At 47.2% G+C, this 57,671-nt stretch carries 46 protein-coding genes, 1 riboswitch and 1 other annotated feature (2 of these 48 running past the window's edge); of the genes, 10 read left to right on the top strand and 36 right to left on the bottom strand.

The features are described from left to right. From K401_RS0114345 to K401_RS0114310, 8 genes are all read right to left on the bottom strand, one after another. Positions 1-1,786 carry the 5' portion of a bifunctional metallophosphatase/5'-nucleotidase gene (locus K401_RS0114345; protein ID WP_024293594.1) on the bottom strand. It extends 44 nt beyond the left edge of the window, so the window shows 1,786 of its 1,830 coding nt (coding positions 1-1,786); its start codon is at positions 1,784-1,786; the stop codon falls past the left edge of the window. 204 nt (positions 1,787-1,990) lie between these two features. Beyond that, positions 1,991-3,781 (bottom strand): aspartate--tRNA ligase, encoded by a 1,791-nt coding sequence (aspS, locus tag K401_RS0114340; RefSeq protein WP_024293593.1) that lies wholly within the window; start codon positions 3,779-3,781, stop codon positions 1,991-1,993. Positions 3,782-3,827: 46 nt separating this feature from the next. Then, positions 3,828-5,087: a histidine--tRNA ligase gene (hisS, locus tag K401_RS0114335; RefSeq protein WP_024293592.1), complete on the bottom strand. Its 1,260-nt coding sequence runs from the start codon at positions 5,085-5,087 to the stop codon at positions 3,828-3,830. 79 nt (positions 5,088-5,166) lie between these two features. Continuing rightward, positions 5,167-6,621 carry a coproporphyrinogen dehydrogenase HemZ gene (gene hemZ, locus K401_RS0114330; RefSeq protein WP_024293591.1) on the bottom strand — a complete coding sequence of 485 codons (1,455 nt, stop codon included), beginning with the start codon at positions 6,619-6,621 and terminating at the stop codon, positions 5,167-5,169. 25 nt (positions 6,622-6,646) lie between these two features. Beyond that, positions 6,647-7,291, bottom strand: a complete 645-nt coding sequence (locus tag K401_RS0114325) for an MBL fold metallo-hydrolase (protein WP_024293590.1) — start codon at positions 7,289-7,291, stop codon at positions 6,647-6,649. Between the two features lie 55 nt (positions 7,292-7,346). Beyond that, entirely contained in the window at positions 7,347-9,653 is a 2,307-nt protein-coding gene (locus K401_RS0114320) for a RelA/SpoT family protein (protein ID WP_051152978.1), read from the bottom strand. Positions 9,654-9,728: 75 nt separating this feature from the next. Continuing rightward, positions 9,729-10,721, bottom strand: coding sequence for an adenosine deaminase (gene add, locus K401_RS0114315; protein WP_024293588.1), 993 nt, complete (start codon positions 10,719-10,721; stop codon positions 9,729-9,731). Positions 10,722-10,939: 218 nt separating this feature from the next. Then, the gene (locus K401_RS0114310) at positions 10,940-11,998 is read right to left on the bottom strand and encodes a GtrA family protein (protein ID WP_024293587.1); all 1,059 of its coding nucleotides are present in this window, start codon (positions 11,996-11,998) and stop codon (positions 10,940-10,942) included. A gap of 178 nt (positions 11,999-12,176) precedes the next feature. Between K401_RS0114310 and K401_RS0114305 the strand changes: the two genes are divergently transcribed. Next, positions 12,177-12,755 carry a hypothetical protein gene (locus K401_RS0114305; protein WP_024293586.1) on the top strand — a complete coding sequence of 193 codons (579 nt, stop codon included), beginning with the start codon at positions 12,177-12,179 and terminating at the stop codon, positions 12,753-12,755. Positions 12,756-12,913: 158 nt separating this feature from the next. Further along, entirely contained in the window at positions 12,914-13,936 is a 1,023-nt protein-coding gene (locus K401_RS0114295; protein ID WP_024293585.1) for a phosphodiester glycosidase family protein, read from the top strand. A 246-nt stretch (positions 13,937-14,182) separates the two neighbouring features. Here K401_RS0114295 and nagZ read toward each other — a convergent pair whose 3' ends face one another. The 28 genes from nagZ to K401_RS0114140 form a co-directional block, all read right to left on the bottom strand. Beyond that, complete coding sequence (nagZ, locus tag K401_RS0114285) at positions 14,183-15,712, bottom strand: beta-N-acetylhexosaminidase (RefSeq protein ID WP_024293583.1); 1,530 nt, start codon at positions 15,710-15,712, stop codon at positions 14,183-14,185. Positions 15,713-15,728: 16 nt separating this feature from the next. Further along, the gene (locus K401_RS0114280; protein ID WP_024293582.1) at positions 15,729-16,871 is read right to left on the bottom strand and encodes an exo-beta-N-acetylmuramidase NamZ family protein; all 1,143 of its coding nucleotides are present in this window, start codon (positions 16,869-16,871) and stop codon (positions 15,729-15,731) included. A gap of 11 nt (positions 16,872-16,882) precedes the next feature. Then, positions 16,883-17,599 carry a PIG-L deacetylase family protein gene (locus tag K401_RS0114275; protein ID WP_084492893.1) on the bottom strand — a complete coding sequence of 239 codons (717 nt, stop codon included), beginning with the start codon at positions 17,597-17,599 and terminating at the stop codon, positions 16,883-16,885. After that, positions 17,584-18,564 carry a GNAT family N-acetyltransferase gene (locus K401_RS0114270; RefSeq protein ID WP_024293580.1) on the bottom strand — a complete coding sequence of 327 codons (981 nt, stop codon included), beginning with the start codon at positions 18,562-18,564 and terminating at the stop codon, positions 17,584-17,586. Before K401_RS0114270 ends, K401_RS0114275 begins: the two co-directional genes overlap by 16 nt. A 5-nt stretch (positions 18,565-18,569) precedes the next feature. Next, entirely contained in the window at positions 18,570-19,886 is a 1,317-nt protein-coding gene (locus K401_RS0114265; RefSeq protein ID WP_024293579.1) for a 6-phospho-beta-glucosidase, read from the bottom strand. Then, the gene (locus tag K401_RS0114260; protein ID WP_024293578.1) at positions 19,883-20,764 is read right to left on the bottom strand and encodes an ROK family protein; all 882 of its coding nucleotides are present in this window, start codon (positions 20,762-20,764) and stop codon (positions 19,883-19,885) included. Before K401_RS0114260 ends, K401_RS0114265 begins: the two co-directional genes overlap by 4 nt. After that, the gene (locus K401_RS0114255; RefSeq protein ID WP_024293577.1) at positions 20,742-21,689 is read right to left on the bottom strand and encodes a BadF/BadG/BcrA/BcrD ATPase family protein; all 948 of its coding nucleotides are present in this window, start codon (positions 21,687-21,689) and stop codon (positions 20,742-20,744) included. Before K401_RS0114255 ends, K401_RS0114260 begins: the two co-directional genes overlap by 23 nt. A 26-nt stretch (positions 21,690-21,715) precedes the next feature. Further along, positions 21,716-22,579, bottom strand: a complete 864-nt coding sequence (locus tag K401_RS0114250) for a carbohydrate ABC transporter permease (RefSeq protein ID WP_024293576.1) — start codon at positions 22,577-22,579, stop codon at positions 21,716-21,718. Positions 22,580-22,593: 14 nt separating this feature from the next. After that, positions 22,594-23,493 (bottom strand): carbohydrate ABC transporter permease, encoded by a 900-nt coding sequence (locus tag K401_RS0114245; RefSeq protein ID WP_024293575.1) that lies wholly within the window; start codon positions 23,491-23,493, stop codon positions 22,594-22,596. Positions 23,494-23,610: 117 nt separating this feature from the next. After that, positions 23,611-25,026 carry an ABC transporter substrate-binding protein gene (locus K401_RS0114240; RefSeq protein WP_024293574.1) on the bottom strand — a complete coding sequence of 472 codons (1,416 nt, stop codon included), beginning with the start codon at positions 25,024-25,026 and terminating at the stop codon, positions 23,611-23,613. Positions 25,027-25,045: 19 nt separating this feature from the next. Next, complete coding sequence (gene murQ, locus K401_RS0114235; protein WP_024293573.1) at positions 25,046-25,945, bottom strand: N-acetylmuramic acid 6-phosphate etherase; 900 nt, start codon at positions 25,943-25,945, stop codon at positions 25,046-25,048. A 551-nt stretch (positions 25,946-26,496) separates the two neighbouring features. Then, on the bottom strand, positions 26,497-32,307 hold the full coding sequence (locus tag K401_RS0114225) for a lamin tail domain-containing protein (protein ID WP_024293571.1): 5,811 nt from the start codon (positions 32,305-32,307) through the stop codon (positions 26,497-26,499). A 126-nt stretch (positions 32,308-32,433) separates the two neighbouring features. Continuing rightward, a complete protein-coding gene (locus K401_RS0114220; protein ID WP_024293570.1) occupies positions 32,434-33,624 on the bottom strand; it encodes a YibE/F family protein in 1,191 nt (396 codons plus the stop codon). A 363-nt stretch (positions 33,625-33,987) separates the two neighbouring features. Beyond that, positions 33,988-34,896, bottom strand: coding sequence for an AEC family transporter (locus tag K401_RS0114215; protein WP_024293569.1), 909 nt, complete (start codon positions 34,894-34,896; stop codon positions 33,988-33,990). A 2-nt stretch (positions 34,897-34,898) separates the two neighbouring features. Beyond that, a complete protein-coding gene (locus K401_RS0114210) occupies positions 34,899-36,125 on the bottom strand; it encodes an NAD(P)-dependent oxidoreductase (protein WP_024293568.1) in 1,227 nt (408 codons plus the stop codon). Positions 36,126-36,397: 272 nt separating this feature from the next. Beyond that, the gene (locus K401_RS0114205; protein ID WP_024293567.1) at positions 36,398-36,922 is read right to left on the bottom strand and encodes an adenine phosphoribosyltransferase; all 525 of its coding nucleotides are present in this window, start codon (positions 36,920-36,922) and stop codon (positions 36,398-36,400) included. A 42-nt stretch (positions 36,923-36,964) separates the two neighbouring features. Further along, positions 36,965-37,852 (bottom strand): site-specific tyrosine recombinase XerD, encoded by an 888-nt coding sequence (gene xerD / locus K401_RS0114200; RefSeq protein ID WP_024293566.1) that lies wholly within the window; start codon positions 37,850-37,852, stop codon positions 36,965-36,967. Between the two features lie 219 nt (positions 37,853-38,071). Further along, complete coding sequence (locus tag K401_RS0114195; RefSeq protein WP_024293565.1) at positions 38,072-38,674, bottom strand: stage II sporulation protein M; 603 nt, start codon at positions 38,672-38,674, stop codon at positions 38,072-38,074. Between the two features lie 142 nt (positions 38,675-38,816). Further along, positions 38,817-39,365, bottom strand: a complete 549-nt coding sequence (locus K401_RS0114190) for an NUDIX hydrolase (protein WP_024293564.1) — start codon at positions 39,363-39,365, stop codon at positions 38,817-38,819. A gap of 23 nt (positions 39,366-39,388) precedes the next feature. Further along, complete coding sequence (proC, locus tag K401_RS0114185) at positions 39,389-40,183, bottom strand: pyrroline-5-carboxylate reductase (RefSeq protein ID WP_024293563.1); 795 nt, start codon at positions 40,181-40,183, stop codon at positions 39,389-39,391. A 73-nt stretch (positions 40,184-40,256) separates the two neighbouring features. Beyond that, positions 40,257-41,024 carry a DeoR/GlpR family DNA-binding transcription regulator gene (locus tag K401_RS0114180; RefSeq protein ID WP_024293562.1) on the bottom strand — a complete coding sequence of 256 codons (768 nt, stop codon included), beginning with the start codon at positions 41,022-41,024 and terminating at the stop codon, positions 40,257-40,259. A gap of 120 nt (positions 41,025-41,144) precedes the next feature. Then, entirely contained in the window at positions 41,145-42,545 is a 1,401-nt protein-coding gene (locus K401_RS0114175; RefSeq protein WP_024293561.1) for a GntP family permease, read from the bottom strand. Positions 42,546-42,580: 35 nt separating this feature from the next. Then, positions 42,581-43,582: a 4-hydroxythreonine-4-phosphate dehydrogenase PdxA gene (gene pdxA / locus K401_RS0114170; protein WP_024293560.1), complete on the bottom strand. Its 1,002-nt coding sequence runs from the start codon at positions 43,580-43,582 to the stop codon at positions 42,581-42,583. Between the two features lie 33 nt (positions 43,583-43,615). Further along, the gene (locus tag K401_RS0114165; protein WP_024293559.1) at positions 43,616-44,923 is read right to left on the bottom strand and encodes a four-carbon acid sugar kinase family protein; all 1,308 of its coding nucleotides are present in this window, start codon (positions 44,921-44,923) and stop codon (positions 43,616-43,618) included. A 375-nt stretch (positions 44,924-45,298) separates the two neighbouring features. Continuing rightward, the gene (locus K401_RS0114155; RefSeq protein WP_024293558.1) at positions 45,299-46,084 is read right to left on the bottom strand and encodes an SH3 domain-containing protein; all 786 of its coding nucleotides are present in this window, start codon (positions 46,082-46,084) and stop codon (positions 45,299-45,301) included. Between the two features lie 6 nt (positions 46,085-46,090). Further along, a complete protein-coding gene (locus tag K401_RS0114150; RefSeq protein ID WP_024293557.1) occupies positions 46,091-47,041 on the bottom strand; it encodes a hypothetical protein in 951 nt (316 codons plus the stop codon). 19 nt (positions 47,042-47,060) lie between these two features. Continuing rightward, positions 47,061-48,674, bottom strand: coding sequence for a hypothetical protein (locus tag K401_RS0114145; RefSeq protein ID WP_024293556.1), 1,614 nt, complete (start codon positions 48,672-48,674; stop codon positions 47,061-47,063). Between the two features lie 27 nt (positions 48,675-48,701). Further along, on the bottom strand, positions 48,702-49,253 hold the full coding sequence (locus tag K401_RS0114140; RefSeq protein WP_084492891.1) for a toll/interleukin-1 receptor domain-containing protein: 552 nt from the start codon (positions 49,251-49,253) through the stop codon (positions 48,702-48,704). Between the two features lie 236 nt (positions 49,254-49,489). Beyond that, positions 49,490-49,753 (top strand) — a binding site (T-box leader). A 209-nt stretch (positions 49,754-49,962) separates the two neighbouring features. On the opposite strand from K401_RS0114140, the gene K401_RS0114135 reads away from it, so the two are divergent. From K401_RS0114135 to thiC, 8 genes are all read left to right on the top strand, one after another. Next, on the top strand, positions 49,963-51,435 hold the full coding sequence (locus K401_RS0114135; RefSeq protein ID WP_024293554.1) for an anthranilate synthase component I family protein: 1,473 nt from the start codon (positions 49,963-49,965) through the stop codon (positions 51,433-51,435). Beyond that, complete coding sequence (locus tag K401_RS33580; protein WP_024293553.1) at positions 51,435-52,019, top strand: anthranilate synthase component II; 585 nt, start codon at positions 51,435-51,437, stop codon at positions 52,017-52,019. The genes K401_RS0114135 and K401_RS33580 overlap by 1 nt, the downstream gene beginning before the upstream one ends. Then, positions 52,020-53,039 (top strand): anthranilate phosphoribosyltransferase, encoded by a 1,020-nt coding sequence (gene trpD, locus K401_RS33575; protein ID WP_024293552.1) that lies wholly within the window; start codon positions 52,020-52,022, stop codon positions 53,037-53,039. Beyond that, complete coding sequence (gene trpC / locus K401_RS0114120; RefSeq protein WP_024293551.1) at positions 53,036-53,830, top strand: indole-3-glycerol phosphate synthase TrpC; 795 nt, start codon at positions 53,036-53,038, stop codon at positions 53,828-53,830. Before trpD ends, trpC begins: the two co-directional genes overlap by 4 nt. After that, entirely contained in the window at positions 53,827-54,510 is a 684-nt protein-coding gene (locus K401_RS0114115; protein ID WP_024293550.1) for a phosphoribosylanthranilate isomerase, read from the top strand. Before trpC ends, K401_RS0114115 begins: the two co-directional genes overlap by 4 nt. Next, positions 54,456-55,640, top strand: coding sequence for a tryptophan synthase subunit beta (gene trpB, locus K401_RS0114110; RefSeq protein ID WP_024293549.1), 1,185 nt, complete (start codon positions 54,456-54,458; stop codon positions 55,638-55,640). Before K401_RS0114115 ends, trpB begins: the two co-directional genes overlap by 55 nt. Continuing rightward, positions 55,633-56,406, top strand: coding sequence for a tryptophan synthase subunit alpha (gene trpA, locus K401_RS0114105; RefSeq protein WP_024293548.1), 774 nt, complete (start codon positions 55,633-55,635; stop codon positions 56,404-56,406). Before trpB ends, trpA begins: the two co-directional genes overlap by 8 nt. A 52-nt stretch (positions 56,407-56,458) precedes the next feature. Then, a riboswitch (TPP riboswitch) is annotated at positions 56,459-56,565 on the top strand. Between the two features lie 128 nt (positions 56,566-56,693). Then, positions 56,694-57,671: the 5' portion of a phosphomethylpyrimidine synthase ThiC gene (gene thiC, locus K401_RS0114100; RefSeq protein WP_024293547.1), read on the top strand. It continues 330 nt past the right edge of the window; the window shows 978 of its 1,308 coding nt (coding positions 1-978); its start codon is at positions 56,694-56,696; its stop codon lies off the right edge, out of view.

Below are 57,671 nucleotides of genomic sequence, written 5' to 3'. Positions count from 1 at the left end.
CAGCGCCTACATTGCCGCCTAAGTTGCTGCGGATATAAGCGGAAAGCAGATCCACATCAGCCAGAACATCATCAAGGATTACCTTGCTTCCCTTAAACATGGTCATTCCGTCGCCGCCTGACTTTAACATGTAATTATGAGAGGCTACGGTATAAGTCTTGTTCACATCAAGAGGAGCGCCGCCCACCATGATATCAGTTACCCGGTATGCTCCGGTCACTTTTATAAAATTACCCTTTTCATCTACCTCCACGTTGGGTGCCTTGGAGGTATCAATGGTATAGGTAATTCCGGATACCTGAAGGAAACCGCCGTTTTCCTTCGGGCAGTTACGGGAAGCCATTTCCAGGGCATCCTTGATCTGCTGGCCGGTTGCTTCCACAACGCAGCCCATGTTGCCGAATGGGAATACGGTAAGGGTATCATTATAAGTAATGTTGCCGGCCTTTATGCTGGCTCTTACACCGCCGCCGTTGGAAAGGCCGATATCTGCTCCAAGCACATAACGGTATGCATCGGCGCACAAGTCCCCAAGGTTTGTCTCAGCACTTCTGACCGCACGTTCCCCTGTTGCCGGGTCATTGACCGTAAGCTCTACATCCGTATGTCCGATCACAGTCTTTAAGGTCTCATTGTACTGGGCCTGAATTGCCTTTATAAACATATCTGTATCATAGTCAACAGCCTTTCCGTCAGCCGTTACAGCACTCTTTCCCGGAATTACCAGCTGGATTCCCACAGTAAGGACATTTGGATCTTTGATCTTGTCCCTGTTTGCTTCATAAATTTCCTTCCAGCGGTTATAAGATCCTAATTCTCTCTTTGCGATCCTGCTTAAGGAATCACCGCTTTTTACTGTATATGCGCTGGTGCCTGCTCCTGCCGGAACCTGGGAAATCAGTTCGCTGGTAATGGTTCCGTCGGTGCGGAGTGTCAGCTTTCCGATGTTCTCTAACTTTGTTCCTGTCTGGGTGAGAAGCACGTCCTGGCCATCCTTATTTTTTACGTACTTTCCATATGCTTCATGGGAATGGCCGTCAATCAACACATCAATGCCGGTGGTATTCTTGATCACGCTGTCAGAGGTCCAACGGTCTGTTGTGCCGTTTTCGCCTAAATGGCCTACCAAAATCACATAAGCAGCCCCTTCTGCCTTGGCGCTGTCTACCGATGACTGGATCTGTGTATAGAGTTTTTGTCCGCTTTCATCTTCACAAAAGCCGTAAATGTAATTTCCGTTTCCATCCTGGAAATAAGCCGGTGTGGATTTGGTAAAGCTTTCCGGCGTGGTTGCTCCCACAAACGCGACCTTCGTATCTCCGTATGTAAAAATCTTATAAGGTGCAAATACTGCGGAGCCTGTCCTTAAATCCATGAAATTGCTGGAATAGTAGCCGCAGCTTAACTTTCCTGCCAGTTCCAGAAAACGGGGCATCCCATAGTCAAACTCATGGTTGCCCGGCACCGCAAAGTCATAACCGACTTTGTTCATAATATCAATCAGATATCCTCCGTCTGACAGAGTTCCGATCGGCGCGCCCTGAATGGCATCTCCATTATCAACCAGAGTTACATAAGGAGTCTGGGCCTGCATCTCTTTTTTATAGAGAGCAAGTCCCGCATATCCTATGTTGCCGTCGACTCCGCAATGGACATCATTGGTGTAGAGAACCACGATATCCTGGTCTGCCGCCAGAGACGAAAAGGATATGCCCGTTGTCAGGGATATGACCATGAGCAGAGCCAGCCATAGTGACAGAAACCTTCTTTTCTTACTACCTATCATTTTTAATACCCTCCTTTTGAAAATACATTTTTCTCTATTATATCAGATAAATGTAAAATCAGCATATAATTTTTTCGATATTTTTTAGTTGTTTCTTCACTTTATCAGGCTCTTTTATTGGTTTAATCGACATAAATACAAAAAAAGGATGTCCATCCGCCTTAAACTGACATTTTAGGCAGAGAGACATCCCTCATGACTCATTTATTCCGTTTCTTCACTGATTTCTATTCCCAGCTCCACAAGCTGTTTTGGATCCACATCTGCAGGAGCTTCTGTCATAAGGCAGGAAGCGTCTTTTACCTTTGGGAATGCAATTACATCCCTGATGCTGTCTGCGCCTACCATCAGCATGACCACCCGGTCCAGGCCGTAAGCAAGTCCTGCGTGAGGCGGAACGCCGTATTTAAACGCATCTAAGAGGAAACCGAACTGATCCTTAGCCTGTTCCTTTGTAAAGCCCAGCACTTCAAACATCCTGGACTGGATATCACTCTGATGGATACGGACAGAACCGCCGCCCAGCTCTGTTCCGTTTAACACGATATCATATGCCTTTGCACGGACAGCGCCCGGATCGCTGTCAATAAGCGCCCAGTCTTCATCCATTGGCATGGTAAATGGGTGGTGCATGGCGGTAAAGCGTTCCTGCTCCTCGGAATACTCCAGCAGCGGGAATTCCGTTACCCATAAGAACTTAAAGTTATCCTTTTTCAGAAGATCAAGCTGTCTTGCCAGCTCCAGCCTTAAGTTGCCTAATACGTCAAATACCACCTTGTCACGGTCTGCTGCGAATAAAAGCAAGTCTCCCGGCTTTGCTCCCATTGCCTCCGCCAGAACGTGAAGCTCTTCCTCTGTCATGAATTTTGCAAAGGAGCATTTATAGGTTCCGTCCTCATTTACAGCCAGATAAGCCAGGCCCTTTGCTCCAAAGCCTTTTGCGTATTCTACCAGGCCATCGATTTTCTTACGGGGCATGGCTCCCTGTCCTTCGGCATTGATGCCCCGGACAGAACCGCCGTTTTCCAATGCTCCTTTGAATACAGCAAATTCCGTATCCTTTACCACCTCAGAAACATTTTTAAGCTCCATCCCGAAACGCATATCCGGCTTGTCGGAACCAAAGCGGTCCATGGCTTCTCTCCAGGTCATTCTGGTAAGAGGAAGCTGGACATCAAAATTGCAGATATCTTTAAATAATTTCTTTATCAGCCTTTCATTGACCTCCAGCACATCCTCTACATCCACAAAGGACAGCTCCATGTCGATCTGGGTAAATTCCGGCTGCCTGTCGGCACGTAAATCCTCATCACGGTAGCATCTGGCTAACTGGAAATACCGGTCATAGCCGGAACACATGAGCAGCTGCTTAAAAAGCTGGGGAGACTGGGGAAGTGCATAAAAAGAGCCTGGGTGGACACGGCTTGGAACCAGATAATCCCTGGCGCCTTCCGGCGTGCTCTTAATGAGGGTCGGTGTTTCGATCTCCAAAAATCCCTCTTCCGCTAAAAATGCTCTAGTTAAGGTAGCGACCTGACTTCTCACTCTGATGTTTCTCTGGATATCCGGTCTTCTAAGATCTAAATAACGGTATTTTAACCGCAGTTCTTCCTTTGTCTTGCTGTTCTCTTCAATGGGAAAGGGAGGTGTTTCAGATTCGGAAAGGATCCTCAAGCTCTTTGCCCGCACTTCAATTTCACCTGTTGCCAGGTTCTCGTTAACGCCGCCTGCTCTTGTTTCCACTTCACCTGTCACCGCGATGACAAACTCACTCCTTAATTTCTCAGCCTTTGCAAAGCTTTCCGCTCCGCAGTCGCTTTCCTCAAAAATGATCTGCAGGATCCCGGAACGGTCTCTTAAATCAACGAAAATGATCCCTCCCTTATTCCTGCTTTTCTGAACCCAGCCCATAATCGTGACTTCACTGCCCACATTGGCTTTTGTAACCTCTGTACATCTATGGGATCTTTTTAAGCCTAACATTGATTCTGCCATAATTTCCTCTTTCCTGCCCATACTTTTGGGCGTTCCTCCTATCTGTTTACTTAAGCGTGTCTTTATAGAATTCCTTAAATATTGTATATCCTTCCTTCTGAAGGCTTTCTTTCTGAAATTTTTTATTTTTATTCATCTGGGAAACAAGAACGGTCACACCTTTTGCCCGTTCTTCCATAGCCTCTTTGATGGCTCCGTTCATCACATCACCGCCCGCGCCCTTTTCAATCAGGAATGCCACCTTGTCTTCTTTTCCTGGAACCGTGAAGCCTTCCTCCATCAGGATGGTGATGATACGCTCAAATCCAATGGAAAAGCCGCAGGCAGGTGTATCCATGCCGGTGAACTTTCCGATCATCTTATCGTAACGGCCGCCGCCGCCTACAGAGCCTGGGAAACCGTCTACCTGGATCTCAAAAATGGTTCCGGTGTAATAGGACATCCCTCTCACCAAAGTAGGATCAAAGACGATGTGGAACTGGCTGGTGGAGATCTGGCCCACGCTGTCAATAATCGCCGCCAGGTTCTCTGCCCGCTCCTGATCCATCACATCCTTTAAGGTCGCGCCCAGGTCGCGGACTCCGGCAGCATCCGGAGTTGACGCTTCAAAAAGGGATAAATACTTTTTGATATTTTCCTCGTCATACCCTGCTTCCGCCAGCTCCTTTGCAACGCCTTCGCTTCCGATCTTGTCCATTTTATCCAGAATGATAAACACCTGGTCATAAGCCTCTTCCGGGAAGCCGCAGAAAGCAGCCATTCCCTTTAAAATATTCCGGTCGTTGATCCTTACGGTATATCCCTTAAAGCCGATCTTTCCAAGCAAAGTGGTGGTGGCAAGGATGAGTTCGATCTCCGCAAGCCTGGTGGAATCTCCCAGGATGTCGATATCGCACTGGACAAACTGTCTGAAACGTCCCTTCTGGGGACGGTCCGCTCTCCATACACTTCCCATCTGAAGGGATTTAAAGGGCGCAGGAAGAGACGCCGCATTGTTGGAATAATATCTGGATAAGGGAACGGTCAAATCATACCGGAGACCGCTGTCAACCAGATCATTTTCCGCCTGTGCTGTCTCCAGATTCAGCTTTTCTCCCCGCTTCATGATTTTGAAGATCAGCTTTTCATTGTCCCCGCCCTGTTTGCTGGTCAGGTTCTCGATGTGCTCCACGCAGGGAGTCTCGATGGAATGAAAGCCGAAGCCGCCATAGGTTTCACGTATCTGGTTCATAACATATTCCCGCACCTGCATCTCGGCAGGAAGAATATCCTTCATTCCGGTAACCGGTTTCTTTTTTAATGCCATTTCGTTCACTCCGTTATTTTCTTAATTTTGTAGGGAAGTCCATCGGGTTTCCTTAAACAAATCATGCCTCTATTGTAAATTACATTTCCAATTTTGCAAGCATTTTTTCTTTTCTTTCCAGCATTTCGTCGATTCTTGCAATATACTGTTCCACATCTTTGACATTTTCCACCCGTTCCAGACGGTTTTCAGAGGGAAATACCACCTTGGTGGTGGTTCCTGCCCCGCAGGCAGCAATGGTCTGCTTTTCTTCCATGATCAAAATATTATAGATACAGGCTTTGCCTGGAAGGGAATAGCCCACGTTTTCAAAATTGCCTGCCATGTTCTTCTGGCGGTACAGATAATATGGCTCCTGTCCCATGCCCCTGGCATAGGCTGCAGTTAAATCGATCATTTCCTGAGTATTGGTGATCTTTAGATCCCCGTACTGTTCCTTAAACATGTTTAAGCGGGCCGCACGCTTAATGGCAAGAGAATGGACGGTGATCCCATCCGGCCCCAGGGCCTTAATTTCCTCCATGGTGCGGGTCACATCCTCCATATCCTCTTCCGGCAGGCCGATGATCAAGTCCATGTTGATATTGTCAAAGCCTAAGGACCTGGCCATGGAATACCGGTCCTTTACCATATCCACGGTGTGGCGGCGGCCGATGAGATCCAGGGTTTCCTGCTTCATGGTCTGAGGATTAATGGATATGCGTGTCACGCCGTGGGCTTTTAAAACCTGAAGCTTTTCTATGGTAATGCTGTCCGGGCGTCCTGCTTCCACAGTAAACTCCTTGACCCAGGTAAAATCAAAGGTGGTTTTCAGTCTGCTTATGAGTTTATCTAAATGAGCAGGGGAAAGGGAAGTAGGCGTACCTCCGCCGATGTAGACCGTATCCAGGGTCCTTCCTGCCATTTTCCCTGCAGTATAATCCATTTCCTTAAATAATGCTTCCAGATACTGTTCCATACGCTTTTCCCATTGTCCGATGGGAAAGGAAGTAAAGGAGCAGTAAAGGCAAGTGGTTGGGCAAAAGGGAATGCCTATATATAAGCTGTAGCCGCAGCTGTAATCAATGGCAGAAATGAGTTTCATCTCCCGCACGGCAATCTCCAGGCTCAAATCCACTTTTTCATCACTGGTCAAATAAGTATCCTTCATGTATCTGCGGACTTCATTTTCCGAATATCCTTCAGAAAGTTTTGTCATGGCTATTTTGGTCGGCCGGATGCCTGTTAAAGTCCCCCAGGGCAGAGAGTTCTCCGTAAGCTCCCGGACCATGCCGTAAAGCATCCGCTTGATCCGGTTCTTGGTATCAAAGCGGTCGGAAAAATCCACCTGGGCGGAGGCTGACCTTGTGATCCCTCTCTCAAAATCCCGGATAGTCAGCTGAAAGGCAGCTTCCCCTGTCTCTCCCCGCACAAGAAGGCGGCAGGCTTCCTCCTGGATTTCTTTATGGACAAAGCTCTCTCCGGGATAAAAGGCCATCAAAAGCTCCCTGATATCCTGTTCAAAGGATTGGTCGTCTAATATTAATCCTATCATGTCTTTTCCTCTTAATGCTTCCTTCCTATCCTCTGTATAATGCTGCCGGATTATGCACCTTCTCATGACCGATGGTGGTCACACCCCCATGACCCGGATAAACCATGGTATCCTCCGGCAGTGCAAAAAGCCGTTCCCTGATGGAGCTTAAGATCATGGACTGATTTCCCGTAGGAAAGTCTGTTCTTCCCAAGGACCTTAAAAAGAGAGTATCCCCGCTGATCAGAACGCTTTCCGGTTGGACCAGATAACAGACCGAACCTGAGGTATGGCCGGGGGTAAACAAAACCTGAAAGGTGATTCCTCCAATGGAGAGGCTGGCTCCATCCTCTGCATATTCGTCTGCACTGACCGTGCAGGCCCTGCCAAAAGAAGAGGACAAATTAACGGCAGGATCTTCCAGCAGCCCTTTTTCCTGCTGTCCGGCATAAATCTTCACCTCAGGAAATGCCTCTTTTATATCTTTCACAGCCAGAATGTGGTCAAAGTGACCATGGGTCAGTAAAATAGCCTCCGGTGCCAGGGAAAGCTCCCTGCACATGTCCAGGATATAGGCCCCGTCTCCGCCCGGGTCCACGATCACCGCTTTTTTAAGTGACTCCCGGTACATCACATAGCAGTTGGTCCCAAGCTGGCCTACCTGGTAAGCCTTTATTCTGAAATCACTCATAACTTGCCTCCTAATGAATTTATCCGGATCCGGTTCAGACAAAGAGAAAACTGCGTTATCCCGCAGTCCTCTCAATGTCTATGACCCCTTCGATTTGTCTCAGCTTATCGACCAGCTTTCCCAGCTCTTCCACGCCATGGGTATCAAAGGTCATGGTAATGGTCGCCTTGCCCTGCTTGTTGGTCCTGGAGTTCATGGAGGTTATGTCGATCTGCCTCTCTGTGAAAACCTTGGATATGTCAACAAACATGCCGATCCTGTTATTTGCAAATATCTTGATTTCCGTGGAATACCGCTCCTTGGTGTCGTCTCCCTCCGCCTGCTGCCATTCCGCGTCAATGAGACGGTTCCGTTCGTCCTCCGGCAGATTTAAGACGTTGATGCAGTCTGTCCTGTGGATAGAAATTCCCCGTCCCCTGGTCACAAAGCCAACGATTTCATCTCCTGGCACCGGGCTGCAGCATTTGGAAAAACGAACCGCAAGATCATGGATTCCCTTTACAACGATTCCGCTGCCGGAACGCCTCTTCACAGGCAGCCTGCTGCTCATGTCCTCAATATCATTTAAAATGCTGTTGTCCGTAACGTCCTTCTTAAGCTTCTTATTCCGTTCATCCACCATCTTATTGATGACCTGACCCTCTTTTAGGCCCCCGTGTCCGATGGATGCAAGGACGGATTCCCAGTCGCGGAAGGCATAGCGTTTCATGACCTTTTCCTGGTACTCCGGCTTGTTGATTTCAGGATAATTGATCCCCTTTGTCTTGCAGTAGCGGTCCACCATTTCCTTGCCGCGAAGGATGTTATCTTCTTTCAGCTCGGTTTTAAACCACTGATTGATCTTATTCTTGGCCTGGGTGCTCTTCACCATATTCAGCCAGTCCCGGCTGGGGCCCCTGCTGTTCTGGGAGGTGATGACCTCCACCTGGTCACCGTTCTCGATCACGTATTCAATATTCACTAATTTTCCGTTGACCCTGGCTCCCACCATCTTGTTGCCGACTGCACTGTGGATGGAGTATGCAAAATCAATGGGTGTGGAACCGACGGGAAGATTTTTCACATCTCCAGAGGGAGTAAAGCAGTAAACACTGTCAGAGAACAGATCCAAATCACCCTTTACCATATTCAGGAATTCTTTGTTATCGGACATGTCCTTCTGCCATTCCAGAATCTGACGCAGCCAGCTCAACTTCTCTTCTTCCTTGCCAGCCGCCACCTGTCCGCTTCCGCTTTCCTTATACTTCCAGTGAGCTGCGATACCGTATTCTGCGGTACGGTGCATTTCATAAGTACGGATCTGTATCTCAAAGGGCTGCCCGTTGTTTCCAATGAGTGTGGTATGAAGGGACTGGTACATATTGGGCTTTGGCATTGCGATATAATCCTTGAAACGGCCCGGAATGGGCTTATACATCTCATGGATCACCCCAAGGGCAGCGTAACAGTCCTTTACACTGTCCACGATGATACGCACCGCAAATAGGTCGTAAATCTGGTCCAGGGTCTTGTTCTGGTTCACCATTTTCTTATAAATGCTGAAAAAGTGCTTTACACGGCCATCCACCCTGGCTTCAATCCCGCCGGTTTTTAAGTGGTCCTGTACCTCATCCACAATACTCTTTACAAATGTTTCCCTTGCATCCTTTTTCAGTGATATTTTTTCCGCCAGCTCGTAATAGATCTCCGGCTGCAGATATCTTAAAGACAGATCATCAAGCTCGATCTTGATCTTGGAAATACCAAGGCGGTGGGCAATTGGAGCATAGATTTCCATGGTCTCCTTTGCCTTTTCCTTCTGTTTTTCCGGTTTCATGTACTGAAGCGTCCGCATGTTGTGGAGCCGGTCCGCCAGCTTGATGATAATCACGCGGATATCCTTTGCCATGGCTAAGAACATTTTCCGTAAGTTCTCGGCCTGTATCTCCATCTTATCCATGGACCAGGATATCTGGGTCAGTTTTGTGACGCCATCAACTAAAAGGGCCACCTCTTCCCCGAATTCCCCTTTCAGCTCATCCAGGGACATAATGGTGTCCTCTACCACATCATGAAGGATCCCGGCGGCAATGGTCTCCTTATCCATTTCTAAATCAGCAAGAATAATGGCAACACAAAGAGGGTGAATGATATAAGGTTCACCCGATTTGCGCCTTTGGTCCTTATGCGCTTCATCCGCAATATGATATGCTTTTTCTATCATGGAAATATCATCGGAAGGGTGATATCTCCTTATACTGTGGACCAGCTCTTCATAAAGCGCGTCCGGGCTGGTAAAATCAGCCGGAGCTTCCAGGTCAATATCCACCTTCCGCTTCTCCGGGCGCTCTTTTTCCAAAGCTTCTATATTATTCTTTTCCATTTTAGGATTATCTGCCATTTGCCGTCACCTTTTTTTGTAGCATTCCTGGTTTTCACCTGCTTTTAAACGTAGTTATCATTCATTATAATTATTATTGTCGAAAAATGCAATTATTTTTTCTTTTTCTCCTTCTTCCAAGAAGGCGCTTTCCAGGGCGTACCGGTTCATCTGTCTTAGATCTGCCTCAGTAAAGCCCATGTATTTCTTAATGAGTTCTGCTTCCTTTTCCAGTGTTGTATCTGAAACAGTCATATTATCCGTGTTATAGGTAACCCGGATTCCCCTGTCATAAAAGGCCTTTAACGGATGCTCCTCTATGGAGGGAACTGCCTTTGTCTGAAGGTTGCTGACAACACACATCTCTAAGGTAATCTTTTCCTTTTTTAAAAGGTCCATACATGCCTCCGACCGGATTGCTGCACATCCGTGCCCAATCCTTTTTGCCCCGTAATGGACCGCCTTTATGATATTTTCATAATCACCGCACTCTCCCGCGTGGATGGTAAATGGAATTCCCTTCCGCCCGGCCGCCTTAAAAAGAGGCTCAAAATGTTCCATGGGGATCAGCCCTTCCGGACCTGCAAGATCCAGACCCACAACGCCCTTTCCAAGATAAGCCCGGGCCAGTTCAAAGGTCTCCTCATTTTCCCGGTCAGACCCGTTGACCATAGAGCATAGAAGGATCCCTGCTTTTATCCGGGACTTGCCTGCGCCTCTCTTTACGCCTCTTATGACCGCTTCCACCGCCTTTTCCTTTGTCAGACCCTTTCCCATATGAAGCTGGGGAGCAAAGCGGATCTCACTTAAGATTAGCCCCTGGGAAGCCAAACGCTCCGTTAAATCACAGGAAGCCAGTTCCAGGGCTTCTTCTGTCTGAAGCAGCATCCCCGGTAAATCAAAGCATTTTAAATAATCCACCAGGCTCTCACAGTTTTCTCCTGCAACCAGGCTTTCCCTTCCGCCCTGTCCTTCAAAATCATATCCGATCTGGGCCGCAAGCAGCTTTACCGTATCAATGGATAAAGAGCCGTCCAAATGGAGATGAAGGTCTGTTTCCAATCGTTTCATAACGATCCCTCCTTCTGTTGATGAAAACATTTTATCATACTACGCAGAAAGTAACAATTATTTCATAACATACTTCCGCCCCTTGTTACCTCATTTAGGATCAACATAAAGAATGTTTATATAGTACGGGAAAATATCCAGAATGTGACGATACGCGTTAAGATTCTTTGCAGATACGGACGGATTTATTATGAGTCAGAAAAGGCCGGAATAATATTCTATTGATTCACCTTCTCTTTTTTACTGAAAATCAAAAGCTTCTGTACCAGAAAGTTTCCAATAAACATACCGGCCTCCACTGCGGCTTTGGCCGCCCAGCCATTGATTCCTTTGCTTTTCACCAACCATACAAGCAGGACGGTATTCACCAGCAAAACCGCTGATGCCAGCACCGCGTATTTTACCGCAAAGCGGCTGGAGACTCCCTGCGCTTCAAACACATACCGTCTGTTCAGATGATAATTTAGAACTGCACTTCCCATACGTGCCAAAACATTGCAGACCGCTTCCGCAAAAGACAGATGAAGTGCTGCGGCTGCATAAAGCATAAGACTGTAAATCAGAAAGTCTGCACAAAAGCTTATAAATGAAGAAGCTGCAAATTTCAGCAGGTCCACATAAATTCTCACCGAATCGTTTAATACCCGGAAATGAGAAGACTTGTTTCCATCTAAATAAACGGTTTCAACAGGAACTTCCATAACATCAATTTTCTCCTTTACACACATCAGCAATACATTGGTTTCGTATTCGTACCGTTCACCAGGAACTGCTAAAAGCCTGGGAATCATGCCGCTGTCAAAAGCCCGCAGACCTGTCTGGGTATCCTTTAGCCATTTCCCTGACAAAATCCGGAACACTTCCCTTGTGATCTTATTTCCCAATCTGCTTTTCAAGGGGATGTTCCCGTGAAAGCTGCGGCTTCCAAGCAAAAGAGAGTCTTTATTCTCAGTGCCTTTCTTTAATAAATAAAGAATGTCATGGACTTTGTGCTGACCGTCTGCATCTGCAATGACAATTTCACCTTTCTGATCCTGCTCCATTATGTATTCCAGCGCCGTTTTTACTGCCTTTCCTTTGCCGTAATTCCGGTCATGGCTCAACACGGTGGCATAGGACTCACACTCCAGAAAAAAACCTTCTGACTCCCTGCTGCTTCCATCATTTACCACAAACAGCTTTGCATCAGACTTCTTACACAGTTCTTTTATCAGCTGTATCAGCCGTTCATCCGGTTCATATGCAGGTATAATAATCTTGCCCTTCTCTTCTTTCATGATCTTCCTCTTTTATTTTACTTTTAACCGCAGTATACCTGCCGTCACTGAAATGTTCCTGAAAAATCCAAGGATAAATTCATATAAATATTTCAGTTCTTTTTAAGTAACGTGCGCTATAATCAACCCCATCAGATATATCCTATCTGAAATCAAAATCTTGAAAGGTGTGAAAAGCTTGAGAAAGAATGGAAAAAACTTGTTATGTGCTGGCATCTGCATCCTGGCTCTCACCGGCTGCAGCATGAACAGCTATGCTACCACCGCGGCGGCAGCCCAGACTGAAAAGCAACAGGAGCAGCCTCCAAAAGACACCGGCATCCTGGCTAAAATCACTTCCGTTGATAACCGGACCATAACGGTAATTCTTGCAGACAAAGGGGAAAAACCAGACGGTGCCCCGGATCAGGATAGCAGGAATAACGGCACGGCTCCGCCGGAAAAATCTGCAGATGGAATAACTCCCCCTGAAAAACCTGCAGATGGAATGACCCTTCCTGAAAAACCAGAGGAAAATGCCTCCCTTCCTGAAAAGCCGGCAGATAACAGCGGGCAGGCAGGTTCCGCAGAAAGGGAAAAAAGGAAACTGGAAATGAACTTTGACGGGGAAGCCAAAACCTACACCATTCCTGATTCTGCTGTCATTACGAAAGGCATGGAACAAGAAAGTGCATCTGTTTCTGATCTGACCGTAGACACTGTGGTTCGCATTACATTGGATGGAGATACTGTTTCCGGTATCAGCATCATGAATTAACCGTATTCCGCCTGCATGCATTCTGCAGGCGGTCCTTCCTGACCAAATCTTTTGAAAATAACCGGCTGACTGAATGACTTCGTACATTCCTGTTTCGCCGGGTCCTGCAGATCTAAACCTGACATTGGCACGAGATGTTTACTTAGAGGATATTTCTCATGAATAAAAAAAGATTTATAAAATATATATTGATCGATTTCCTTTCGGCTCTTCTTTTGATTTTTATCTTTCTCCTGTACTTTTACATTCTTCCGCGCAAAGAAGACAACACCGGCAGGAACATGGTCAGCGAGGAATCGGCAGAAAAACAGACTTTTGAACTGCCTGAATCCCAGGATCAAACCTCTCCTAAAAAAGGAAGGTCCCGCCGGGAAAGCGGCAATACCGACACAAAATCCATTGCCTCAGAAAACAGCAGCTTAGTGTTTACCGATAAAGCAGATACGGTTCTGGCAGAATACAAAAATAATGGCCTGCAGCTAAATATCGTAAAAAGTGAACTGGGAGAAGGGAATGATAAGATCACATATTACACCGCAGATATTTATCTTTCTTCCACCGGGCAGCTGAAAACAGCTTTTGCCCAAGGAGTTTTTGGCAAAAACTTAAGGGAATCCACACTTCAAATGGCAGAGGACAACAACGCAATGCTGGCCATATCAGGTGATTCTTACGGAAATAATGAGACAGGAATTGTAATAAGAAACGGGATCCTATACCGTTCAGATACCAATGACGCAGAAATATGTATCTTATTCCTGGATGGAACCATGAAAATTTATACACCGGAGGAATTTGATCAGGAACAGATTATGGAATCGGATGTATGGCAGGCCTGGAACTTTGGGCCTTCCTTATTGAATCAAGGCAATGTCAGGGATTCCTTCCAGACCACCTCTTATTTAAACAACAGGAATCCCCGGTGCGCCATTGGTTATGTTTCACCGGGACATTATAAATTCGTACTTGTGGATGGCCGCAATCCCGGATATTCCAAGGGCGCTACCATGAGTGAGCTGGCGCAGATTATGGCCTATGAGAATTGTACTCTTGCCTATAATCTGGACGGAGGCAAATCCTCTGCCATGGTATATCAGGGTAATTACATAAATCAACCGGCAGACGGAGGACGTTCCATCAGCGATATCATCTACATTAGAAAGGAAGCTTCCATACAATGAAAAGATGGCATACATTCCTATGGCCTCATTTGACCCTTATACTTGCCCTGTTTATGGGCACGCTTTGGGTCTTAGACCAGCTGAATCCCAGAATGAATTTTCTGAATAATGATATTACAGATGTGATTTTCATTCTTTTTTGCATCTCATCCCTGATCACCTCCGCCTCATTCCTCTGGCAGAGGTGCAGAAATGAGAAAGAATTATTTTAAACGCGCCCTATGCAGCCTCATAGAATTATCCTTTTTACAGCCGCACTGTTTTCAGCAGCGGAACCACCGCCTCAAAGGATTGCCTGCTGTATTCATATGCAGCTATTTTATCGACTTCATCACCGACTTCATCCAGATCATAGGGATTCCGGAACGCTGCCATAACCATGGGGATCTCTAATTTTTCCAGTTCTTTTGCAAGGACACTCTGTCCACGGTTTAAATGCCCGTTGTAGGTGCCCAGCACAAGGTCCGTATATCCTTTACTTTTTACTTTTTCCAGTATTCCGTTTATCTCCCCGGTATCCGGATCTATGGAAAATGAATAGGAATCTCCTCCAAACCTTTCCTGCATAAATGAGGCAAACAGCAGATCCTCCATTACACGGCTGGAGGCCAGTGTGGAACGATAAGCATAACAGCTTAAAAATACAGGATTTTCTCCCAGCAGATGGCAATAACCTTTTCCCCGGTTGGTAAACCGTATGCTGTCACGATACAGTGACTTTACAAACTTACCCGGATCCTTCTGGGATTTCTTTCCAATATCTGTATTGGTTGACCCATATCTTCTTTTATATGCCAGGATCCGTTCCACGGCATCGTCAATCCGGGACATGGGGATCTCACCGGATTCCACCGCCTTTTCTATTTCCCTTGCCGCTTCTGCCGCAAGATCCGCCGTATGGGAAATGAATAGGAGATCAACTCCTGCCATAATGGCCTTTTTAGCCCCCAACGCAGTACCAAAATATTCTTTGATGGCATTCATTTCCAGGCAGTCTGAAATCACCAGTCCCTGAAAGCCCAGCCTGTTTCTTAAAATTCCCTGGATCATGGTTTCCGACATGGTTACCGGTAAATTTTCTTTTTCAATTCTTGGAAACAGAATGTGGGCAAGGGTCACAGCCGCAGCTCCATGCCGGAATGCCTCTTTAAACGGAATCAGTTCTTCCTGTTCCAGCTCCTCATAGGATTTTTGGATGCAGGGCAGGGAAAGATGGGAATCCACTGCCGTATCCCCGTGTCCCGGAAAATGCTTTACAGAGCACATGATCCCGGAATCCAGATACCCTTTCACCATCTCACAGCCGTATTCAGTCACCACGGCACTGTCCGGTCCAAAGCTTCGCACACCGATCACCGGATTGTGGGGATTGTTATTGATGTCCAGAACCGGAGCAAGATTGAAATTGATCCCCAGCTCTCTTAATTCCTGTCCGGTAAGGAGTGCCGCCTCGTATGCATGTTCCTTATCCCCGGTCTGTGCAAGAGCCATTGCTCCCGGTATATTGACCGATCCTTCCGGAAGTCTTCTTACTACTCCCCCCTCCTGGTCAATGGTAATAAAGGCATACTCTCCTGTTTCTTCCTTTATCAGCCTTTGAATGGAGTCACAAAGTCCCTTCAGCTGGTCTCTGCTTTCAATGTTATGGGAAAATAAGATAACGTTTCCCACTTGATGCTCTCTTACCAGGCGTATCATATCTTTACTTAATTCCCCGGCAGGAAAACCGGCTACGATCATCTGTCCGATCTTTTGTTTTAATGTCTTTTCCCTCATGCTCCTTTCCCCCCTTTCATTTATATAGATGAAATGCTTTTTTGCGTTCAGAAAATGCTGCCGCATCCCTTTCAAATTCAGCCAGCAGTTCCTCTTTTGAAGCTGTTTTCCCTGTCAGCTGATCCGATCCTAACAAAAGATCTTCCATTGGCCTGGTGCTTCCCTCATGAGGATCAAGAAATGCAAAGCTGTCTTCATAAATGGTCCGGATGGCATCAAGAAGCTCCAATCCGCAAAGCGCGGAACGGAAAGCCCGGCTGTCCGTAACGTGAATATGGATTCCCTCACAGGCTTCTCCCTTAAACTTTGAAAAATACGGAGTGAAATAGGCCGGAGAAAACAATACGCCGGGAAGCTTTTTCTTTGTCATATATTTCACAAGCTTTCCTGCTTCTATAAATGGCGCGCCGATGATTTCAAAAGGCGCCGCAGTTCCCCTTCCCTCTGAAATATTTGTTCCTTCAAAAAGGCAGGCACCTGCATACACAAGGGCAGTCTCATATCTTGGCATTGCCGGACTGGGCATCACCCACACATGACCGGTTTCCGGATGCATGGCATGCCGGTTCCAGCCCTCACAGGGAATTACCGTGAGCCGGCAGCCAAGGTTTTTCTCTCCATTTACCATAAGGGCCAGTTCTCCTACCGTAAGGCCATAGCGCATGCAAAGAGGATATGCTCCTATAAAGCTTTCAAATCCGGGCTTTAAGCAGTTGCCCTCCACCAAATCCCCCAGAGGATTGCAGCGGTCCAGGATAATAAGCTCCTTGTCAAACCTTGCGCAATCTTCCAGTGCATAGATCATGGTTGATATATAGGTATAATATCTGACCCCTAAATCCTGAATGTCATATACAACGGCATCCACCTGATCTAACATTTCCCTGGTCAGCCTTTTTGAATTTCTCCGGTACAGGCTGTATACCGGCAATCCGGTATCCGGATCCATGTAATCCTCTACATCGCCGCCTGCTCCTATATTTCCCCTGACTCCGTGCTCCGGCCCAAATAAGGCCGTCAGCCGATATTTTTTATGTAAAATGTCCACAGCAGAATTCAAATCACTGTCAACGCCTGAAACAGAAGTGATCAGGCCCAGGCGTTTTCCGCCTAAGACCTTATGCCAGCGGTCCACACAATCGATCCCGTTTTTTACCATATTGTCCCTCTTTATAATTCCGGTAATATCACCTTTTTTTGTTCCTGATCCACATCAAAGGCCTCCGCATATCCGGTTCTTGCCAGACAGCCGTTTACCCTCATGAGATGCTCATAATACTCTTTATAAGGGAAAGAAGGACTGTGTATTGCAAACCAATGGGTGTCAATGGCCTTTTTCCACAGTTCAAATCCTTCTTTTGATACTTCCAGATAAATATATTTTTCAAATCCTGCCGAGTCTTCCCAATTTTCCGCATAATAGGGTCCTTTTGCAAAAAAAGCGCTGTTTTTTCTTTCAAGTCCGGGAAGTCCTGCAAAAAACTGAGCATCCTTTACGATCCTGTGGGTTGTTTCATGATCTTTGTGCATGCTGTTCTTCCAATGGGTCAGCAATGCAGCCGGCCGGTATTGCCGTATGGTATCGCAAAGCTGAAGCCTTACCTCCTCATTATCCGGCAATTCTCCGTCTGTGTAAGGAAATATCACCGCCTCCCCTCCCAGCATTTGGGCAAAGGAATTGGCTTCCCTTTCTTTTTGTATTCTGTATTCTTTTACCGGCATGCCAGGCGGGTTCCCTCTTTCCCCGCCGGTCAATGCTACGGTAACGATATGATAGCCTTTTAATGCCATGGTCGCCAGAAATCCGCCGCTTGTCAGCTCCGCATCTCCTACATGGCCGCCTATTGCCATGATGCACTTTCTTTCCCCGCTCATCCGTCCTTCCATTCCTTTCTCATATCAGCCCAGGTCCTTACGATCCGAAAGCCTGCCGCCTCATAAATATTTCTTGCGGGATTATTTTCCCCGGTAAAAAGGCTCATAAAACCTGCTCCTATTTCCTTCAAGCTTATGCAAAGCCTGCAAAACAGGACCGTTGATATTTTTTTACCCCGGTAATCCGGATCCACACCGATTCCGCAAAAATATCCTCTCCCGCTCTTTTCCACATCCAGTGGTCCTGTAAAGCCGATCACTTTGCCATTGTGGGCTGCAATCAGAATGGGACGGCTCTTTTCTCCCTTTGCCGTTTCCCCCAGAATCTCTCTCTCCCACAGTGGATTCCTGAACTTATGTATCATTTCTTCCATTCCGTAATGCCTGTCAGCATCATATATTTCAATGGTAATATTCTCTTTCTCCAGCCCCTCTGTGATGGTTGCCGCAAAATCCGGCACAGCATAAGCATCTAAGTCCAGGTAATAGCTGTTCTGCATGGCATAATCCCGGTACCTGCAATTTTTAAAGAAAAGATAGGCATTGCTCCCTACATCCACGCCCGGAGCATTGGGATGATCTGCCGTCTTTTTCCCGGGAATATACCAGGAAAAAGTCATAGGGTTAAAAAAAACAATTTCTATCTTTGAAACTCCGCTTTCCTTCCGAAGTCTGTCTTCTAAATAAGCAAGCATCGCTCTTCCGATCCCCTGCCTCTGTTTTTCCTTTTTTACAAGAATCATGGAAAGATAGGCTCTGTCCTCACCTCTTTGAAAGCATCCGGATGCAAATCCCCGGCCTTGTTCCTCCAGTATGGTGATTTTATGTATTTCCTCTGACTGGTTTTCCATAAAAAAGCGGCGAAAGGCGCTTTGGTTTTCAAATGGCCGGAACAATACTTCTTTTATTCTGACCGCATCTTCAAATAATTCAAAGGCGGTTCCTGCATTCTCCTCGTTCAAATCCAAAAAATTCATATCACTCACTCCTTATGGCCGAAAAACTGAGGCAGATATTCTTTATGGGCTTCCAGCAGCTCAGAAAGCACGGCCTTTGCTTCTTTCTGGGAGCCAACCAGGGGATTGATCATAAGTGCCAGCAGAGCCTTCTCCTGACTTCCTGACACCGCCGCCTGGCAGCCTGCTGTTTCAAAGGATTTGATCTGCTGCAAAAGGCCGTTAACTGTCCATGGCAGTTCCACCCCGTCTACCGGAACCGGCCCATCTTTGGTGATCCTGCAGCTGACTTCCACGATCTCATGATCCTTAAAATTTTTTATGGCACCTCTGTTTACCGTGTTTACCACCTGAATATCTCCTTTGTCATTGTACATGGAATTGATCAGGTTACAGGCTGAGTCGCTGTAATAGGCACCGCCCCGCTGTGACAGCAGTTCCGGTTTTTCATTTAATTCCGGGTCCTGATACTGCTCAAACAGCTTTTTTTCCACCTGTTCCACAAGCTCCGCCCTTGTCTCATGTTTTTCATATTTTTCCAGGGCTTCTTCTAAATATTCTTTTGCCATATAGTAATATCTGTGATAGGAACATGGCAGCACTCCAAGCTCTTTTACAAAATCATTGTCCCAAGTGACTGCCTTTATATTCTTTACAACGCCGCCTTCCCCCCAATGGCTGACTACCTTTTCCGTAATGTCTTTTCCGTCCGCTTCCACTCTGGTCACGTAAACCATATGATTTAAACCGCCCATGGTGACTTTCACCTCTTCCATGGGCCGGCCAAGCTGGTCCGCCACCGCTTTATGCATGCCGTAAGGTACATTGCACAGCCCAATAAACTTCTGAAAACTGCTGTATCGGCTTACTCCTTCCATGACCATTCCCACCGGATTTGTAAAGTTGATCAGCCATGCTTCCGGACATAATTCCTCCATATCCTTGCAGATATCCAAAATAACCGGTATGGTTCTCATTCCCTTAAACAAACCGCCTGCGCCATTGGTCTCCTGACCAAGAAGCCCGTGCTTTAAGGGGGTCCTTTCGTCTTTCACTCTGGCCTGGAGCTGCCCCACCCGCAGCTGGGTGACCACAAAATCAGCTCCTGGAAGGGCCTTTCTCCTGTCCAGGGTTGTGTGGATCTCCATTGGAACTCCCGCCTTTTTTACCATGCGCTTTGCAAATTCGGCTACAATCCGTAATTTTTCCTCTCCCTGAAGGATATCCACCAGCCACAGCTCTTCTACCGGCAATGTCTCATACCTTTTTAAAAATCCGTCCACCAGCTCCGGTGTGTAACTGGAACCTCCTCCGATTGCCACGATCTTCACACCTTTTTTCATGACTGAACGCCTCCTTCTTTGCTTTGCAGCAATAAATACAGGGCTCCTATTCTCCCTGCCATGTTTCCCTGTTCGCAGGCCTCTATGGCCGTATATGGCTCCAGGTGAGGATACAGGGCGTATACCGCCTCTTTCATATCTTTTATAAATATCTCATTTTCACTGATTCCTCCGCCGATCAGCAGGACCTCAGGATCCACGGTGACAGCAAAATTACCGATCACCATTGCCCCCTTGTAAAGCCATTCCCGGTATACCCGGTCAATATACGGGTGGTTCAAATGGCTGAAAATATAGGATCCGTCCACTTCTCTGCCCAGGGCTTCCGATACCTTTCTGACCAGAAGAGAGGTTGCTCCGGCTCCTTCCGCAACCGGCTTTCCGTCCCCATCCCTGAGGCTGACTCTGGTAAACCCGACCTCCCCGGATTTAAAGTGGCTGCCCCGGTATAATTTCCGGTTTATGATGATGGCACCGCCGATCCCGGTCCCAAAGGTGACCATGGAAATATCCTGATATCCCCGTCCCGCTCCCCGCACCATTTCTCCCAATGCAGCGCAATTGCTGTCATTTTCAAGCACCACCGGAATGGGATATTTTTTGTTTATCTCCTCTTTTAAATGATAGGCCCTGAAATTGGCTCCAACGCTGAAATCTGTATTTTCTCCCGTCACCGGATGGATAAAGCCGCCCATGCAGATTGCAACGCCGTCTGTCTGATCCACATAAGTATCCACGATTCCCATAAACTGCCGGAGAAAATCAGGCGGCTGTTTTTCCGTTGGTGTGCTTCCTTCATGAAGGACCCGGTATTCCGGATCCATAAGGCTGTACTTGATGTAAGTGCCTCCTATATCAATTGCCAGGTACTGTTTCATATCCGTTCCTTTCTGCTGTCTCCCGTAATATGATCCTGATGGCCCCCTGGGCAGCTTCCCCTCTCATTTTCATGATTTCCAAAAAAGGAAATCGTTTTTTCGCCTTTTCACAAAACAGGCGGTATATATCGTTATTTTTCATCAATACGCTTCCGCTCACCACCAGGGAGACCGGAGAGTTAAAATGAGTCAGTACGGCTCCGGCCAGCTCCGACAGTTCCTCCCCGCATTGCTCCAAAATTTCCATGGAAGCCTGATCCCTTTCCCTTACTCCTTCTTCCAGCAAAGGAGCCAGGGCAGCGATCTCTTTTTTGCTTCTCCCGGGCTGATACAGCCAGGTGATCAAATCCTCCACAGAATCTATCTTAAGGAATTGAAATGTTTTTTCCTTTAATAAGGTCTCCCCCTGTCTGCCATCCGCTGCTCTGACCACTGATTTTAAAATATCCCTTCCAATGGCATAAGCACTTCCGGCGTCGTCGATGATGTGGCCGTAGCCGCCGGCCCTAAACCTGGCTCCCGACTCATTGATCCCGTAACAGATGGAGCCGGTCCCTGCAATGAGAATGATGCCGGCAGGTTCCTCCAGGGCTCCTGCCAAAGCAGTTTCATGGTCTCCCACCAGCCGGATCACGCCCTTTAGCCCCTGTTCTTTTAAATTCCGGGTCAGAAGCTTTGCTGTATCCCGGTTGCTGATTCCGGCAGCGCCAATACAGATCCCTTTGCAGTCACTCATATTCAGGCCTGACTTTTCCAGTTCTCTTTTTAACTCTTTCAAAGTGCCTTCTGCCGCTTCCCGGGACTGTCCATTGATATTTAAAGGCCCTAACCGGAATTTTCCTATCAGATCACCGTGAAGTCCGGTCACCATTACGGCAGTGGCGGTACCGCCCCCATCCATTCCTATTACAAATAGTTCTTTCAACTTTATTTCCTCCCTTTTTCCTTTGGTTATCCCTTCACTGCACCAACCGTTACTCCTTCCAGAAAATATTTCTGCAAGGTAAAGAACAGGATGAACATGGGCAATGCCGAGATGGTTGCCCCCGCCATCATGGGTGAGAAATAAGTGGTGTTTGCAAAACTGAAATTCTTAAGCCCAACCTGTATGGTCTGCATCTCCTCGTTGTTGCAGATGAGAAACGGCCAGAAAAACGTATTCCAGCTGCCCATAAAGGTCATGATCGCCATAACGGATAGAATTGTCTTTGAAATCGGCATGACTATTTTTATCAGGATCTGAAACTGATTGCAGCCTTCTGTTCTTGCCGCTTCCAGTATGGAGGTAGGAAGAGAAGAAAAAAACTGTTTCGCCATAAACACATTGTAGCAGGTAACCAGAGACGGCACGATCAATGCGGTATAAGTATCTGTCAGCTTCAGCACATTGGCCACCAGTATGTACAACGGAACCTGGGTGACCTGATAGGGCACCATCATGGAAAACAGCAGAAGAAAAAATAATACTTTACTGCCCGGAAACCTGATTTTTGCAAATGCATATCCTGCCATTCCGGCAAAGACCACATTGCTTAATGTGACAGCCCCCGCAACGATCATGGAATTTACGATCCATCGGAACGAGCTTTTGCTGAATCCAAAAAAGAATTTATAGGAAGCCAATGTTAAATATTTGGGGACCAGAGAATAACTGGCTGCCCCTGCCTCATTTGGCGCTCCAAAGGAAGAGATGATCATGTAATAAATCGGAAACAGAGTCAGTATCCCCAGGAGAAGCAGGAAAGCTGCCATTACACTGTTTCTTAACACTAATTTGTATTTTTGATCGTTTCCATATTGTCTGAATAAACCCATATCAACCTTCCTTCCTAGTACTCTACGTCAGCAGCCATTACCTTAAACTGGAAGACCGCAAAGACCGCAATAATTCCCGCTAATAATAATGCCTGTGCACATGCCTCCCCATAGTTAAAATATTTGAAAGCATTGTTAAAAATCAGCAATCCAACCATTGTTGTGGCATTATCCGGCCCGCCTCCTGTCATTAAATACGCCGTCTGAAAGGCCTGAAATGCATTGATCACTCCGGTTATGGCCAGAAAGACCGTGGTGGGCTTTACCATAGGCCATACAACGTATCTGATCCTCTGGAGAAAGGTTGCTCCGTCAATATTGGCTACCTCATAATAGGTGGGATCGATTCCAAGCAATGCGGCCACATAAATAATCACGGTAGATCCTAAGCCTGAGAATATTGTCATGATGATTAAGGACAGCATGGCCGTTTGAGAGCTGCCCAGCCAGTTCTGATTCTGGATCCCAAAGGTCCGGATCACCGAATTTAACAGACCGCTTGGCAGAGGATCAAATATCCACTTCCACACAAAGGAGAGAGCAACTCCCGATGCAATTCCAGGTAAATAAAATACCGCTTTAAAAAATGACTGGCTTCTTTTCTTAAAAGGAACCAACAGAATGGAGATGATGAACGCCACTGAGATGGAGATAGGCACCGTTACGGCCGTATACACCACCGTGTTCCAGATGGATTTGAAGAAAAGTCCGTTTTTTAGTGTGTTACTGTAATTGGCAAATCCCACAAACTCTGTTTTTAAGGGCTTATAGGATTGAAAACTTACAATCGCCGCCTGTACAACCGGATATAATGTGAAGATAATAAATGACACAATGGGCACGAATACGAAAACATACCCCCATTTGACATCATTGTTCAAGCGCTTTCTTTTTCTTGCTGTCTGCATACTCATTCCCTTCTTCCTTTTTTCTAAAAAATATAATATCCTGCGGATAAGAAATGGGCATTGGCACCTGTTACGATTACCAATGCCCCATAAATCATGAAATCCTGTGGATCTTATTTCCCGTTAATCCATGACACAGCCATCCTCGCCAAACGCCTCCACTGCAGCCTTTTTAATGGCTTCGTGCATCTGCTCCGGAGTAATTTCTCCTGCTAACAATCCCTGGAATTTGGGCAGAATAACCTCTTCCTCAATCTTTATGGCCTTTGCCCCTAAATCAGCCGGGATGTCAGGTCTGGCTTCCGCCACCTGGGAGGCAAGATTCTTAACTGCTTCTGTATTATTCACATTTTTACCTTCAATCGGGGTAAGAGAAGCAAATGCTTCCTCCCCTGACTTGCAAACGGGACTGATGTAAAGCTCCTGGCAGGTCTCTGCCGCTCTTTTTCCGCTTGACAGGAAATAAGCTGCCTTTGCCACGTTCTTTAAATGATCCGGATTTGGTTCATCCTTGCCGCGGAAGCACACATATCCATCTACGGCTCCCTGGGCCTGCTGTTTATTTCCCTGGAATGTGGGAACCGGCAATATGATGTATTCCACTTCCTGGCTTCCTTCTACTGCACTGCCGTCTTTTGCAGCCAGCTTTTTATTATTATCGGAAGCAGATTTTTCAAAGACCGACAGTCCCTTGCCGGTGATCATGGTCTGACCGGTCAGGAACATGTTCCACCGTTTCCCCGCATCAACGGAACTTAATTCCTTCGGCATGGAGCCATCGTCGATCAAGGCTCTGATATCTTTTAAAAACGGGACCATCTGGCTGCTGGTGTATGTATATTTCAAATCCTTATTAAATGCGGCAGGCATTCCTGCATTTTTTACAAAAATTGAAAAATAGTCCTTAGCCGCTACGCCTGAGCAGGCAAAAACAAAGCCGTACCGGGAATAAGTATCCCCGTTCTTTACAACGCCTTTTTTAATGGCTTCCCGGAATTCTTCATAGGTCCAGCCGTTTTTCTGCACGCTCTGCCAGTCGATTCCCGCTTCCTCCAGCATAGCCTTGTTTCCGCCGATCGCCTGCACCTCCACATAGGCTGGAAATCCATACAGACCGTCTCCGTTTTTAAAATAGTTTAAAATGTCCTTGTTATAATCATCTATCATGGTCTGGTCAGCATCTTGTGAAATATCCACCAGCATTTCCGTGTCCAGATATTTGGTGACCCCGGTCGAGCCGATAAATGCGATATCAGGCGGAGATCCTGCGTTTACCTGGACATCCAGTTTTTCCGTAATGTCTTCCCAGCTTGCCGTTGTGATCTGCAGCTCTATATCAGGATTGGCTTCGTTGAATTCCTTTGCATATTCCACCAGTTTATCCTGATAGGATGCGGAAACAGGCGGCAGCAATGCCTTAACAATGTCTTTTCCATTGCTTTGCTGCGCCACCGTGCCCTTTGAGGTATTTCCGCAGCCTGCCAGTGTGCCGGCGATGAGGGCTGCTGTCAGCAGTAGGGATAATTTTCTTTTTTTCATGTTTTCTCCTCCATTATTTTTATATATGCTCTATGGCATAACGCACATGTCCACGTGCCTTTACCAACTTCTCCCGTGCTTCCTGGGTCCTGCATCCCGATAATATGGATACAATCGCTGTCTTTGCATGGCCGTCTGAAGATGTCAGCGCCTCCTGCGCATCCCTCCGCCTGCAGCCCGTGGCTTCCATGACGATGTTTTCCGCCCTTTTTATCAGTTTTGTATTTGTCTGTACCACATCCACCATCAGGTTCTGATATGCTTTGCCTATTCCCACCATACTTGCAGTGGATATCATATTACAGACCATTTTTTCCGCCGTACCGGCCTTTAACCTGGTAGAGCCGGTCAATATTTCCGGACCAACCACCAGTTCAACGGCGACCTCCGCTTCTTTTGCCAGTATGGAACCGGTGTTGCATACAATGGCAGCCGTCCTGCATCCGGTTTTTCCCGCATACCGCAGCCCGCCTAATACATAAGGCGTTCTGCCGCTTGCGGCAATGCCGACCACCACGTCATCTGCTGTAAGGTGAATGTTTCTTAAATCTTCCTCTCCAAGGGCTTCACTGTCTTCCGCGCCTTCCACTGCCTTTATAAATGCACCCTCTCCGCCGGCAATCAGCCCGATCACTTTTCCCGGTTCCACTCCAAATGTGGGAGGACATTCCGCCGCATCTAAAAGTCCCAGCCTTCCGCTTGTGCCTGCTCCCATATAGATCAGCCGGCCGTTTCCTCCAAGACTTTCCGTGCACCATTCCACTATCCGGGCGATTTTCTCCATCTGGGTTTTTACTGCTTCAATCACCTTTTCATCTTCTTCATTCATAATACGGATCAAATCCAGAGGAAGCATTTCATCCAGATTCATGGTTTTAGGATTTCTGGTTTCCGTGACCATATTAGACAGATCAATCATCCGTATCCTCCTTCCTAAGATATACCTCTGTTTTTTCAGGTATGTCTTATTTATTTTTTCCAGGTTTTCATCAAAATGCAGGGAAGAACCGATTCCTTTTCATATCCCCCCTCAAACGTCTTCCCCCTGCTCCTGAGTTGTTTTCATTATACATTTGTGCACTTTTTTGTCAACGAATCTTCAATATTACGAAATCTTATTTCATACCTTGAAACAAATTATCAAATATCGCTATGATTTTTAACATTTTTTATGCATTTTTTTCATTTTATACTTTACTTGTAAACTATTATTATTGCAATCTGTTGAGAATCCCTTTTCCGCTTCCTGCCGATTTGTTTTATCCGGATTTTGATTCATCATGAGCCTCCCAACGCCTTTGGTCTGATGCTTTAAAGTATAAAAAAACAGGCCAGAAAGTCTGCAAAAATAAGACATTTCTGGCCTGCTGAAACAGCAAGTCACGGGGCAATTGCAGCCCCACTGCTCCGTTCGCCTCCGCCGGTATTGGCCTGACAAAGACCATGGAATCAACCCCGTTAAGCTTTGTATTACTTAATTTGCACTACTCCATCCACGATCCACTCTCCATTTGCGTTGACAGCGTAACCGTCTGGGGTGATGGTACTCTTAAGCATAGCGCCATATTTGTACTGCGCTGCCTGGATATCCGGATTCAAGTAGTAACATTTTCCGTTAATCCATCTCCAGCCCATAACCATGGCCCCGTATGTACCATCATGATTTTCGCTCATGTAGTACCAGCTGCCATCCTCGTCTAAATACCAGCCTGAAATCATGTAACCATCTGCATCAAAACGGTACCACGACACCTGACCATGATAGGAACACTGATACCATTCATTTTTCGCATAGGTTCCATCTTTCTTAACAGCCTGCCAGCCTCTGGCATTCTGTTTCCATTCTACACTGGAATTGGATAAATGGGACTTTGTATCCGTGCCGGAATCTTCCTCTCTGTCTGAGCTGCTGGGGCGGTCCGGGTTTTCCGGAATATCCGGTTTTTCAGGAATTTCTGGTTTTTCAGGAATTTCCGGCTTCTCAGGAATTTCCGGCTTCTCGGGAATCTCTGGTTCTTCTGCAAGCTTCACATCGTCTCTGTCACGAATTCGTATACGAGCCACAGAATCCTCAGAGTCACCTATAACAGTCCTGGATGAAAGACCTGCTGCCGACATATATGCGCCGGTTTCCAGCCCCTTTATCACCTTATCCTTAGTGATATATCCGTCGATAAATATTCTTGCGGGTTTCCCGGACTGATCCTGCAGCATAATCGTTTCTACCAGATTATTCGGCGCATCAATGGAAATAACCCTGCCGCTTACCGTGACCAGACTGCCCAGGTTTTTGCCCTCATATGCTTCTTTCGTAGTTTCTTTTACAGGCTCTGGGAGTTCCTTTATATCCGTATCAATTACCATAAGCTTCTCCACTGCCAGCTGTCTCTCTCCCTGATAAGAAGAAGTTTTTCCAAATACCCTGATGGTCTGGCCTGCTCTTATATCTCCTGATACAGGAAAAAGATTAATTCCGCCAGTCTCATCCTGCACATAGATACTGTCAAAGAAAGCAGTATCTTTATCATAACCGGAAGCATTGGATGTAGCTATGCCTTCGATAACAAACCGCTCGCCCTCACCGGCTGCCTGCACTTCCTCAATAGGCGTAATCTGCAATTGATTCGTCTTATCCAACAAATTCGCCATAATCTGATAGTTGCTGTAATCATTGGTGGCCGCACTGTCAAATGTCAGCTGGAAATCACTCATAGTCGAACAGCCTGATAAATAGAGGGTAGACGATACGCCGTCGCTGAAATAGAGTTCCTGAGTAGCTGCCAATACAAAACTCCCATCTAATTTTGTCAATGCATCTCCGGATAATCCTACGCCGTCTTTATCCAGGCTTTTCGTATCTGCCGGTGCGTATACCAGAGCTGCAGCTCCTGTCGGAAGCATGGCGCTGTCACTGACCGGATTTCCGCCTTCATCTACTGCATAAATATCCGCATTTCCATAGGTGTTGAATTTAAGCCCAGCATCCACTCCGGCCATATATGGGTTCAGCTGATTATAATCCTTGCCCAGGATCCCGATCACTCTGCCGTCATTGCTGGAAGTGCACTGTAACTCATCATCTGCAAAACGGAATGCACTTCCAAGAGCTTCCAGAATCTTGTTCTGCTGGGCAGACATATGATCCTCTGCCTTGGATTTGTCACCTATGAAACCATCATATGCCTCATAGGTATCACTCCAGGCACAGACCATAATCGTCTTGTCACCCTTTTGGGCAAAGGTCCTGACAGCTTCAAGCTCTTCCTCTGTATAGTTCTTATAATCCTCCCGCAGCTTTGTACCATCGCGTCTGGAAGGCGCATTTAACAATAGTCCGACATATTTGTCATCCTTTAAAGCAGCCATCAGTTCCCCGCTTGTATTAAGCGTGACCATCCTGATATTGTAATCCCCCGCTAAGGCGGTAAAATTCCCCATGCTGTCCTTATAGTTTCCATTCACATACTCATTATAATGACTGGCATCTATTCCAAAATATTTCATCTTAGAACTGTCACGTACTTCGATTTCCAGAGTAAAGCTGAATGTCTTTTTGTCACCTTCCAGTTCCATTTGGGCAGTGACTTCGATTTCATTTGCTCCTACCTTATCAAGTATAAACTCCTTGTTTACCGTATGCGTCCCAAATGACTTCAAATTCACGTTTAAATCTTCGCTTGCAAGCACCTTATCACCGGTTTTAAATGTCAGCCCGGTAAGTACGGCATCTGATTCTTCATTATTAAAAGCAGTGACTGTAAACTTCACCGGCTCACCTGTCACCGGCACCTCTGTATCACAAGTGAAGGAAGATATGCCTGCCTTTGCAGCGGAACCATACCACACAGGAGCCGTTACTGCGATATTTTTATCCGCCTGAGTAACACGTATGTAATAATATCCTTTCTTCGCAGGAAGCTCAAATGTGAACTCTCCGCTATTTCCGGTGCCTTCTTTTTTTCCTGCTATTGCGCCGCCATTTGTCACTACTTCTACACTTTTGATGACATCGGAAGGATCCGGATCATCTACGCTTACAGAAATATTCAGCGTTTTCACATCATCAGACACATCCAGGATACTTCCCATAAGCTGATCGTTCAAAGTATACATGATATTCATGTTTTTATCTTCTGTCGCGTATACATGCATGTCTTTCAGCGCATTTAAAATCCCTGTCTCTGACAAATCATCTGTGAGTATGACTGTCCTGGCCGTATTCGCATTGCCCCAGCGCCCTTTATGGTTATCCTGATTATTGGCGGGCGCTAAATGCCAGCCCTTATCCAATGCTTTCGTATATTCATTGTAACTTGGGAAGTATCCGCCTGAACCGATAGAGCCTTCGCCGTTGCCTACTTCTACTAAGACCATTTTAGCGTCTCTTGCCGGTGTATAGTATGCAAAATCTGAAAATGTACCAAAGGTCTTGCCCGGATGGTTAAACTGTGAAAGATTTGCCAACGGATCCGGATCAGCGGTTAAAATGTCATAGTACGCCTTCATGCCTGCATCATTTTTCTTGTCATTTAGCGTGGTATTGTTACGGCTGACCAGTCCTGATGAACCAAATGTATTGATGTGGCCGGGACCGCCGGACCATGTCATCTCGAAACCGGAAAGCGCCTTTCTGGAACTGGTTTCGTTAAATAATCTCGTCTGCTCCCTGTATTCCTCCCATATGGCCCTGCTCTCAGGTGTCATAAGAGACGAGTCATTAAGCGCCTCTTTGGGATTGGGTGCATCCTTTGTATCAAAATAGTTGGAATGGTCTGTAAAGGATACAAATTGTACATTGTCCTCTTCCGGTATACTGGCAAGATAATTAAGACCATCTTTAACAGACCCGGAACCATCCGAATAGTTGGTGTGTCCATGAAGCTGTCCGAAATACGCGGTAAAAGCAGACTCGCCGATGGTAAATTTCCAATTCTCGGTATAAGACACCTTATCTTCCCGAATAACAGTCACCTGTGCGTTGTAATTGCCGTCTTCCAGTACCTTGGACGAGAAAGCATATGTCGCACTGTCAGCGGCTGTCTCTTTGAGATTCATAATCTGGTCTGTATAAATGGCAGTGCCGTCTGCCTTATTGAGAGTGAGACTTACCGATGGGTTATTTCCGATATTAGTCAGTTTGACGGATATCTCAGGCGCTTTCACATTTCCTGTCGCTTTATTTCTTTCAGGAGTGACCGCCAGTACCTGGGGCTTGTCATTGATAAGGATGGTTACAATCCCACTCTCTGCTTTGAGACCGGTTTTATCTGTTGCTTTGAATTTTATGTATAAAGCCTGCTGACCCTTAGCAAAATTTTCTGCCGGAATAACAGCCTCATAATTGTTGGTATCCTGATTAAATGCCATGGACAGTGACTTGCCCAGCGCATCCTCTGAGAGCCCGAAAAGGACTTCCACACTGGACACGCCCACATTATCCCTTACCTGGACGGATATGGGGTATTCCTGGTCCAGCCTGGCATCAATATAGGTACCTAAGGTAATGACCGGGGGTTTGGTGTCATTTTTCACATAATAGACAGGAAAGCCATTTTTCTCTTCAGTGCCGGTGTATAGCTGAATCGTCTGATTATATCTGCCAACCATGGCAGTTAAATCCACTGTCTCTCCTTCTTCAACGCCTTCCGGATATGGAGCTGCCTGATAAATATTAATCGTGCCGGTTGCATCAGTTACAGGCGTACTGCCTGATGTATTAAGCTTACCAAGTTTGACATCCTCTATGAGAACAACTCTGTTAATCAGTCCGCTTTTCTCCAAATCAGCGGTATCTGCCATGGCTTTTATCTGACTGATGGTATACGCCGCAGGCGGTATGGATGCTTCATCCTGCTTAGCAGCAATTTTTGCTTTATCTTTTGTGGATGTTATCTGAGGCATACCATAGCGGATCTGGAAATCCCCCGTGATTTCCAGTATATCACCTATCCTGGCGTCATCCGGTGCCGCTCCATAAATATAGATGCTGTACTGGCTGCCATCTATCACGGACTGGAGCACCGGATTTCCATATGTGGTGGCCAGATATGACAATTCCCCTGTAACGGTCACATCCTTTGTGCTCTGGCCCAGGGCAAGCACATCTTTAATCGTCATCACTTCGCCGGCTTCACGGATTGTATAGGAAAACTCAGCTATTTCACTGTCCTCCAGGCCTTCCTTAACTGCACGAACATAATATGTAACCGGTTCATCAATGATCAGTCCGTCATCCTTTGAATATGTGATCCATTTTCCGGCAGATTCAGACTCTGTATTATACACGATCTCAGCATCTGATGTTGCCGTAGAAAATGTGAGCGGCGTACCTTTTAGTACCGCTCCGGACGCCGGTGATGCAGCAGGCGTGCTGCATTTCGTTTCTTCCGGCAAGGTCCCGCCGCCTTCCTCATAGGAGCTGTTGCGGGGCTCAGGCTTACCAATCTTAAAATCAGCTCTGTTGTCGTCGGTATCCACTGCCGGGTCCTTGCGGATGGCGGCTGTAGAATTTGACATTGGGGTGGTTGCTTGGGTCTCATACTCCTTTGCTTCGCCAATTCCTACTAAATCTACGAGATTCTCATCGTTTTTATCTGTTAATTTCACGGTGTCTTTGGACAATGCCGCTGCCCCATCGGTTGCAGACATTGCAATAGCACCTATAGCGTCAGGTTCCGGAAGTTCCGGCGCATCTTTATTCGTTCCATCTGCTTCCTTTATCAGGTAGTAGCCACCGGCTTCGATGGTCCCTGAAAGTTTTGTCAGCTGGCCGCCGCCTACAGGATTATAGGCGCTGAACGTGCTTTTCCCCAGCCACTGTATTGACCACCCATCCAGGCTCACATCTTCATCTGTAGGATTGTACAGTTCAATAAAATCACTTTTCCATATACAATTATTATTGCCTCCTCCGCCATATATCTGACTGATCACTACGTGGTCTGCCAGGCCGATGTCCGCAAGTGTGGACTTATCTTCTACAGTTTCCATAGCACTGGCTTCCTCTTTTACAGCGTCCGTATCTCCTTTATCCTCCGTATTTCCCTTATCGCCTATATCTCCCTTGCCGCCTGTATCTTCTTCCATCTTTTCAGGAATGTCCCCATCAATGTCCTTGTCTGCCTCACTGGGGCTGGCTTTCTTATCTCCCCCGCCGGAATGTTCCTCCTCATACCCGTTTGTCAGGTTCGAATCTGTCTTCATCGCAAAGCCAGGTACAACTAACAAATTCATACACATGGCGACTGACAGAAACAAACTTAACAGCTTCCTTAAGTTCATAACTTTTCTTCCCCTTCCATTTTTATTGGTATCATCTAATTAAACCTTATTATGATGAATTATAAAAAATTACCAATTTTATACATGTTTTTAATACAAAATATGTGAATTACGCTGCCTGTTTTTCTACCTTTTATTCTTTTTGTTAACCGTCATGACCGGCCTGTCCGCTGCATTTTTCCTGCTGCACATAAACGCGCTCAGGAATGCTACTAACGGCACAGTCATTACAATACCTATCGTCCCTGAGATACCCTGTATAATCTCCAATGCCATCATATCACTGTTAAAAATCTGCAAATATGGATAGTCAAAGATTCTGAACAGTATTAACATATTCAGTGCCGAACCGGCAAACGCCAATATCAGCGTGTTAGCCATAGTCCCCATGGCATCCCTGCCTATATTAATGCCCGACTGAATCAGCTTTTGTCTGTTTATTTCCGGATTCAGCTGATGCAGCTCAAATACTGCAGATGTAATCGTCATAGCCACATCCATAACAGCACCAAGTGCTGCTATGAGTATGGCACTGATAAGCAATCCGCTGATATTCAGACTTGTCCCACCTGTGCGGAGAATTAATTCTTCCGCCTCCGGCATATTAAAACCGTTTATCGGCGTAGCCGCTGCCGTGAGAGCTGCGGCGGCTCCTGCAATCGCTACACCGCCCACGCACCCAATAGTCGCACAGAAGGTTTTCATGGAAAAACCATTTAGCAGTACCAGGGAAACGGCTGTGGTAACAGCTGCTATGACAATGGATGACAATATGGGATTGATGCCATGCCTTATCATTGGTATAAGCAAAAACCAGATATCCACGATAGCAAATGCAAGCCCCAGTATAGCGGCTATCCCTTTTTTCCCCCCGAATGCAGCTAAAAACAGCACGAAGATCACCGTCAGACCAAGCAATGCCGGCCCCCTGTTGTAATTGGGTATGGATGCGATATAAGACCGTCCATTGGCATCTATATCCATCCGGACGATTACTTTTGTACCTGTTTTTAAGTCCACATTGTTGTATACACTCATGTAATTGACTGCCGGCAATATCTTACCTCTGCCCTCACCGCTGTCGATCTGCATATAGACTTCCTGCACTCCTATACGCAGCCCTTCTGTCCAGTCTTCTGCTTTCGCCTCGTCACTGATGACTTCAGTCACATGTGCCCTGGCAAATTTTATCTGGCTTGCCGCCGTTGGCACATCCCCCGGAAGCGGCTGATTGATCCATATGATAATTGCTATAAATACCACGCAGAAAAGGAATGAGACTATTAGTTTTATGCAGAATGTTTTCTGATTTTTCATTTACGGTACGCCTTTCTGGGAAAGGCACAAAATGGTTATAAACCTGCGCCCTTCGTCCTGTTAATTTTGTATTACTCTTAAGCTGCAATGCCGACACATGGCCGAGCCTGTAAAAGCGATAACATGTACATAATTTTTCTCCAATACTGCTTTGGAAGCACAAATCATGTTAAGCTCCGTGAAATTTAACGTTCAGTATCATTCTATTCCGGCTTCAGCCACTTAAGTACTCCTTAAAAATAAAAATGACCGGCATAAATTCAAAGGATTTTCATACAAAAAAAAGCAGGTCAGAATGTCTGTAAATATAAGACATTTCTGACCTGCAAAGGCAGCAGATTCTGAGGCTGTTACAGCCGTATATTAAAGGACAATACACCACAGGGGAATGGTCACCAGAGATAACAGGGTGGTTACCACCACACATTTTGTGGCAAAAATATAATCCCCGTCATATTTTGCAGCTAATATGGCGGTAGTGCTTCCTGCGGGCATTCCGGTCAAAAGTACGGATACTCCGGACAAAAGGGGTGTTACATGGAAGACCCGGCAGCTTAAGTAAACCAGAAGCGGAAGCAAGAACAGGCGGATGAGGGCATACTTTACAATTCCCCGGTCCAATATGCTTCCCGGCTCCACCTCCGCCAGTATGGCGCCGATTAAGACCATGGATATGGTGGTGGTGCAGCCTCCTATGCTCCTGATGGTGTTTTGAAGGAATACAGGCAGGGGCAGCCGGGTGATCATAAGGATCAGTCCGATATAGACCGCAATGATACAGGGATGGGTCAGAACCTTTTTCACAACGGTTTTCCTGTCCGGGCTTTCTGTAAAATAAGATACCCCGGCAGACCACATGACAATCCTTTGGGGGATCAGGAATATGGACGCATACATAAGCCCTTCCGCCCCATATACACCTTCTGCAATGGGATTTCCCATAAACCCAGCGTTGGAACAGACCGTGCCATACTGAAGCACCTTTTTACGGCCTTCCGGCTCCCTGTTATAGAGAACTTTTGCAAGTATGAGACAGCCCACCTGGATCAGGGAGGCAATGGTAAGGATGATGGCAAATCCCTTTAAAATATCAAAGTTAAATTCTATAAAAAATGAATTGATGATGTTGCAGGGGAGAATTAAATAGATCACCAGATCCGTAAGAATATTCTTTGCCCCTTCCGGCAGGATGCCCATTTTTCTAAGGACAACGCCTGCTGCCACCAGGAGAAAAAGCATTCCCTGGAGATTTAAAAGTTGTTGATAATCCATGTTTAGCTCTCTTCTTTTGTTTTCATATATTCATCCATGGCCATGGCCACTATTTTTGAGTAAGCAACTGCTTCCACCACGGTTCTGGCCCCAAGAACCACATCTCCGGAAGCAAAGATTCCGGGAATAGTAGTCTGGCCTTTTTCATCGGTCATCAAAAGCCCGTTCTGGCTGGCCAATAATCCCTTTGTGGTGTTCACCAGCTTGCTTTTCGGGCCCTGGCTGATGGAAATGATGGTGGAATCCGCAATAACCTGTTCTCTTTCTTCATCAATGCCGGTCAGGTTTCCGTCCTGATCATAATGGATGTTTTCAAACACAGGCCCTTCATCCGTGATCTCCACGATCTGCTTTCCAAACTGGAAATCCGCCCCGTCAAGCCTTGCATAAGCTGTTTCATGATCGCTGGCATTGCTGGATAAGCCTCTTGCATAAAGGGTCACCTTTCTGGCACCATGGCGGATCACGGTCCTTGCCACATCCATGGCAGAATTGCCCATACCGATGATGGCAACCGTCTCTCCCAGATCATAGGCATCGGGATTGGCCAGATAGTCAATGGCATAGTGGACATTTCCCAGGGATTCCCCCTTCACGCCAAGGGTTTTCGGCCTCCAGACACCTGTCCCGATGAAAATGCTCTGATAGCCGTCACGGATCAGATCCTTGATTTCCAGGGCCGTTCCAATGGCGGTGTTTGGCCGGATCTTCACCCCGATTTCCAGAAGCTTCTTTTTGTAGCGCTCCAATATGGTTTTTGGAAGGCGGAATTCCGGTATTCCGTATTGGAGAACGCCGCCCACCTTATCCTTGGCATCGAAAATCGTCACGCTGTAGCCTTCCTTTGTCAGAAGAATGGCAATGGTGATCCCGGCAGGACCAGCTCCGATCACCGCCACCTTTTTCCCGTTTTTGGGCTTGCATTCCACCTTCAGCTGATTGAAAATGGTATCAGAAATATAATTTTCTATGCTGCTGATATGCACCGGCTGTCCCTTTTTCCCCAGAATGCAGTGGCCTTCGCACTGCTTCTCATGATTGCAAACAAGGGAACAGACTAAAGACATGGGATTGTTTTCAAATAACATCTCTCCTGCCTTGTTTAAGCTTCCTTCTTTAAATGCCGCGATCATCTGGGGTATGGGGGTATGGATGGGGCAGCCCTGACGGCATAAGGGCTTTTTACAGTTTAAGCATCTGTTTGCTTCATCAATAACATGAACAGCCATGATTCATTTTCCTCTCTTTTTCTGTTGCCTGTGGATTTTATCTTTGAATGGTTCTTTCGTTGCATATTGTATACAGTTTTATTTTTCACATCATATCACACTCAAAATAACAAAATCAATAGGCATCAATTATGTACAGAAAAAAATAAATTATGACAAAAATATATCGAATTCACAGGGCAGAATTCCTTTTTGAATCAAAAAGGAATCCGGCAGTTAAAGGCGGAAGAAAGTGTTCAGACGCCGATATTGCGGATTCCCTCTACTAATAGTTATTTTCCCTCATAAGTGATCATGGCTTCCACATCATATCCTGCAAGCTTTTCCCTGCCGTTTAATCCTGCAAGCTCCATGATAAAGCAGATTTTCACCACTTCGCCGCCAAGCTCCTGGATCAGCTTTATGATGGCTTCAATGGTGCCGCCTGTGGCGATTAAGTCGTCGATGATGACCACCTTTTGCCCCGGCTTAATGGAATCCTTGTGGATTTCAATGGTTGCCGTACCGTATTCCAGCTCATAATCAGCAGACAGAACTTCTCTTGGAAGCTTTCCCTTCTTTCTCACCGGAATAAAACCCTTATGCTCTGCATAAGCCACCGGAACGCCGAAGATGAAACCTCTTGATTCCGGTCCCACCACTGCATCGTACTCCACTCCTTTTAACATCTCCCGTATGCCATCCACTGCCAGGGAAAGTCCGTCCGCATCCTCCAGAATGGTAGTCACATCCCGGAAAATAATTCCTTCCTCAGGGAAGTCCGGAATGCTTGTGACATAATCTTCTAATCTCTTCATTGTCATACCTCATATTGTCATAATTTGTATACCAGGGAGCCTCTATCCTCTTGGATGGGCGCCCGTATAGGAACGGCGCAGGTCTTCTCCCCGGGTATAGTTCATATACATCTGGGTGGTAGCCATATCGGAATGGCCCAGCATGGCTTGTACCGCGTGGATGTCCGCCCCATTGCGGAGCAAATGCGCCGCAAAAGAATGGCGCAGAGTGTGGGGCGTAATATCCGCCTTGATCCCCGCCTTATCCCCGTAGAACTTTATGATTTTCCAAAATCCCTGGCGGCTCATGGATTTTCCGTTGCAGTTGGTAAACAGCCACTCGGATTCCTGATTCCGCAGCAAATATTCCCGGCCACGTTCGATATAAGCGGAAAGGGCCAGCTTGGCCACCTTTCCAAAAGGAACCATCCGTTCCTTGTGTTCATCCCGGCAGGTGATATATCCGATGGCCAGATTCACGTCCGTCTTTTTTAAATGGATGAGCTCCGACACACGGATGCCGGTTGCATAAAGCAGTTCCAGCATGGCCCGGTCCCGCAGCTCCTTGGGAGTTTCCCCGTCCGGCTGACTTAAGAGGCTGTTCACCTCATCCACGGTCAATATAGTAGGCGCCTTCTTTTCCACCTTAGGCGCCTTTATCAGCTCTGCCGGGTCCTTCTGGATTTTCCCTTCCCTGCATTCGTAATGGAAAAATGCCTTCATGGAGGCCAGGCAGCGTGAAATGGTTGTGGTAGCCTTCCCTTGCTTTTCGAGATGTAAGATATAGGAATTAAGACTGGTCTTTGTCACCTTGTCCACCTCCCGGATCCCCTGCTGTTCTAAAAAGGAAGCCAGCTGCATCAAATCTCTCTGATAAGATACCTCTGTGTTTTTTGATGTTTTTTTTATCTCCCTTAAATAAATGATAAAATAATTAATCTCTGCTACCATCTCCATATCCCCTGACCTTTCGGCTTCAAAAATGCCCTAAAATAAGGCTTCTTCCTACCATTATATAGACTATTTTCGATAAAATCAAACACATTTTTCCCACTATTAATACATTTTGGGATTACTTTACATAATATGTACAAGATATTGGTAATGCATGACTTTTTTTCGCAAGATATGGGGAAATGGACCGATTTATTTTTTTTTAATATTTCTGTGTTAAAGGACCATTTTCAGGAAAAATGGGTTAATCCAGGCTTCACAGGCGCTTCCTAGGGCCGCCAAAAACAAAAGCAGCAAAAAAGCCGTGACCCGAAAACGCCTCTCCTTTTGCATTCCCCACAAAAGAAGGATGCTCCAAAGGGGAAGGTAGCACAGCCCCTGGGGCATGACTGTCATGAGGAACACGGGAAGTCCCATAAGCCCCTTTTGGACCGTTATAACGGAAAGGACAAACCCCATGGAAAAACCGATTCCTGCCGTCAGCAGGCAAAACAGAGGCGCTGCATAAGCGGTCAGGCCGATGAGCCATGCAACCCCCACCTCTATCCCTCTCTGTCTGAAAACCTGATAAAAAAGCTGAACCCGCTGCCCTTTGTCCAGGTTCATATTTCTGTCCAAAAGTCCCAGATAATATCCGGCTTCCTCCATAAATGACGGATACCAGAAATTTGCCATCACCGTTCCGGCAATAAGCCCTGCAAAAAAGCAAATGAGGCAACGGTCCTCTGCCCCCAAGTTCCGCTCCAGGGACGCATACATGGCACCTGGACCCGGTCTTCTTCTCAAACGGAATCTAAGGGTGCGAAACAAACTGGCCATAAAAAAATCCCCCTACAGGTCTTGTCATAAGACGTCTTTCTTTCAACCTTATGCCTGTAAAGGGACATTTATTCTTGTAAGGGCAACAAGCCGGGGCAAGGAAACTCACCCCGGCTGAAACTGCTGTTTTACAGGCGTTTTACTATTTTACGCCGTATTTTCTTGCATAAGCCAGAATGGCCGCAATGGTCTTACCGTCAGTGATCTCTCCCCGGTAAATCTTCTGCTCTAAGTCACTTACCTCCCACTCCTCTACCTCGATGTATTCATCTTCATCCAGGTTCTGTCTGGAAGGCTCCAATTCTCTTGCAACAAAGATATCAATGGCTTCATCACAGAAGGCAACCGTTGTGTTGACGCTGATTAAATATTCCATCTTTTCCTTATCCGTCTTATATCCGGTCTCCTCCTCCAGCTCCCTGTGGGCGCAGTCAAGCTTTGGCTCTTTTGCGCTGTCAAGAGCACCGGCCGGAACCTCCAGGGTATAACGGTCCAAGGCATTGCGGTACTGGCGCACCATGAGAATCTTCCCGGTTTTGGTCACAGGAACCACTGCAGCTGCTCCCTTGTGGTGAATGAAATCCCAGTGGGCCAGATGGCCGTTCGCATCCACCGTGTCCTCAAATATTTCTATAATATTTCCTTTGTACTTTAATTCCCTGTTAAGGCGTTTTACAGGTTTTTGTTCCATGATCTTACCTCCGCACTCATCCTTTATAGTTTCTCGCACTTCTTAAAGCAGGCATCCGCTGCCTTTATGACCGCACTGCGGAATCCTGATTCCTCCAGGGCCGATACCCCCTCAATGGTGGTCCCTCCCGGCGAGCACACCTTATCCTTTAATACTCCCGGATGCTCCCCTGTTTCCAGGACCATCCTGGCGCTTCCAAGGACTGTCTGGGCCGCCATCTCATAGGCAGCATCCCTGGGAAGTCCATACTTCACCGCCCCATCCGCCAGAGCCTCGATAAACATGTAAACATAAGCAGGGGAGCTTCCGCTTGCGCAGACCACGGCATTCATAAGACGCTCTTCCACGATCCGCATCCTTCCAAGAGATCGGAAAATGGCCTCAATGGTCTCCTTCTCTTCCTGGGAAAATGCCTTCTCATCATAGCAAACCCCGGTCATTCCCTCCCCAAGGAGGGCAGGAGTGTTGGGCATGGCCCGGACCACCCGCGCCTTTTCTCCCAGCTTTTCCTTTAGCCAAGCCGTAGTGATCCCCGGCGCAATGGAAATGATCACATGGTTTTCCGTCACCTCATTGCGGATATCAGACAGCACGGGTTCAAAGTACTGAGGCTTTACGGCCAGCACAACGTACTTTGACCGTCCCGCACAACCGGCGTTGCTTTCCCCGTGGGCCACTCCCAGCTCCTCTGTGATCTGGGCGCACCGGTCCCTGTTTACATCGGTAAAAGTCATATCTTCCTTACCCCATGTCTTTAACAGTCCTTTCAATATTGCAAAACCCATATTTCCAATTCCAATGATTCCTATCTTCGCCATAATCCTTCCTCCTGCTTCTGTATGAAAATCTGCAGCCAATAAACATCATTCTAGCACCATCTTTTCAACTATGTCAATCATTGGAATCCTCCTGATTGACAGAAATGATCCGCACCCCCTGCTTTCGAAGGGCAGCCTTTTCCTGTTCTTTAAATTCATGATCCGTTATAATCCCTGTATAATCTGCCAGACGGTTGATCCGGTTCATCCCCTGGCGGTTGAATTTTGAATCATCCACAGCCAGGAAAGACTGCTGGCACTGCTTTACAAGCTGGCGCTTTAAAAATGCCTTGTCAGTGGTCGGCGTCAGCACATGGAATTCCCCGCTTATGGCTGCAGCCCCGAAAAATCCGGTATCAAACCGGAAATCCTCTATCATCTGGGTGGTGTAATAGCCTAAGGTGCTTCCCGTGGACTTCTGGACGTAACCGCCGCACAGGATCAGCTCTGCCTTGCTGTTTTTCATCAAAAGGGCGATCTCCAAGTCATTGGTGATGACTGTCATGTTTTCCATCTCCATGATCCGCTTTGCGATCTCGTAGGTGGTGGTTCCTGCATCTAAGTATACGGTAGTCCCTTCCCTGATGAATTCCACGCATTTTTCTGCGATCAGCTCCTTTTGTCCATGATTTTTCACGCTTTTATCCGCATATGCCACCTCAGTCTTGCTCACCGCACCTCCGTGGCAGCGTTCGATCAGCCCCTCCTTCTGAAGCTTTTCCAAATCCCTGCGAATGGTCATAGGACTGACATCAAGCTCCTTTGCCAGCTCCTCTACCTGGACGCTTCCATCTTCCTGTATCATGTTCAGAATCTTAATCTGCCTCTCCGCCATCATCATGAGCCCTTCCTCCTGTCATGAAGCCTATACCTGTTTTATTACAAAAATCCCTGCCGCCGGAAACTCCGGCGGCAGGGCATCTGCTTACTGCACAATATCCCATGTGTATATCATAAATGATTACAGGAAAATACTCAATATTAAAACTTCAACAAATCCAACGGCCCATGCTATGGTGGAAGTGATGGAATAAGTGGCGATCTGATCCTTTACTTCTCCCACTCCCAGGGTCCGGTTAACCACCCAGAAATAGCTGTCATTAAAGTAGCTGAAGAACAGGGAGCCTACGCAGCATGCCAAAGCTCCAAGTATGGGGTTCACGCCAGCAGCCAGAATGATGGGAGCAGATATGCTGGCAGCCGTTGTCATGGCAACCGTGCCGGATCCCTGGATAAAACGCATGGCTGTGGAAATGAGGAACGGAAGGATGACGATGGGAACCGCCGTACCTGCAAGAGCTTCCGCCATATAGGTTCCAAGGCCGCTGTCCTTGATGATCTGACCCAGGGCACCGCCTCCTCCGGTCACCAGCATGATGATTCCTGCGGATGCCATGCCTCTTTCCATTTCCTTGATCGCCTCTTCTCTGGTTAAATTCCTTCCCAGGGTGAAGATGGCCAGCACAAGTCCGATGCCTACCGCTACGATGGGGCTTCCCAGGAACTGGAATACCTGCATAAAGCCGGAGGTCTTTCCCAAAGCGCTGGAAACCGTACTGATCAGGATAAGGATGATGGGAAGAAACAGAGGAGCAAAGGATTCCAGTGTGGAAGGCAGGTTTTCAAACCCAACGGAAAAATCCTGGGAGTAATCCGGCTCCTGATAGGGGAGGCGCACAAAGCCTTCCTTGTCGTCAGGGATCTGATAAAGCCTTTTCCCGATCCATCTTGCATAAAACGTACAGGCCACTGTCATGGGAATGGCCACAACAAGACCATAAAGAATGAATTTTCCTACGTCAACTCCAAAGATTCCGCATACACCCAAAGGCCCGGGAGTAGGCGGCACAAGGGTGTGGGTGATCACAAGCCCTGCTGCCAGTGCTGCGCCCAGGGAAATCACTGATTTTTTGGTCACCCTTGAAATGGCCTTTGCAATAGGGGCGAGAATTACAAATCCGGAGTCGCAGAAAATGGGGATGGAAACCAGAAATCCCGTAAGTGCCAGAGCTTCCTCCTCCCTCTTTTTCCCAAAGAGCTTTAAAAACGTCTGGGCCATCCGCTTGGCAGCCCCGGTCCTCTCAAATATCTGTCCCATCATTACCCCAAAACCAATGATGATTCCTATACTTCCAAGCGTGCCCCCGAATCCGGTTGTTATGGAATTAACAATACCAAAGGTCTTGCCGTTTTCCAGGGTGATGTTCACTAGAGGCATACCCCCTACCACGCCGATGATGACCGATGCCATGATCAGGGCCAAAAATGCGTGGATCTTTGTTTTCAGTACCAAGAATATGAGAATCACGATGCCGATTCCAAGGGCAATCATCATTCTTTCGCCGCTAAGTCCTCCTACCATAAAGAAACCCTCCTCTTAATTTTTCACTGCCCCTTTTACGCCTTTTTAAAGCGAGGGGAATACTTTGCTGCAAGTAAAACAGCCTCCACCATGCTGACAGCGCTTGCCTTGCCGGTTCCGGCGATGTCAAAGGCCGTGCCATGGTCCACGGAAGTGCGCAGAATGGGCATCCCGTTGGTGACGGCAATGGTGCGGTCAAAATCCAGGGTCTTTGTTGCAATATGACCCTGGTCATGATACAGGGAAAGCACGCTGTTAAACCGCCCCTGAGCCGCCTGATGGAATACGGAATCCGCCCCGATAGGGCCTGTTACCGGATATCCCTCTTCCTGTAATTCCAGTACGGCAGGAATGATCTCATTCACCTCTTCATCACCAAATAGGCCGTGTTCCCCGCAGTGAGGATTAAGCCCGGCTACTGCCATGGTTCCCTCCTCAACCCCCAGCCGTTTAAGTGCTTCAAGGCAGCGCTTTACATAATCCTTGATCCGCTCCTTTGTCACCATATCCAGCATCTTTCTTAAGGAAACATGCCTGGTGAGGAAAAAGACCCTCAGCCCATTGGTCTCAAACATGGTGAGCGGATCCTCAGTTTCCGTCAGGGCGCTGAATATCTCCGTATGGCCGATGAAGTGAATGTCTCCTGCCTTTAATGCCTCCTTGTTGATGGGAGTGGTAGCCACCGCATCCGCCCTGCCCTCGTTTGCCAGCCTGACGCTTTCCTCAATGTATTCATAGGCAGCCCTGCCGCACATGCCGCTTACCTCTCCAAAGGCAAACCGGTCCATGTCCACGTTATCCAGATCAATGAGGTTTAATATCCCTTCCTCAAATTCCCCTTCCTCCGGCTCCTTTACCGTCTTAATCCTTAAGTCAGTCCCAGTGATCCTGATGGCCTGCTCCATGATTTTTCTGTCTCCTACTGCAATGCATCTGGCAGCCTCAAAGACTCCCCGCTCTGCCAGCGCCTTTGCCACGATCTCCGGGCCAATGCCCGCCGGATCTCCTATTGGTATTACGATTAATGGTTTGCTCATGTTTATTTCCTCCATTTCTCAGTTTCTATAAATTTACATAAATAATTTCTCTTTCAGATAAGTGATGCACCGGTTGGCAGCATCCGGCTCTCCCACCATACCGCCTTTTGTTATGATGGACACGCCTTCGAAATCTCCCTTTAAAAACGTCCCGTAGGCTGCAAGGGGAAGGACCTCATCAAGGAGGCATAAGCCTGCGGTATGGAAACTTCTGCAGATGGCTACCGTAATATCCCCTCCGCTGCTGTAGATTCCCTGAAAGCTGCTGTTGCTTGTAAATATCCTGCGGGTGATCTCCGCGAAGGAATCGCAGATCAGTCCGGTCATCTCATCTACCCCGCCTGGAAAACCGGATTCATACTTTTTAAAATCGATCCTGTTTTCCGGATAGATCCCATCTCCCGTGACGGTCAGGATATCAAAGGACTTACTGGCTTCCAGTACCTCATTGACTGCCCGGTTGATTTCCCCTTCCCTGCTTTCATCACTTTCCAGGAATTTTGCAGCGGAAACAAAAATATTGTGGGCGGTGCGCTGGGTCAGCCACAGCTCTTCCATCTGTTTTCTTGTCACAGGATTTACACTTCCCACCACAGCCAGTATCTTGTTTTTCCTCTCCCTGTCCGGCGGAACGATCAGCTTTCTTGCAACGGTGGAAGTAAACACTCCCGGATCCACCGCGGCAAATTTGATTTTGCTTGTAATGGCCGCATCTGCGATCAGATCCAAATCCTCCTGGGTCACACAGTCCATGATGATGATCCTGCACCCGTCCTCTGCAAGGGCTTTGATCCTGTCTGCCAGAACGTGCTTTCCTTCCATCATGCCGTTCATCTGAATGCTGCCCACCTTATACTTGCTCTGAGCTTCAAATATTTTCTTCACATCTGATGTGGACACAGGTGTCTTGGGATCCAGGGCAGCTTCTGTCTTGTGGAGGGGAAGCCCCTTTACCATCATGTATCCTCCGATCACGACCCTTCCGGAAGCTGGGAAACAGGGTGCGCAGATGGCTGTATAATCCTGGCCCAAAGCATCCAGGAGAGCATCTGTCTCACTTCCCACATTGCCCCTTAGGGTGCTGTCAATGCGTTTTGCATATACCTTGACCTCATCATTTTTTAAAAGGTTTGTCACGTTAAATACCCGGTTGTAAGCAGTTTCCCTGCTTGCTCCCCTGCTGTCTGTGGGATATATGATGCAGTCGCACTGGTCAAACAGCGACAAGTTCAGCCGTTCGGAATTCATTACGGTATAGGTCCGGTAATTCATTTTCTTAAGCAGGACCCCGGTGGCATTTGCCCCGGTTAAATCGTCTGCTACCACAATGCATTGAGGCATATTTCCTCTCCCTTCTATCCATTGGCTCCGGAGTGGAAACACGTTTCTTCCGGAATTTTCCAATGTTTGTTTATGTTCGATATTTATGTTCATTTATGTTCTAAATCTTACATTGTTTGTTCGTTTTTGTCAATATATTTTTTATATTCTTTTAATTTTTTATTAGTTTTGTTAAGTATGTTTTTATTTGTTTATTTTCTCAACAAAGAGTACAAGTATTCGTTTCATGAAAGAGTATTTTTTTTCCGCCACCCCGGATCCTCAACGGAGCGGTAAAAACATGGTGCCACATAAAAGCCGGCAAGGAAAAAAGGCGGCAGGATTCTCATCCAACCGCCTTTCATATCTCCGCTGTAAATATTGTTGCACCGGACCCTATTCTTTTGGAAGCCCTTCCACCAGGCTGTCTTTGATCCACCCTTCCCTGCCGTCTTCCAAACGGACATATACCCAATGGTTCTCCTGATTCAGATAAAGCAGGCTTGCATCACCGGACACGGTCCGGATAATACTGCTTTTTGCCGATGCCTCTGCCCTGATATTAGAACCGCCCCTTCCTTCTTTTGAAAGGGATAACATGACCTGCTCATCATTCTCATCGGGCAGGTCCTCGCTTTCATTCTCAGCTTCCGCCTTTCTTTCCTTTTGCTTAAACAATGGCGGATAAGCTTCCGCCTTTTTTAAAACCCCCTGCTCCAGGCTGCGGTACCCGCTGTTTATAACAGAGAAAGCAGGCAGGTAGTTTTCATTTACAATGCTGCGCAGCATTTCCGGAAGAGCGATGGCAACTGTCAGTACCAGATATATCCCAAAGAACATGCCAAAGGAAATCCTTTTTTTCTTTGCCACTTTTTTCGAGAAACCGCACATTCCGCTGCTGACTGCTTCAGCAATTCCTGATATCCTGTTCAGTATTGATGACCGTTCCGTCTGGCTTTTTCCTGATAATAAAACTTCGGCAAGAGATATGATCCCCCAATAAACTCCTTTGATGACCAAATCTGCCAGCCGGATGAATACAAAAATCAATTTCATCAAAAGCGGCATTAAGAAAATAAAGACCACCGTAAAAGTGATACCAATCACCAGAGCCGCCCTCACTGCAACAGGCCAGTCCCGCATCTGGGCCCAAAATCCATAATGCAATTCTAATAGCTTCATTGGTATTTATTCCTCATCCTCTTCAAATTCCCGGTAAATATTGACGGCTTCCTCATTGGCATGATCTTCCAGTGTTCCTGCCACTTCTTTTTCCGCTGCGTAAGATAAGTCCGATATGGAAGAAATTATTCCGTTTAATAAGACCTGCACATTTTTAAGCGTGTCTCCTTCCCGGATCATCTCGTCTTTTTCCAGGCTCCTGATGTAGTCCGTGGCTTCCTTAATCTGCCTCATTCTCTCATCAAAATCCTGGGATAATCCCTTCTTGGACCGCTGGATCGCCTCTTCCACCCCAATCGTTCCGGCAGCGAACTCGGAAAATATTGCCGTAACCTGGTCAGAATAAATGCTTTTCATTTCCTGGGCAGCAACCGCCTTGCTCTTTTCAAATTCCGTATGATATCCCAGATCCAGCTGCTTTTCAAGAAAGCTTTCGTACTTCTTGTCCACCTGGACAATCACGTTGCAATTGCTCAGACTGATTCCGTTTTCTAAGTAACTAATACCAGACAAAGCCTCCTTGATCTCATCCTTTAGTCCGGCATTCTCCCTGATGGAATACTTTGCCGCCTTTTCCTGAATCTGTGCCAGAGTGTGATCCTGTACGCACTGGGTCACATCATGTACCTGCTCCTGATATACGATATCCGGTTCCTTTACATTGGCCGTTGCAGTAACCGTGACTGTAAATTTCGAGATATTGTCTTTGCTGTATACCTCTTCCTTAAAGCTGATATTATAGGGATGAAGATCAATTTCCACCAGCTGATCATATTTTCCCCTTCTGATATCCGCTAACCGAACCTGGGTTCCATTTTCAATGAGAAGCGGCTCTGCTCCTCCTGCTCCTGACAACAATAAAACAGCCTTCTTTGGTCCCGGAATCGGGATTTTAGAAAAAAAAGACCTTTTAAAAGCTTCTTCTTTCAAAATTGGATTAAATGTTCTTTCAATCATCGTTTTTATCCCCCGTATTTTATCTTCTGCTGCTCAGCAGTCCCACCAGATACTCTTTCATCTGGTCTGCAATTGCTTTTCCTTCCTGTTCTGTTTTTATCCTTCCAAGGGTTCTTAAAGTATGCTCAAAATCCGTTTCTTCACCGGTAAAAGCGATCACCTTTAAGAAATTCTTCATATAATCCCAGGGCCTGTTCAAGTCCCTTAACTCCTTAATATACAGGAGGAGGATCTTCTCTAAAAACAACTGGCGTAATATCTGCTTCTGCCAGACATAGCGCATGAGAGGCCCCAGCCTTTTTCTTGATTCCCTGCTGTTAAAACTGTTTAAGAAAAGGGATCTGTACAACGGGTATCCTTCTTCTATGTAATCCTGCCACATGAGGGTCATAAAATAGTATCCGAACCGGAGTCTGTCTCTCTTCTTTTCGCACAGTTCAAACTGCCCGGACAGAACCTCTATATACAACTGCGCCATATCTTCCTTTTCCTGAAGCAGATCAAAGGGCAGTTCACTGTCATCCTTAAAAAAGTAAACCACCTGTTCTAACTCCACTTCCAGTCCGGAAGCCAGCTCAGCTCTTATAATGGTCTGCAGGCGGCTGCGCACCTGGGAATGAAAGCCGTAATTTTTATCACTGTCATACAGACAAAAAGCAATCTGCCATAAAACCTGATTGTTATCCAGTTCAGCCCAGTGACACAGCAATTTCTCTGCATTCTCCCGGTATGCTTCCTCTTCCAGGCACCGTTCCATAATTTTCAGCAGAAAATAAAAATTATCCCTGTTATGGCTTTTTACAAACCGCGGAATGATATTGTTCTGCGCATAGGCAAAATCCATGGAAGCAAACTCAGCTATGGCTTCCCCGATCTGGCATAATATTAATTTCCGTACAGGCCGTAAACGGCTTATGTCCAGCAGCCAGTCAATCAGCCCTTTCCTCATACCTGGATAACCAGTCCACAATTCTTTGTTCAGCTCCGGAATAATGGAAGGATTTTTAAAGATCACGCTCTGGAACTCCAGCCTTCCGGCTTCGCTTTCCATAGTTGCCAAAACGATTTCCGCGTTTAAAAACTCTAATAGTTCTTCCATGGATTGAAGTGCGTTTCCCTTTACCTCAGGCTGCTCCCCGGCCTCTTTTTTTGTATATAGATGCGTTTTCAGCACCTGGGATACATCAACCAGATGGGATACCGGGACCATCTTTAACACGGTGATGGTGAGAAAAATCGGCACATAGTCCGTCAGCACATACCGTTTAATCAGCTCCTTCATATCCTTCTGATCCCTGAATTGAAAGGGTGCTTCCCCCTCCTCCACAGTCTGACCGCTTCCCTGATTGATGCTGCCGTTAATTTCACCGGAATTGAAAATGAAATGATTCAATTCCTTTCCGTCAATAAAAAAGCAGTTATGATACTCTCCATCCCCTCTTTCCCGTCTGTTCTGCTCCTTTTTTCTCTGATACTGCTCCGGATTATATTGATCTAAAATACTTCCCTGTTCCTCTTTTTCAGGCTGTATTTTTTCCTTATCAGGCTCTTGGAGCCGCTCCTCTTCCTTACAGTCTTTTGCACCATCTTCCGGCGGGCTGGTGTTTTGGTCTTTTTCTTCTTCCGTTTCCATGTCTTTCCCCCCATGAAATCAAAGGTATCATCGGTTCCTTTTCTCAAAGGAATGAATGATGATCTTTATTTTTTCAGCAACCTCTACTTCTCTTAACCGGTCAGCATCCAGGAAGTGAATGTCCGGATCCAGCTCCTTTAAACGGGATCCGCCGAAATATACCGGGATCAGGCAATTTCTCTTTTCCTCTTTTTCCCTCAGCATGGCTGTTTTCGCCTCATGCATGGTAATATCCTTGTCCAAATAGTCCCTGGAAACAAAGCATGCCACAAACATGCTTTCATAGCGGTAAATATCATAAAACTCCGTGATCATATCCCGTCCCAAAAACTCCTCTTCCCTGTTAGGAGCAAAAAACACCCTTAAGTTTTCTTTTTCCAGAATTTTGGCAACCCTTGTCACATACCGTTCCTGTTCACTGGCATAGGAAATGCCAACGTCATATTTGTATTTACTGGAAATGCCTCCTCCGGTCTTCTGACTCTCTTTCTCAGCCGTTAATGGGGTCCCGGCTGCAGATTTCTGTATTACATTTCCGTTAATCACTCCGCTGTTTATGATCATATTATTTGCCATCATACTTCCCCCGTTTTCACGTTTATTTGTTTTATCAAGATCATTTTACCAAATTTTTCTAAATTCTGCAAATAATCCATTCAAAAAATCAATATACAAAATCGTCTTCCCAGAATTAACTCATTTCATGTCGTTTTTTTATCATTTCACTTTTAACTCCCTTCCCTTGTCCCTAACAAAAAATAAATTTCACTATTGACATTTTAATTTTTATCCCATATACTGTAGCAAAACAAAGCGATAAACTGTTGAGCAGGAGTAAGTAAGATCTTTTCATCATGCACAGAGAGCTTCCGGTCGGTGAGAGGAAGCGTTGGTGTCTGGTCTGAATGGACCTGCGAGGGCGGCTTGAAACCGGATTCATTTCCGGGAGTAGGTGTCGACGGGTTTCCTATCCGTTATCAAGGGGAGGCACATGTTGGTGTGCTGTAAAGTGGGAGAAGTCTATCTTCTCCAATCAGGGTGGTACCACGGAACCGTATTTTCAGGCTTTCGTCCCTCTTATCCATAGCAATATGGAGGAGGGACGGAGGCCTTTTTTATCGTATAGGAAAATTCGTCCTATACGATAAAAAACCTCCGGGAGGATCGCACTGCGGCGGTAGGGTTGGATGTCGCCGAGGCGACCCGCCGCAAGCGGGATTCTTTCTTGCTTGACCGGCCGTCAGGCCTAAAAACATACGCAATCAACTGAGAAAGGAGCGTAATAACCATGAACATCACGCCGGACTGTAAGGAAATCGAAGCACTTGCTGCTTCCTATCCTGTCATCCCGGTCTGCAGGGAAATCTTTGCAGACATTGTAACACCCATCACCCTGCTGCGAAAGATCGCAGCCAAAAGCAGCCGGTATTATCTGCTTGAAAGCATTGAGGGAGGCGAGAAATGGGGACGTTACTCCTTTCTTGGCTATGATCCGGTCCTTAAGGTCACCTTAAAGGATCAGGTAATAAGAGTCCATCATTATGGACAGCCGGAAGCGGATAAAGTGATCCGGACCGAGAAGCCCTACGATGTGCTGAGGGATATCTTAAAAGATTACCGCTCCCCAAGGCTTCCAGGGCTTCCGCCCTTTACCGGAGGATTTGTAGGGTATTTTGCATACAGCATGATCGGTTATGCGGAGCCTGTCCTGTCCATCAAAAAAGGGGCCTGCAATGATTTTGACTTAATGCTTTTTGATACGGTCATCGCTTATGATCATTTGAAGCAGAAAATCAGCCTTGTGGTCAATATGAAAACCGACCGGGTCATGGAAAACTACGGGAAAGCCTGTGCAAGGCTGGAAAGCATTGCGGCCATGATCGGAGAAAATACCCCCTTAAAAAAGTCTGCAGTCACCGGCCGGCCAAACTTCCGCTGCAATGTGACGAAGGAGGAGTTCTGCTCCATGGTGGAGCGGGCAAAGGAGTATATTGTGGACGGGGACATTTTCCAGGCAGTGCTTTCCAGACAGTTTACAAGCGATTACCAGGACAGTCTCTTAAATGCCTACCGGCTTTTAAGGACCACCAATCCATCTCCCTACATGGTATATCTCCACATGGATGATACGGAAATCATAAGCACCTCTCCGGAAACCCTGGTCCGTTTAAAGAACGGGCGGCTCACCACCTTTCCGGTGGCAGGCTCCAGGCCCAGGGGAAGGGACGAGGAAGAAGACAGCCGGCTTTCCAAAGAGCTTTTAGAGGACGAAAAGGAGCTGGCAGAGCACAACATGCTGGTGGACTTGGGAAGAAATGATTTAGGGAAAATCGCAGCGTTTTCCACCGTAGAGGTGACCGGCTATAAAATGATCCACCGTTATTCCAGGATCATGCACATCTGCTCCCAGGTGGAAGCGGACATCACCCCTGACCGGGATGGGTTTCATGCCATTGAGGCGGTCCTTCCTGCAGGCACCCTTTCCGGGGCGCCGAAGATCCGGGCCTGTGAGATCATAGAAGAGCTGGAAACAGAGCCAAGGGGCATTTACGGAGGTGCCCTGGGCTACATTGATTTTACCGGGAACATGGATACCTGCATTGCCATACGCATGGCGGTAAAGAGTCAGGGAAAGGTATACGTTCAGGCGGGAGGCGGCATTGTGGCCGACAGCGTTCCGGAACGGGAATACGAAGAATCGGAAAACAAGGCAAAGGCCGTGATCCGGGCCATTGAAACAGCGGGGGAGGTAAATGACTGATGATTCTTTTGATCGATAATTATGACAGCTTTTCCTACAACTTAGTCCAGATGTTTGGCGGCTTAAATCCTGATATCAGGGTCATACGAAACGATGAGATGACCGTGGAAGAAATAAGGGACCTCTCCCCCAGCCATATCATCCTCTCCCCAGGTCCCGGCTATCCAAAGGACGCCGGCGTGTGCGAGGACGTAGTCAGAAATCTTTCGGGAACAGTCCCTATCCTTGGGGTATGTCTGGGACACCAGGGGATCTGCGAAGTATTCGGCGCAGAGATCACACATGCAAGGAAGCTGATGCACGGAAAGCAGAGCCTTCTCACCATTGATGTTTCTGATCCCATCTTTTTCGGGCTTCCGGAACAGATTCCGGCAGCCAGGTATCACTCTCTTATCGCAGCAAAGGATTCCCTTCCTGATTGTCTGACCGTTATCGGGTCCGACGATATGGGGGAAGTCATGGCGGTAAAGCATAAGGAGTATCCCCTTTACGGACTTCAGTTCCATCCGGAATCAATCCTGACGCCAAACGGGATGACCATACTTAAAAATTTCTTATCCATTCATATAAAGGAGGCAGATTAAATGATTCAGCAGGCAATCCATGAAGTAATCACAGGGCAGGATTTAAGCTTTGATGCTGCAAAAGAGGTGATGAACGAGATCATGAGCGGGGAAACCACTCCTGCCCAGATGGCCGCATTTTTAACAGGGCTTCGGATGAAAGGGGAAACTATTGACGAGATCACTGCCTGTGCCACGGTCATGCGGGAAAAGGCTTTAAGGCTGGAGCCGGATTTTCCTGTCATTGATATCGTGGGCACCGGCGGCGACGAAGCAGGGACCTTTAACATCTCCACCACCACCGCATTTGTGGTGGCCGCAGGGGGAGTTCCTGTGGCAAAGCACGGCAACCGCAGCGTTTCCAGCAAAAGCGGGGCTGCCGATGTGCTGGAACACCTTGGGGTGAATTTAAACCTGACGGCAGAACAGTCGGGAGAAATATTGAAGAAAACAGGCATGTGCTTCCTCTTCGCCCAGGCTTACCACTCTTCCATGAAATACGCGGGGCCGGTGAGGAAAGAGCTTGGAGTGCGGACCATCTTTAACATCTTAGGGCCTCTCTCCAATCCTGCAGGAGCCACAATGCAGCTTCTGGGGGTTTATGACAGAAAGCTGGTGGAACCTCTTGCACAGGTATTAAGCAATCTGGGTGTCAAGCGGGGCCTGGTGGTATGCGGAGATGACGGACTGGATGAAGCCACTGTCACAGGTCCCAGCCACGTATGCGAGATCCGTTTCGGAGAACTGACGCCTTATGAGATCACGCCGGAGGAGTTTTCCTTAAATCGCTGCAGCCTTCCTGAGCTGGTGGGCGGCACGCCTGCCCAGAATGCCCAGATCACCAGAGACCTTTTAAACGGAAAACTCCACGGGCCAAAGCGGGATATCATCATATTAAACTCTGCCCTCAGCTTATACCTGGGAATCGATGACTGCACCATTTCCCAGTGCATAGAAAAAGCGGCTGATCTCATTGATTCAGGGAAAGCCGCCAGAAAGCTTGAGGAGTTTGTAAAAATGACCAATGAGGTGCTTTTATGATACTTGACGCCCTTGCTGCTGCCTCTAAAAAACGGGCGGAGGCGGCAAAAGAGAAAATCCCAATGAAAACCATGGAAAAACTGGCGTTTGAATCCTTGGAAAAGACAAAGGAGAGCAAGCTTTCCTTTGAGCAGAGCCTGGCCTCTCCCGGCATTTCCTTTATCTGCGAGGTAAAGCGGGCTTCTCCTTCAAAGGGACTCATTGCCCCTGAATTTCCCTATGTGGAGATCGCAAAGGATTACGAAGCGGCAGGGGCTGATGCCATTTCCGTCCTCACGGAACCGGAATACTTTCTGGGAAACAACAGCTACTTAACAGGGATCAGCCATGAGGTAGGGCTCCCCCTTCTCAGAAAGGATTTTACGGTGGATCCCTACCAGATTTACGAGGCAAAGGTCATAGGCGCTTCAGCGGTTCTTCTCATCTGCGCCCTCTTGGATACAAAGGCCCTGGAAGAAGGACTAAAGCTGTGCAAAAGCCTTGCCTTAGGCGCCCTTGTGGAGGCCCATGATGAAGAGGAGATCCATTCCGCGCTGACCGCAGGGGCCAGGATCATTGGAGTGAATAACCGGAATTTAAAAACCTTTGAAGTGGATTTTAACAATTCCCTCCGCTTAAGGAGCATGGTCCCCTCTGATGCGCTTTTTGTGGCAGAAAGCGGAATTAAAACAGAAACAGACATCCGCCTCCTGTCAGAAGCCGGGGTCAATGCCGTCCTGATCGGGGAAAGCCTCATGCGTTCCCCTGATAAAAAGGAAATCCTGGACGGTTTTAAGAGGGCAACACAATGAATTCGGAAAAAACACGGATCAAACTATGCGGGCTGACCAGAAGGGAAGATATCCTGGCGGTAAATGCATGGAGACCTGATTACATTGGCTTTGTATTTGCCCCCGGAAAACGCCGCCTCACAGGACGGGAAGCTTATGAGCTGAAAAAGCTGCTGCTGCCGGAAATACCGGCGGTAGGCGTTTTCGTAAACAGCCCCATGGAGGATATTATGGCCCTGGCAGAGAATAAAACCATTGATCTCATCCAGCTTCACGGGGATGAGGACCGGGATTACATCCAGGAATTAAAAAAACGCATGGCTCCCGGCATTCCCATCATAAAGGCCATACGGGTCCGGCAGGCACAGGATATGAAGGATGCCCAGGACCTTCCCGCAGACTTCCTGCTTTTTGACACTTATACAAAAGGTGCTTACGGCGGCAGCGGAAAGACCTTTGACTGGTCCATGATACCGGACATCAAAAAACCCTGGTTCCTGGCCGGAGGCATAGACGCTTCAAACATAAAGCAGGCAATGAAAACTAAGGCCTTTTGCCTGGATTTAAGCAGTTCCGTGGAAACGGACGGCAAAAAGGACCCTGAAAAAATAAAAGATATCATACAAACAGTAAGGAGTGGAAATCCATGTCAAAAGGAAAATTTGGACAGCACGGCGGACAATTTGTCCCCGAAACGCTGATGAACGCAGTAAATGAGCTGGAAGAAGCTTATGAAAAGTACAGTCATGACCAGGAGTTTTTAGCAGAGCTTTCAGACCTTCATAAAAAATATACCGGAAGGCCTTCCCTGCTCTATTATGCAGAGCGGATGACTGAGGACTTAGGCGGCGCAAAAATCTATTTAAAGCGGGAGGATTTAAACCATACCGGTTCCCACAAGATCAACAATGCCCTGGGCCAGGTCCTTCTCGCTAAAAAGATGGGAAAGACCAGAGTCATCGCTGAAACAGGAGCCGGTCAGCACGGAGTTGCTACCGCTACCGCTGCTGCTCTCATGGGAATGGAATGCGAGGTTTTCATGGGCAAAGAAGATACGGACCGCCAGGCCTTAAATGTGTTCCGCATGGAGCTTTTAGGCACAAAGGTTCACGCTGTTACAAGTGGTACCCAGACCTTAAAGGATGCGGTCAATGAGACCATGAGGGAATGGACCAGCCGGGTAGCTGACACCCATTATGTCCTGGGCTCTGTCATGGGTCCTCACCCCTTTCCAACCATTGTAAGGGATTTCCAGAGCATCATCGGCAAGGAGGTCCGCACACAGTTAGAAGAGGCAGAAGGAAAGCTTCCTGACGTGGTGATCGCCTGTGTGGGCGGCGGAAGCAATGCCATGGGAATCTTCCATGAGTTTGTAAACGAGCCTTCCGTAAAGCTCATAGGCTGTGAGGCTGCGGGCCACGGCATTGAAACAGGAAAGCACGCTGCCACCATTTCCACCGGGTCTCTTGGAATCTTCCACGGCATGAAATCTTATTTCTGCCAGGATGAATACGGACAGATCGCCCCTGTTTTCTCCATTTCCGCAGGACTTGATTATCCGGGCATCGGACCGGAGCATGCGGCTCTTTATGACTCGAAAAGAGCCACTTACGTCCCGGTTACGGACCAGGAGGCAGTGGAAGCCTTTGAATACTTATCCCGTCTGGAAGGGATCATTCCGGCAATTGAAAGCGCCCATGCAGTGGCATACGCCAGAAAGATCGCTCCTTCCATGGGAAAGGAGAACATCATTGTCATCAATTTATCCGGGAGGGGCGACAAGGATGTTGCCGCCATTGCCCGCTATAAGGGGGTTGAAATCTATGAGTAGAGTAAGGGACGTATTTTCTAAGGGAAAGGCATTCATCCCGTTTATTACGGCAGGAGATCCTGACCTTGCCACCACTGAAGAGCTGGTTCCGGCCATGGCTGAAGCCGGAGCGGATTTAATTGAGCTTGGAATCCCCTTTTCCGACCCAATTGCAGAAGGGATCGTGATCCAGGAAGCTGATATGCGGGCCCTGGCATCAGGAGTTACCACGGATAAGCTTTTTGACTGCGTAAAACGGATACGGAAAAAAACCGATGTTCCCCTGGCTTTTATGACTTATATCAATCCTGTTTTCGTATATGGAAGCGAACGGTTTTTAAAAAATGCGGCGGAAAGCGGCATTGACGCCCTGATCGTGCCGGATATGCCTTTTGAGGAGAGAGAGGAACTGCTGCCCTTCTGCAGGAAATACGGAATTGAGCTGATTTCCCTCATCGCCCCCACTTCCAAGGAGCGCATACGGGCCATTGCATCAGAATCGGAAGGATTTATCTACTGCGTTTCTTCCATGGGCGTGACCGGGGTGAGGGCTGAAATCAACACAAATATCGGAGAAATGGTTTCCCTTGTAAAAGAGACAAAGGACCTTCCCTGCGCCATCGGCTTTGGCATCTCCACGCCGGAGCAGGCAAAGGAAATGAGCAAAAACGCGGACGGCGTCATTGTAGGAAGTGCCATTGTGAAAATAGCCGCAAAATATGGAAAAGGCTGCGTGGAGCCTGTCTGCGATTATGTAAGGGAAATGAAGGCAGCCATTTCCGGCTGACAGCCGGTTTTGGATGTTTTCCTTGACAAGACTAAAACAGAATGCTACACTAATGACCACAAGAGGGAGCTCGTAGGCGGGCTGAGAGGAAGTAATCAACTTCGACCTTTATAACCTGATTTGGGTAATGCCAACGTAGGGATTCATACGGGACAATTGTATTTTCCGAGCCTATACCTGTTGGTATGGGCTCTTTTTGCGTGAGCAATAAGCCGGACAAATATGCCAGCATATTCATCCGGCAGATTCCCTTACAATCCCTCCGTTAATCAAAAGGAGGAACAAAGATGAATTACACCACACAAATGGATGCCGCAAGAAAAGGCATTCTCACAAAAGAACTGATGGAAGTGGCCGGGCAGGAACAATGGGAGCCGGAAAAGCTTCGGGAGCTGGTGGCCCAGGGAAAAGTCGCCATTCCGGCCAACAAAAACCACACCTGTTTAAAGCCCAGCGGGATCGGATCCATGCTGAGGACAAAGATCAACGTGAACCTTGGGACCTCCAGGGATTTAAATGACTTGGAAATGGAGCTTCAAAAAGTAAAGGATGCAGTACATATGGGGGCGGAATCCATTATGGATCTAAGCTCCTTTGGAGATACCCGGAAATTCCGCAGGAAGCTGACCGGGGAATGTCCGGCTATGATCGGCACGGTTCCCATCTATGATGCGGTGGTTTATTACCACAAGCCACTTCGGGAAATCACTGCCGAAGAATGGATCCGGATCGTGGAAATGCACGCGGAAGACGGGGTGGACTTTATGACCATTCACGTAGGGATCAACAGGCAGACTGCCAGAAGGTTCAAGGAGGCAAAACGGCTGACCAACATCGTTTCAAGGGGAGGCTCTATCATCTTTGCGTGGATGGAAATGACAGGGGAGGAAAATCCCTTTTATGAGCATTACGACCGCATTCTGGAAATATGTCAGAAGCATGATGTGACCTTAAGCCTTGGAGATGCCTGCCGTCCGGGTTGTATTGAAGACGCATCGGATATATCCCAGGTGGAGGAGCTGGTGACTCTTGGGGAACTGACAAGAAAAGCCTGGGAAAAGGATGTGCAGGTTATTATTGAAGGTCCCGGCCACATGCCCTTAGACCAGATTGCAGCCAATATGAAAATCCAGCAGACCATCTGCAAAGGAGCACCTTTTTATGTTCTGGGGCCTCTTGTCACAGATATTGCGCCGGGCTATGACCATATCACTGCAGCCATCGGAGGGGCCATAGCTGCTGCTGCCGGAGCGGCCTTTCTCTGC

Origin of the sequence: Lacrimispora indolis DSM 755, from assembly GCF_000526995.1 — a bacterium.
GTDB classification, from domain to species: Bacteria; Bacillota; Clostridia; order Lachnospirales; family Lachnospiraceae; genus Lacrimispora; species Lacrimispora indolis.
This window is presented reverse-complemented; position numbering and strand designations above follow the sequence as displayed.

What these genes read in the sequence shown, in the direction of transcription:
- aspS (WP_024293593.1), bottom strand. Translation starts at nt 3,781, where the DNA reads ATGGCAGAATCAATGTTAGGCTTAAAAAGATCCCATAGATGTACAGAG.
- hisS (WP_024293592.1), bottom strand. Translation starts at nt 5,087, where the DNA reads ATGGCATTAAAAAAGAAACCGGTTACCGGAATGAAGGATATTCTTCCT.
- hemZ (WP_024293591.1), bottom strand. Translation starts at nt 6,621, where the DNA reads ATGATAGGATTAATATTAGACGACCAATCCTTTGAACAGGATATCAGG.
- K401_RS0114325 (WP_024293590.1), bottom strand. Translation starts at nt 7,291, where the DNA reads ATGAGTGATTTCAGAATAAAGGCTTACCAGGTAGGCCAGCTTGGGACC.
- K401_RS0114320 (WP_051152978.1), bottom strand. Translation starts at nt 9,653, where the DNA reads ATGGAAAAGAATAATATAGAAGCTTTGGAAAAAGAGCGCCCGGAGAAG.
- add (WP_024293588.1), bottom strand. Translation starts at nt 10,721, where the DNA reads ATGAAACGATTGGAAACAGACCTTCATCTCCATTTGGACGGCTCTTTA.
- K401_RS0114310 (WP_024293587.1), bottom strand. Translation starts at nt 11,998, where the DNA reads ATGAAAGAAGAGAAGGGCAAGATTATTATACCTGCATATGAACCGGAT.
- K401_RS0114295 (WP_024293585.1), top strand. Translation starts at nt 12,914, where the DNA reads ATGAATAAAAAAAGATTTATAAAATATATATTGATCGATTTCCTTTCG.
- nagZ (WP_024293583.1), bottom strand. Translation starts at nt 15,712, where the DNA reads ATGAGGGAAAAGACATTAAAACAAAAGATCGGACAGATGATCGTAGCC.
- K401_RS0114280 (WP_024293582.1), bottom strand. Translation starts at nt 16,871, where the DNA reads ATGGTAAAAAACGGGATCGATTGTGTGGACCGCTGGCATAAGGTCTTA.
- K401_RS0114275 (WP_084492893.1), bottom strand. Translation starts at nt 17,599, where the DNA reads ATGGAAGGACGGATGAGCGGGGAAAGAAAGTGCATCATGGCAATAGGC.
- K401_RS0114270 (WP_024293580.1), bottom strand. Translation starts at nt 18,564, where the DNA reads ATGAATTTTTTGGATTTGAACGAGGAGAATGCAGGAACCGCCTTTGAA.
- K401_RS0114265 (WP_024293579.1), bottom strand. Translation starts at nt 19,886, where the DNA reads ATGAAAAAAGGTGTGAAGATCGTGGCAATCGGAGGAGGTTCCAGTTAC.
- K401_RS0114260 (WP_024293578.1), bottom strand. Translation starts at nt 20,764, where the DNA reads ATGAAACAGTACCTGGCAATTGATATAGGAGGCACTTACATCAAGTAC.
- K401_RS0114250 (WP_024293576.1), bottom strand. Translation starts at nt 22,579, where the DNA reads ATGGGTTTATTCAGACAATATGGAAACGATCAAAAATACAAATTAGTG.
- K401_RS0114245 (WP_024293575.1), bottom strand. Translation starts at nt 23,493, where the DNA reads ATGAGTATGCAGACAGCAAGAAAAAGAAAGCGCTTGAACAATGATGTC.
- K401_RS0114240 (WP_024293574.1), bottom strand. Translation starts at nt 25,026, where the DNA reads ATGAAAAAAAGAAAATTATCCCTACTGCTGACAGCAGCCCTCATCGCC.
- murQ (WP_024293573.1), bottom strand. Translation starts at nt 25,945, where the DNA reads ATGATTGATCTGTCTAATATGGTCACGGAAACCAGAAATCCTAAAACC.
- K401_RS0114225 (WP_024293571.1), bottom strand. Translation starts at nt 32,307, where the DNA reads ATGAACTTAAGGAAGCTGTTAAGTTTGTTTCTGTCAGTCGCCATGTGT.
- K401_RS0114220 (WP_024293570.1), bottom strand. Translation starts at nt 33,624, where the DNA reads ATGAAAAATCAGAAAACATTCTGCATAAAACTAATAGTCTCATTCCTT.
- K401_RS0114215 (WP_024293569.1), bottom strand. Translation starts at nt 34,896, where the DNA reads ATGGATTATCAACAACTTTTAAATCTCCAGGGAATGCTTTTTCTCCTG.
- K401_RS0114210 (WP_024293568.1), bottom strand. Translation starts at nt 36,125, where the DNA reads ATGGCTGTTCATGTTATTGATGAAGCAAACAGATGCTTAAACTGTAAA.
- K401_RS0114205 (WP_024293567.1), bottom strand. Translation starts at nt 36,922, where the DNA reads ATGAAGAGATTAGAAGATTATGTCACAAGCATTCCGGACTTCCCTGAG.
- xerD (WP_024293566.1), bottom strand. Translation starts at nt 37,852, where the DNA reads ATGGTAGCAGAGATTAATTATTTTATCATTTATTTAAGGGAGATAAAA.
- K401_RS0114195 (WP_024293565.1), bottom strand. Translation starts at nt 38,674, where the DNA reads ATGGCCAGTTTGTTTCGCACCCTTAGATTCCGTTTGAGAAGAAGACCG.
- K401_RS0114190 (WP_024293564.1), bottom strand. Translation starts at nt 39,365, where the DNA reads ATGGAACAAAAACCTGTAAAACGCCTTAACAGGGAATTAAAGTACAAA.
- proC (WP_024293563.1), bottom strand. Translation starts at nt 40,183, where the DNA reads ATGGCGAAGATAGGAATCATTGGAATTGGAAATATGGGTTTTGCAATA.
- K401_RS0114180 (WP_024293562.1), bottom strand. Translation starts at nt 41,024, where the DNA reads ATGATGATGGCGGAGAGGCAGATTAAGATTCTGAACATGATACAGGAA.
- K401_RS0114175 (WP_024293561.1), bottom strand. Translation starts at nt 42,545, where the DNA reads ATGGTAGGAGGACTTAGCGGCGAAAGAATGATGATTGCCCTTGGAATC.
- pdxA (WP_024293560.1), bottom strand. Translation starts at nt 43,582, where the DNA reads ATGAGCAAACCATTAATCGTAATACCAATAGGAGATCCGGCGGGCATT.
- K401_RS0114165 (WP_024293559.1), bottom strand. Translation starts at nt 44,923, where the DNA reads ATGCCTCAATGCATTGTGGTAGCAGACGATTTAACCGGGGCAAATGCC.
- K401_RS0114155 (WP_024293558.1), bottom strand. Translation starts at nt 46,084, where the DNA reads ATGAAGCTATTAGAATTGCATTATGGATTTTGGGCCCAGATGCGGGAC.
- K401_RS0114150 (WP_024293557.1), bottom strand. Translation starts at nt 47,041, where the DNA reads ATGATTGAAAGAACATTTAATCCAATTTTGAAAGAAGAAGCTTTTAAA.
- K401_RS0114145 (WP_024293556.1), bottom strand. Translation starts at nt 48,674, where the DNA reads ATGGAAACGGAAGAAGAAAAAGACCAAAACACCAGCCCGCCGGAAGAT.
- K401_RS0114140 (WP_084492891.1), bottom strand. Translation starts at nt 49,253, where the DNA reads ATGATGGCAAATAATATGATCATAAACAGCGGAGTGATTAACGGAAAT.
- K401_RS0114135 (WP_024293554.1), top strand. Translation starts at nt 49,963, where the DNA reads ATGAACATCACGCCGGACTGTAAGGAAATCGAAGCACTTGCTGCTTCC.
- K401_RS33580 (WP_024293553.1), top strand. Translation starts at nt 51,435, where the DNA reads ATGATTCTTTTGATCGATAATTATGACAGCTTTTCCTACAACTTAGTC.
- trpD (WP_024293552.1), top strand. Translation starts at nt 52,020, where the DNA reads ATGATTCAGCAGGCAATCCATGAAGTAATCACAGGGCAGGATTTAAGC.
- trpC (WP_024293551.1), top strand. Translation starts at nt 53,036, where the DNA reads ATGATACTTGACGCCCTTGCTGCTGCCTCTAAAAAACGGGCGGAGGCG.
- K401_RS0114115 (WP_024293550.1), top strand. Translation starts at nt 53,827, where the DNA reads ATGAATTCGGAAAAAACACGGATCAAACTATGCGGGCTGACCAGAAGG.
- trpB (WP_024293549.1), top strand. Translation starts at nt 54,456, where the DNA reads ATGTCAAAAGGAAAATTTGGACAGCACGGCGGACAATTTGTCCCCGAA.
- trpA (WP_024293548.1), top strand. Translation starts at nt 55,633, where the DNA reads ATGAGTAGAGTAAGGGACGTATTTTCTAAGGGAAAGGCATTCATCCCG.